Source organism: Nostoc sp. CALU 1950, from assembly GCF_051172895.1.
GTDB classification, from domain to species: domain Bacteria; phylum Cyanobacteriota; class Cyanobacteriia; order Cyanobacteriales; family Nostocaceae; genus Nostoc; species Nostoc edaphicum_A.
The window spans coordinates 1-41396 of the sequence record NZ_JBDNJQ010000066.1 but is presented as its reverse complement, the minus strand read 5'-3'; the positions used below and the strand labels follow the sequence as shown (position 1 = coordinate 41396).

The window sequence follows — 41396 nt, the reverse complement described above, 5'->3', positions numbered from 1 at the left end:
GGCTTATCCCAAGCATTACCTACTCAAGTTTACCTAATTGATGACACGCCCTAGCGATTGTTCCTGCAAGTTTGGTATTGGTATCTAGCCATGCTAAAGCCAGTCAGGTTGCTGGTGAGTGGTTCTTTGGTCTTTGGGATTGTAATATTGACGGTAGATCAGCTCAAATGCAGTGGAAAGTAGTCGATGACCCACAAACTAGTTGTAGTGGTGATGTTTGTTCTACTACTTCTGGTGTCCGTCTCGTCGGGCGGTTTAGTGATAATGGTAGTGCCTGGGTTCCTCTAGGAAAACGTTTTTCCAGCACCCAAAGACAGGATTTAGGTATTCGTTATTTAGGTGCAGAACAAGATAACTGGTATCTCAAATACGATAGTCGTACTAAAATCGCGGATGGCTGGACGACATGGCGGGGTAAGCGCTACCCACTGCAATGTCGTAATCGCAGATAAACATTTGCCAAATTATGAGTACTAAACACGCCAGCACCACATTTTTATTAACTTGATTAGGCTATAGCGTTTCCTAGTCTGCTGAGGTACAAATCTCTGCGTACCTCTGCGCTTTACTTTGCGTCCCTTTGCGTTTAAAAATATTATCTGTACCTCACTTAACTGGTAATCGCTATAGTACTTTAGTTAGCCTTAACTTGCTGCCATAGAGTATCAACAGTTACAAACTCATAACCTTGTTGTAGCAGTTGTGGAATGAGAATTTGAATTGTCGCAGCAACATCTTGTCCACCGCAAGCACCATCATGCAAGACAATCATTGAACCATTTTTCACCTGCTGCATAATTCGCTGTACTACGGTGCTGACACCTGGTCGTACCCAATCTTCTGGTACAACGCTCCACATCACTGAACGGTAATTCCACTCAAAGAATAATTTTAAAGTCGCAGGTGTAAATAAACCATTGGGGGGGCGGACATCCCGCACTTGTTCAGGTTGCAGGTTGCAGGCATTGTAGATGGCAGCTTGGGTTTTTTCTAAACTGTCCTTTAGGTCATTTGGGGAAAGCATGGGAAAAGAGCGATGATCATAGCCATGCAATCCGATCCAGTGTCCGCGATCGCTAACGGCTTTAGCAATACCTGGTGAACAGTTGACGCAAACACCCAACCAAAAAAAACTCGCTGTAATATTGTAACGATCTAACACTGCCAAGACTTCGGGTGTGTATTGCGGATGGGGCCCATCGTCGAACGTGAGTGCGATCGCTTTCGTATGAGGATTTCCACCCCAAAGGCAGTTGGGAAAACTCGGTTGGAGAATGCGGTAAAAAATTGGGAACAGGGGAGCTAGTTGCATTTTGCGTTTATCTATTTTGTAACAAAATCTGTAACAGCAATACTATTTGAGCTATTACTCGTCTAAATTGATGAGAAATCTAAGGGTAATCCCTGAATTAAGGGTTAATGTTGCTAAAAGATATACGAGATTATCAGATTCTATTTCTGGGCTTATTCCTAGTCTTGGGAATCGGTACACGAGATTGGACGCTCCGACCAGAATTCATTGGGGTAGCGATCGCAACTTGTCTTGCAACTCAATGGATATTGTCATTAGTCATTAGTCATTGGTCATTAGCGAAGAACATAGACGCCTCAGCGGCTACTCTTCCAGAACGCCAAGGGCGAACCCGCAGGGTAGGACAAAGCCTAAATATTCGCAGTGCCCTAATTACCTCTTTGGGACTGGGCCTGTTGTTGCGGGCTGATCACTGGACGACAATGGCAATCGCGGCAGCACTTGCGATCGCTAGCAAATTTATCTTCCAAGTCGGCGATAAGCATTTCTTTAATCCCGCCAATTTTGGCATCATATCTGCCTTGATTCTCACCCCTGATGCTTGGGTTTCGCCGGGACAATGGGGTGAAGAGTGGTGGTATGGACTATTATTTGTCGGCACTGGCGGCATGATTTTGCAGCGCGTTGGTCGCTGGGACACCACAGCAGCTTTTTTGGGTTCCTACTCTTTGCTGGAAGCCATTCGCAATCTCTGGCTGGGTTGGACTTGGGATGTTTACTGGCACCGATTGATGAGTGGGTCTTTGCTGCTGTTTGCTCTATTTATGATTACAGATCCGCGATCGATTCCCAATTCCCGAATTGGGCGTGTAGTTTGGGCAATCTGTATCGCCGGCTTAACTTTTATCCTGCGAAATTATTTCTTTATTTCCACAGCAGTTTTCTGGGCGCTGTTTGCCCTTGCACCATTGACCATTCTGCTAGATGTTCTCTGGTTAGCCCCAAGGTTTGCTTGGCAAGAGAAAGATGAGGAAGCAGGGGAAGAACTTCTAACTCAGCACTCCTAACTCTTGTACAGACGCGATTCATCGCGTCTCTAGTCTCTAGCACTAAAAAAGATAGAGGTATAAATGAAAATTTTTCGACTTTTAACACCATTATTGTTGGCAATTGTAGCTGTTTTGTGCTTTGCACCAGCAGCTTGGGCATTTTGTGGATTTTATGTAGCCAAAGCTGATACAAAACTGTATAACAAAGCTTCTCAGGTTGTGATCGCGCGAGATGGCGATCGCACTGTCCTAACAATGGCAAACGACTTTCAAGGCGAAGTCAAAGATTTTGCAATGGTAGTACCAGTACCAACGGTGCTGCAAAAAGAACAAGTTCGCGTCACAGAACCCAAGATTATCGAGCGCCTAGATGCTTTTAGTGCGCCGCGACTGGTTGAATATTTTGACCCAGATCCTTGTGCCCCAGTTTACGAAAGGGAGTTATCAGCAGCGCCAGCGCCAGCAGCAAGCAATCAGTCAGCGCGTAAAAGAAGCAGTGATGATAGTTTAGGTGTGACAGTCGAAGCACGTTTCAACGTCGGCGAATACGACATTGTGATTCTCAGCGCTAAAGAATCTGGCGGACTGGAAACTTGGCTCAAACGCAATGGCTACAAAATTCCCAGAGGTGCGAAACAGTTACTTCAGCCCTACATTCGCTCCTCAATGAAATTCTTTGTTGCCAAAGTCAACTTGGATAAATTCGAGCAATCTGGCTATCAGTTCCTCCGTCCGCTACAAATTTCTTACCAATCGCCTAAATTCATGCTGCCAATTCGTTTGGGCATGATCAATGCTACGACAGAGCAAGATTTAATTGTCTACATCCTCTCGCCCCAAGGACAGGCAGAAATCACCAACTACCGGACAGTAAAAATTCCCTCTGACGCAAACATTCCCATATTTGTCAAAGATGAATTTGGTGAATTTTACAAATCCATGTTTCAAACTATCTACACCAAAGAAGACAGGAAAGTTGGTTTTTTAGAATACGCTTGGGATATGGGTAGTTGCGATCCCTGTTCTGCTGAACCCCTGACCCCAGAAGAACTCAAGCAAGCGGGTGTATTTTGGCTAGATGATAATTCTGCAAGTAATGTGCCAGTATCCCCTAACTTTCGTCGTCCCTTTCCTAGAAGCAACGTCTTCATATCTCGCTTGCATGTCCGCTATACCCGTGACAAATTCCCTGAAGACTTGATATTTCAACAAACTGCCAACAGTGAATCTTTCCAAGGGCGTTATGTTTTGCAACATCCGTTCCAAGGGGAACTTAAATGTCAGGCGGGTAGAGAATATAAGCAGTCTTTACCCAAGCGTTTTGAACAAGAGGCACAAACTCTAGCTAAACTAACCAACTGGAAAATCCAAGATATTCGCAACAAAATGAAGTTGAGTGTAGGTAATCTGAGATATTCTTGGTGGGAAAATTTCTTGTCCTGGCTGGGATTGTATTGAGGGGATTGGGGATTGGGGATTGGGGACTGGGGAGAATGGCACTAAGTTAAGCTGAAAGGTAAGCGGCGTAGGGATTGCAGAGGGGCAGGGGAGCAGGGGGCAGAGGGGAATTTCTAAATATCTGAACGCAATGCCTACAATTTCTTGCCTCAATTCAAGCTACTGGAGGCGGAGCCTAGGCTGTTGACTCTGTACCTTTTAGCCCACAAGACTTCATGCAGAAATTGTGTTTTTTATTTTGGCGTAAAGATGGCTGTTGCGGGCGCTTTCACACAAGCAAAAACCAGCACAAATAATTTTTCGGTAATTCCCCAAAAAATAGCCAAAATCAACAGCCTAGGCGGAGCCTCCCAGAATGGATTCCCAGCCTGGAGGCTGGGAACCAGTCAACCAGTCAGAACAAGGGCTGTATCTTTTCTTAGTGCCATTCGAATTAGAGCCTCAGTCATCCACCTCAGATACTCAAATCTCCCAATGCCCAATGCCCAATGCCCCATGCCCAATCCCCAACATCTTGACGAAAGGTAATTTTTTAGGGCGTTGTTATACGCAATACTAAGATATTCTTGCTTTCTTCGCCAAGATTGTCATGGTTCAATTCGATGAACAGCTCCGCTGCTTAGTTACAGAAGCCTGTGGACACAAACCTGGAAGCCCTCAGCGTCAGAAGCTGCTCACGCAAATTATTCGCTTGACAGCAAATAGACTCTGGAGGGAAAGTACTCCCTACTATCAAGACGCACTACAACAAACTTGGTTGTATTTTTGTCGCAATGTTTGTGAAGGTTTGACAGGTCAGATATATGATCCCACTTATGGTACTGTCATCACCTGGCTGAATGCTTACCTAAAAAGGAGACTACAAGACTTTTACCTGAACCAGAACCGGGAACAAGCCACTACTGTCCCTCTGAGAATTCGTCAGTCTACATCGGGTGGAACAAGTGAAATCATTGACCCTGTAGATAATCTTCCAGCTAACCCCCAAGCACCTCCAATTCTAGAAGACTTGGAGATATGGGCAAAGACGGATTCTGATGGAGAATTGCGTGGTACTTACATTAAAGGGCGTCCAGATGTGAATTGTCAGGTGTTAATTCTCAAACGCTTACCCCCGGAAGTTAGCTGGAGAGAATTATCTGAGGAATTTGGAATGTCAATTCCAACATTAAGCAGTTTTTATCAGCGCCAATGTCTACCGCGTTTGCGTAAATTCGCAGAATTGGAGGGATTATTGTGAAGGAGGCAGGAGGCAGGGGGCAGGGATTCAGACCCCCGCACGCCAGTTCCTTTATGCAGGCGTTCCCGTCCACCGGACTGGCTCCCAATTGTAGGCGCCGTATATACGGCGGGGTTTTAGACCCAAGTTCTGTACGGTCAATTGCTCTCAGCGCTGGAGTCAGTATTCCCTCCTGCCCTCTGCCTCTCCTGATAAATAAGATTGTAGAAGCTCAGAGATAGGTGAGGGATGGGAATGGTAACATTACTCTGGTAGCTCAAGCACCTACAGTTCATACTGTGCCTTCCTGGTTATCACCTACCTCTTGTCATGCTTATGCCTAAAAAAACTAGGATTTTTGGCGCGAATTCTGTAAAAGTTAAAAGGCAAAAGGAGCCAGGGCGTCGCATATTTTCCCTCCGTTACATCTTCGGGGTTTGCCAGTCACTCATTTTAGAAACCAAAAAGACCCTCACAGGTGAGGCTAACTTTTTACGTTTACCTTTGTACTTCCTGATCGCTTTACTATGCATTGTCGGTTCACCTGTGCTGGCAAAAGTTCCTGGTTCAATCAATTCCTCATCCCAACCGCCAATAAACAGTCTGACATCGCTGGCTGTATCCGCTGACCCAGCCTCACTACTACAACAGGGCAAAGTTTTATACAGTGCTGGCAACTTTGCCAAAGCTGTAGAAGTGTTGCAACAGGCTGTCCAGGTATATCAGCAGCGAGGGGAGAACCTCGCACTGGCAGCGACATTGAGTAATCTGTCTCTGGCTTACCAGCAGCTCGGTGCATGGAGTCAAGCGCAGCAGGCAATTACAGAGAGCTTAAATTTGCTCAAAGGACAGGATAAAAACCAAAATCTGCAAATATTTGCCCAATCACTAGATATTCAAGGTCGTTTACAACTGTTAATGGGACAGGCTGAGGCGGCTTTAGCGACTTGGCAGCAGACGGAACAAATTTACAAACAAGCAGATAATAAAAGTGGCGTAGTGCGATCGCAAATCAATCAAGCACAAGCATGGCGCACCCAAGGATTTTACCCACGGGCTGTCAAAACACTCGATCAGGTAAGTAAAACCTTAAAATCTCAACCAGATTCTATAGAAAAGACAGTGGGTTTGCGATCGCTCGGTGATGCCCTTTTGGTATTGGGCGATTTTGAAAAATCACGTCAGACGCTAGAAGAAAGTCTGACAATTGCTCGAAATCTGCAATCGAATGCTGATATTGGGGCAAGTCTATTCAGCTTGGGGAATCATGCCCGTCAACAACAGAAAATTCAACAGGCGATCGCCTATTATGAACAAACAGTTGAAGCATCTCCCTCACCCCTGACAAAAGTCCAAGCGCAACTGAATCACCTGGGACTACTCATTGAAGATCAACAATGGGCAAAAGTTCAAACTCTCCTACCGTCAATTGAGTCCAAACTCGACCAACTCCCCCTCAGCCGCGCTAGTATTTACGCTCAGGTTAATTTTTCACAGAGTCTAGCAAAAGTCAAGAGTGGTGTATTACAAGCATCAAGTCATAGTTATTACTCAGGATTCAGCACAAAAGACTCAGCAGTATTACTCGCCAAAGCCATCCAGCAATCCCACAGTTTAGGAGACAAGCGGGCAGAAGCCTATGCCCTGAAGAGTTTAGGCGGCTTGTATGAAGAAACCAGACAGTGGTCAGAGGCGCAAAAGCTGACCCGGCAAGGATTAGCTTTAGCACAGAGCAGCAATGCACTAGAAATTACCTATAGCTTAGAGTGGCAGTTAGGTAGATTGCTCTGGGCACAAAAAGATATTAATGGTGCGATCGCGGCTTATGATTCTGCTGTGGATACTCTCCAGTCTCTCCGCAGAGATTTAGTAGTGAATAAAGATGTAGTAAACCAGGATGTGCAATTCAACTTCCGGGATAGCGTAGAACCCGTATACCGCCAGTCAGTAGAGTTACTGCTGAAATCTCAAGAAGGTAAATTATCAAATGAAAAAATATTGGAGAAAGCACGCGAGCGGATTGAAGCACTCCAACTAGCAGAATTAGACGACTTTTTCCGGGAAGCTTGTCTACAAGGCCAGAGAATAGCCCTAGATAAAGTGGTAGACCAAGATAATTCCACGGCTGCCATCCTTTATCCGATTATTCTTCCTGACGAACTCCAGGTAATTGTCAAAATTCCCAAACAACGCCTGCAAAGCTACACTACCAAGATTTCCCAAGCAGAAGTAGAAAAACTCTTAGTAGAACTGCGAAAAAATCTTGTCAATCCCACTGCTACCAAGAATGTCCAAAAGCAATCGCAAGAAGTTTACAACTGGCTACTCAAACCCATTGAGTCAGAATTACAAAAAAGTGGCGTCGATACTTTAGTATTCGTTTTGGATGGGCCATTACGCAACTTACCAATGGCAGCTCTCTACGATGGTAAACAATACTTGGTAGAGAAATATGCGATCGCTCTGAGCGTGGGTTTGCAACTCCTCGACCCGAAACCGCTGGTGCAACAGCAGCTCAGAGCGCTAACCGCCGGACTGACTCAGCCACCGCCAGGATTTCCCAAATTTGCACCATTACTTGCGATTAAATCGGAATTTGACGGCATTACCAAAGCTGGAGTTTCGACAACTAGCCTAGTGGATGGGGATTTTAAGAAAAAGAATTTAGAGAACGAAATTGGTGCAGCTTCATTCAACATAGTGCATTTAGCAACCCACGGTCAGTTTAGTTCTCGTCTTGAAGACACTTTTATTTTAGATTTTGATGGTCAGATCAATGTCAAAGATTTTGATACTCTCTTCCGCAGTCAGGGTAAAAGCATCGTAGAACTATTAGTTTTGAGTGCTTGTCAGACAGCATCAGGAGACAGCCGTGCGGCACTCGGTCTAGCAGGAGCAGCTGTACGAGCCGGGGCACGTAGTACCATAGCTTCCCTGTGGCAGATTGATGATGAATCAACAGCAATGTTTGTGAGTGCCTTCTATCGAGAACTCAAGAGTGGCAAAATCACTAAAGCCGAAGCAGTCCACCGTGCCCAGCTACAACTGCTGAAACATCCCAACTACAGAGCGCCAAGCTTTTGGTCTGCCTATGTATTGATTGGCAATTGGTTGTGATTTGAGCATTGGGCACTGGGGATTGGGGATTGGGGACTGGGGACTGGGGACTGGGGACTGGGGACTGGGGACTGGGGACTGGGGACTGGTTCATCTAGTTAAGAACCTCAAATCTCCCAATACCCAATCACCAATCATCTAATCGAGTGCCGTACTCTTCTTTACCTTGTTGCTGGGAACGAATGAAACGACAGTAACCATTAAGACCTTTTTCAATCTGGTCTTTAAGCTGACTAACCCAGTGTAATTGTTCTGTATTGCAGTACCCCAAGCTTTCAGCAATAACGAAGGCGCTTTTAGTCTCAGTTAATGAGCCACGAGCAATGTACATAAAACGCAATCTATCTAAATAATGATAACGTCCGTAGCCCTCAGCTATGTTCAGCAAAACACTACAAGCCGATCTTCGTAATTGATCGCTCAAATTGTAACGCTCAAAATTTGGCAACCTATCCGCTAGTCGATAAGCCGCTTTTAGCAGCTTGAGGCTATCTTGATAGAAGTCTAAAGACTCAAAACCCCTATCTCCCATATCATTTCAATATACAATCCCTCAATTTTATGGGATATTTTTACCTAATACCCAATCCCCAATACCCAATCCCCAATCCCCAATCCCCAATCCCCAATCCCCAATCTCTAATCCCAATTTTCTAATAATCATTCTCTGTTTTATGGCATAAATTTAGTGAATGCGGGTGATATCTACATAGCAGCATTGATCACTAGGGATTGACTTATGAATAACTCCACCTATCAGCTAGACGATTTCGCTTTAACATTACCCATTACCCAAACGGCTCGCATTACTGCCCAGCAATTTGCTAACCAGCAGCCAAATTCTCAAAAAGCAGAGCAAGTCCGGCTGAATACTCTGGCTGTATGGGTGGTGAATGACTACTTGCAGATGATGGATATTCCTACTAATCTTCAAGCTAGTGACAGCTGGAACCCCATCATGCGCCTTTGTGGAAATGTAGCTGATTTAGAGATTCCCTCAATTGGTCGTCTAGAGTGTCGCCCTGTCCATCTGCATCAACGGATATGTTCCATTCCTCCAGAAACTTGGGAAGAACGGGTGGGTTATTTAGTAGTTCAATTTGATGAATCGCTTGAAGAAGCGAAGCTGCTTGGTTTTATCCCTAGTGTGGCAACTGAAACACTGCCTTTAAGTCAACTGCAACCATTGGAAGCGTTTATTGACCACCTATGGCAACTGCGCCAATCCCCACTCACCTCGTTAGTGAATTTGAGTCAGTGGTTTGCTGGGATATTTGATACTGGCTGGCAGACGATTGAATCCCTGTGGAATGTGCCAGAACTCAGACCAAATTATGCCTTTCGCAGTACTGAAACTTTGGAACTAAATGCCCTCAACCGACCAGAATCTATTACTAAACGGGCAAAACTGATTGATTTGGGTATCCAAATTCTCAACCAACCAGTCATGTTGATTGTAGAAATCAGCCCTGAAAAGGATCAACAAACCAGTATTCATCTGCAATTACACGCCACTGGGAATCAAATCTACTTGCCACCTGGAGTTCATCTCACTGTACTAGATAGTTCAGGAGCAGTATTTCTAGATGCTCAATCTAGAAGATCAGACAATTATATTCAGTTACAGTTTCGTGGCGAACCCACAGAGCAATTTAGCGTTAAAGTAGCCTTGGATAATACCAGCATTACCGAACATTTCCGAATTTGAAATATGTAGCTATCTTCCCTCTTTGTCGGTATTTTATTAAGTGGTAATTGGTTAATTAAAAATTAAAGTTTAAAAATTCAAGCTGGCATTTAGGGATTTTAAAAAAGTCTGTAAACGCTTGTGGAGCTTGTTATGAGACATTAGAACAGGGGATGGTTTTGCACAGGGAGATAGTGACGGTCATGGGTAAGTTAGTGGTGATGAAATTCGGAGAGGGTAGTTTTGAGCAGGGGTTTGCTGTCACCCTTCAAATTGGTGAAGAACACGAGCGGGCTGCAACAGAAATCACGGGGAGGCTACCTTCATTCCCGGAAATGCCGCTCTACTATAGTCATTGGCAGTCTAGTTATCGGCAGATAGGCAATCGTTATCGCCTCCATGCTGACCAAATGCAGGTGACGAATGTATCGATGATTCAAGACTGCGAAAACACTTCCCATATTTTACGGGCACGCTTTAATATTTGGCTGCGAGCAGAGGAGTTTCGCCCTTTAAGGGAAAAGTGGTTAGAAAGATTGTCGTCCACGGATGAAGTGCGGGTAATTTTGCAAACAGAAAATAGCCAATTGCAGCTATTACCCTGGCATCTGTGGGACTTGTTAGAACGCTATCCCAAGGCTGAAATTGCCATTTCTTCACCATCCTACGATCGCATTCACAAGCCACGCAATTTAAACCAATTAGTTAACATTTTGGCAATTGTCGGCAATAGTCAGGGGATTGACACCCAAGCCGATCAAGCTTTACTGCAACAGTGTCCTAACGCAGAGGTTACTTTTCTGGTAGAACCACAGCGTAAAGAATTGACTGACCATCTCTGGGGAAAAAACTGGGATATTCTTTTCTTTGCTGGGCACAGTTCTAGTCACAGGAATGGAGAAAGCGGACGAATTTACCTGAATAAAACTGATAGTCTTACCATTGGCGAGTTAAAGTACGCTCTCAAAAAAGCTATTGAAAACGGCTTGCAATTAGCTATATTTAACTCCTGTGATGGATTGGGATTGGCGCGAGAATTGGCTGATTTGCAAATTCCTCAGATAATCGTCATGCGCGAACCCGTCCCAGACCAAGTTGCTAAGGAGTTTTTAAAGTATTTTCTCGAAGGCTTTTCCGGTGGGGAGTCTTTATATCAAGCGGTACGCCAAGCGCGGGAACGTCTGCAAGGACTTGAGGATCGATTTCCCTGTGCAACTTGGCTACCAGTGATTTGCCAAAATCCAGCGCAGATACCACCCACTTGGGATGAATTAAGGTCTACCAAAACTGAAGATATACCAAATTTAGCTTTGTCTACCAGACGCAGATTTCAGACAAGTTTGTTATCTAGCTTGGCGATTACAGCCTTGGTTTGTGGGGTGAGATTGCTGGGATTCCTGGAAAATCCAGAGATTCAAGCCTTTGACCTGATGATGCGATCGCGCCCTGCGGAAGGACTTGATCCGCGACTGCTAATAATCACAATTGACGATGATGATTTGGCGACTCAAAGACAAAATGGCGAGTATTTGATCGGAGCTTCCATTTCCGAAAAATCTCTCAATAAACTCCTAGCAAAACTGAATCAATACCAACCCCGTGCGATCGGCTTGGATATCTACCGTGATTTTCAGGCCAAAGACCCAGATTTAATTACTCGCCTCCAAAAAACTCCGAACTTGGTTGGCGTATGTAAGGGGAGTGATAGCACAGGAAATATTAAAGGTATTAAGCCGCCACCAGAGATCCCTCCAGGAAACTTGGGATTCAGTGACTTTATTCACGATCGCGATGGAGTGATCCGTCGGCATCTTCTGTTCATGAATCAGGAGGCGACATCGTTGTGTTCTGCTCCCTATTCCTTCAGTTTACAACTAGCATCCCTCTATCTGCGCCCTTCCGGTATTCAACCAAAGTTCACCCCTAAAGGGAATTTGCAGTTGGGTAAAACTATTTTTCCGAATCTAAAGTCTCGAACTGGTGGCTATCAAAATATAGATGCTAATGGCGGTCAAATCTTACTTAACTACCGTTCTCCAAAACAGATAGCCCAACACGTGAAGCTAACGCAATTTTTATCTAGTCCGGTTAACCCCAGCGCGATCAAAGACCGGATTGTTCTGATTGGTGTCGTGGCAAAGGGTGATTCTCCAGATACCTGGCCCACACCCTATGGCGCTCCCTTAGATGAGCAAATGCCAGGAGTGTTGGTACAGGCTCACATGATCAGTCAGATTCTCAGTGCAGTCCAGGATGGGCGGCCGTTGGTGCGGGCTTGGTCACTGTGGATTGAGATAGTCTGGATTTTGGGCTGGTCTGTGGTGGGGGGAGTCCTGGCTTGGCACAAGCTTTCGTTACCCTGGTTGGTCTTGGCAGTCAGTGTTACCTCTAGCGTTTTGTATGTAGTTTGCTTTGGTCTGTTAATTTCGGGTGCTTGGGTACCGTTTGTACCGTCGGCTTTATCACTGGTCACGATGGTGGGCTTGATGTCAATTTATCATTCAAAAACAGAAGTGCGGGTGGGGAGTGGGGAATAGGGAATGGGGGAGAATAACTAAATGCCCAATTTAAAATCTAAAATCTAAAATCTAAAATCGTATGAGGTCAGGTTTTTATGAATTCAAATTCACAACCTATAAAACTGTTTTTATTAGTCGCTTTTAGCTGTACAAGCTTACTAGTTAACTTGACTCCAGTACAGGGGAAACCAACCCCTAATCGCTCTGATGCTAAAACGACCATTGCTCAAGCCACAACCTATAACCAACCTCCGATTCCACCTGGCCCCCCTCCTGGAGGTCGCGTTCGTGGTGGAGCGAAGCGCGGGGAAGTGGCTGCATGTCCAGTTACTAAACCTGACCTGACTGCTTTAGTGCCCTTTACCGAGGAAGATAACTCAGTGATCAATGTCTGGGCACAGACAACGGTAGAACGCCCAAGTTGGTTTTTCTATGTGCCATATACCAAAGATTCGCTATATACAGCTGAATTTGTGCTGCAAGATCAGGACTCTAACGAGATTTACCAAAAGGCGATCGCTCTACCGGATAAAGCAGGAGTCATCCGCATTTCTCTACCTACCACTGCTCCTGCTTTAGCAGTAGACAAACAATACCGCTGGTTTTTTACTATTAGCTGTGACAAAGAAAAGAATTCGCCCCCAACTTTTGTTGAAGGGGTAATCCAACGAGTTGAACTGAATCCAGCCATAGTCCAGGAGCTACAAACCACAGAACCTCTAAAGCGCTATGCTGTCTATGCCCAAAAGGGGATATGGTACGAGGCACTGACGACACTAGCTGAACTACGACAAAACAATCCTCAAGATGCAGCACTGCAAGCACAGTGGTGGAATTTGCTAGGCGGCATCCGCTTAGATGATGTTGCAGGAGAAACCATTTTCCCGGAAACACCTTAGACTGAACAAAATAGTAAAAGGGACTGGGGATTAGGGATTGGGGACTGGGTGTAAAATCGAAAAAATATGGTGTTTGCTCATTACTCACCACCAAATTGTCAAAAACAATTCCTGGTACTCAGTACCGGAGCGGCGTTCCTCCCCCACCATACATAAAAGTTGGTGAGGGAGGAACGCGGCGACCAGTTAAAGATTATTTGCAAAAATTTTGTTGTAGAGACATTGCATTGCAACCTCTCTACAGAAGTTTGGTTTAGTTTACAGCAGCACTCACTAAACCATTGTGTTTGAGCAATGCGATCGTACTCGGTTCACGACCCCGGAAAGTTTTAAACACCTCCATTGGATGTTTGCCACCACCGAGTGCCAGCACCGTATCCCGATAACGCCCACCTGTAGCTTTTATCGCTTCTTCATTTTCTAGCCCAGCTTCTTCAAAAGCGGCAAAAGCGTCAGCGCTCAGTACCTCAGCCCACTTGTAACTGTAGTAACCTGCTGCATAGCCACCCTCAAAAATGTGCCCAAAAGCACATAGCATTGAATCTTCTGGAAGTGGTGGTAAAACAGTAGTAGTTTTCGCTATGCGATGACGCACATCTGCTGGAGTTTCATTGCTACCGGAACGATAGCGGTAGTGTAGTTCTAAATCAATACCGCTAAAGTGAATCTGCCGCAACATAGCAGTACCACTCATATAATTACGCGCCGCAAGCAGCTTTTGATAATAATGCTCCGGTAAAGCTTCCCCAGTTTCGTAATGTTTAGCCATACCAAACAAAGTGGGTCGCTCATAGCACCAGTTTTCCATAAACTGACTGGGTAGTTCTACTGCATCCCACTCGACATTATTGATTCCTGCGGCTCCAGCATAGTCAACCTTGGTGAGCATGTGGTGCAATCCATGACCAAACTCGTGGAACAAAGTTTCTACTTCATAGAAAGTCATCAAACTTGGCTTGCCATCTACTGGCGGAGTTTGATTACATATCAAATAAGTCACAGGTAAGCGGATGCCAGTTTCACCATTCTCAGTGATTTTGGCCCGATTGATGCACACATCCATCCAAGCACCACCGCGTTTTTCTGCTGGACGGCTATAGGGGTCTAAATAAAAGTAGGCTATGGGAGAACCAGTTTCATCAGCAATTTGGAAATAACGAACATCTTCATGCCACACTGGGGCTTTGCCATCCGCAGGGGTGACAGTGACGCCAAACAGCCGCTTCACAAGTCCAAACAAGCCATCTAACACTTGGGGAAGGGGAAAGTAGGGACGTAATTCTTCAGCGGTAAAGACAAATTTTGCTTCTCGTTGGCGTTCTGCCCAAAAGCTGATATCCCAATGTTTTAAATCCTGATATTCTGCTCCATAAGATGCGGCGAAAGCCTGGAGTTCTTTTAAGTCTTTGACAGCAGCATCATAACTCGCCTGACGTAGTTCTTCTAATAGTGCTTCTACTGCCTCAACATTAGGAGCCATTTTACTTGCAAGACTCAACTCGGCATAACTCTTAAAGCCCAGTAAATCTGCGAGTTCTTGCCGTAACTCCAAAATACGCACAATTAACGGGTTGTTATCTAAATCGCCACTAGAAGCGCGAGTGATATGAGCTTTGTAAAGCTTTTCACGCAAATCTCCACGGGTGCTGTGCTGCATGAAAGGGCCGTAGCTGGGGTAGTCTAAAGTAATCCGCCAGGGGCCATTTTCTGGTGTGGCCTTTTCTTCTCCAGCCGCACGAGCCGCTTGGGCAGCTAAACTCACCAAACTTGGTGGTAAACCGTCAATTTCCGCTTTTGTTGTCAGGGTTAAGCTAAAGGCTTTAGTGGCATCAAGTACATGGTTAGAGAATTTGGTCGAAAGTTCTGCCAACTCCATCTGGATGGCGTTAAAACGCTCTCTTGCTTCTCCTTTTAAGCCAACACCAGAAAGTTCTGCATCTCGAATGGCGGCTTCTACAATGCGCTGTTGCGCTAATTCTAAAGTTACCCAACTATCACTGCTACGGAGTGCCTTAAAAGCATTATAGATAGGTTGGCTTTGACCGAGCTTGTTGATAAATTGTACTACTAGTGGCTGTACGATTTCATGAGCTTCGCGCAGTTCCGGGCTATTTTTAACACCCATTAAATGATTTACCGCCCCCCAACTCCAGGTAAGCCGTTCTGTCAGCTTTTCTAAGGGTTCTACTAAACCACTCCAAGTAGGCTGTATATTAGTCTCTAAGGTGGCAAGTTGCTGGTCAAGTTCTGCTAGCAACTGATTGAAGGCTGGTACTACTCGTTCTGGTTTAATATCTGCAAAGGGAGGTAAACCAGTGCCTTGGAGTAAGGGATTTTCGGAAATAATGGTACTTGCACTCATGATTTTGTGTGAACTGCGAACGAATAAAAATCAACAATGATTTTTATTTATATATCTTCTAATGTAGCGATCGCAGTGCTATTTAGTATTGCCATTCTGACAAAAATGTAAAAAAAGCGAGAATTCCTCACAAAAGTATCCCGATACAGCTGTTTTGTTTAGTATCTGAACAATAAATTGGGGACTGGGGATTGGGGACTGGGGACACGGAAAGAGTTTTCTTCTCGTGCGAGCGCTCTTGCAACAAAACTTGGGTAGTGGTCTGAATCCCGAATCCCCGAACAATTGTCCCAGTCCCTAGTCCCTAATCCCCAATACCTTTTTCAACCTGACTAAAGGCGATGCCTATGGCGGGGTACGCCTACGCAAAAAAACATCATAATGTACTATGTCAAATAAGTAACCCATCTGCCAACATTGGCGTTACCCTGAAAACATAGTTTCAGCCCAAAAATTCCACGCTTTCAAGGCGTGAGATTGTCCAATTAACTGAGCGCGATCGAGCTTATTTGCCGAATCAAGAAGTAAAGCTCTATATTGCTCTATATTTATGATATTATTTGGCAACTCATCTTTTTACTCGTAAAATCGAAGACAAGATCAAGGTCAGTAAAAAAGAGTCCCTAAATTAATGAGTACGTTAATCAGTCAGGGTGGAAGAACTATCACGAAATTTCAGGTGGTAGACCGGATAAACGATATCGCTTGGCAAGCCCACCAAGGGAGCGTTGCGGCGATTATTCAGCTATTAAACGAAAAGCTAGCCAAGTCTGGTGTCAGAACTAGAGCCATGTTTTCTGATGGTGTCTTACAACTTCTGTGCGAGGCCGCTAGGGTAGAGCAACTTGAGCAATCTCCCCTCGTAGAACAAATCCAGCAAATTCTTGAGTCCATCGCCCCGCGTCACATTCGCCGAGTCAATATCAACAGCCGAATTGTTCGGGAACAACAATTACTGTGGTTAAAGGAAATAGATAGCGATCGCGAAAACCAATTGCTTTGGTCGCAGGAAATTACATTAATTCAGCCCAATATTGTAAAACAACTAATTAAAGATTTCACAGAAGCTCAAGCTGAACTAGGAAAACCAAATTTTCCAAAAACTCCAATCTCTCGTCCTTTAGTACTCATTAACAAAGAAAAATACAAAAATAAACCTCAAACAAAGCTATTAGTAGCAGCTGGTTTATGCTCACTGTTGTTGCTTAGTTGGATTGTTTATGCTCAGTTAGGTGATAAGCTGAAAAACTTAATCCAACTAGAAACTTCCAAATCTTTAACAACAGAAGATACTAACGAGAACAAAGCCCAAACACTATCTCCTGCTCCTAACAATAGCCTTTCTGAGCAATCTGACGATCCATTTCCAATATCTGTGCGAATTGCCAACCAAGCTTCTGCATCTGGTAAAACAGCCACAACCTCAACTCAGTGGTTAGAGATAGCTGCTAAGTGGCAACGAGCTTCAGATTTAATGGGCACTGTACCACAAAACCACAGCCGTTATCAGGAAGCCAAGATTCGTACTCAACTATATAAGAAATATAGTGAGGCGGCGCAGAAAGAAGCCGATAAGAGTAAATCTTAGTAGAGCATTTCGTTAATTCGTAGCAAATTCTCTTTGGAAAAGCTCTGCCTCCCTCTGCGTTTAAAAACCCTACGATTTACCTTGTTCCCAGTTACCTCCTTTACATAGTTTTCACCTGAAGTTGACAGCAATGAATATTGTTGTGCTCCCTACCCCTGTACCTGATTAAAATAAGAATCGCTGTTACCTAATTCAGGAGTTCTCCTGTTTCTTGCAGGGAGTGCAAGCGGCGATAAATGCCTTCTTGACTTAAGAGTTCATCGTGGCTACCTACTTCTACAATCTTTCCTTGCTCCAGAACTACAATTTTATCGGCTTCCCGCACTGTGCTTAAACGGTGGGCAATAACAATAGTGGTGCAAGTACCCTGAATCGATCGCATCGCTAGCTGAATTGAACGCTCAGATTCATAATCTAAACTAGAGGTGGCTTCGTCAAAAATCAGCACGTCTGGTTCCACTAACAACGCCCTCGCAATTCCCAAACGCTGTCTTTGTCCTCCAGATAACCTGACACCTCGTTCCCCCACAACGGTGTAATAACCTTGGGGTAAGTGCTGCACTACTTCATCAACTCTGGCAATCCTACAGGCTTCCTGAACCTGCTCCAAAGTGGCATTCGTTCTACCATAAGTCAGGTTATCCAATATAGTACCGTTGAAAATGTCTACTTCTTGGTGAACGATCGCTAATCTCCGTCTATACTTACCTACATTCAAAGTGCGAATATCTTGACCATCAATCAGAATTTGACCTTCTTTCGGTTCAAAATATCGCAACAGCAATTTCACCAAAGTAGATTTACCAGAACCGGAACGCCCCACTAATGCCACTGTTTGGTATGGCTCAATCAATAAGTTGATATCTTGCAAAACTGTACGGTTGGCATCATATCCAAAACTGACGTGCGATAACTCAACTTTTCCTGTAAATTTATAAGGTGATTCTGTTTGGTTGCTCTCTTCTAAAAGACTAGCTGAATCAGATGCAGTTGGTTCTTGGAGAAATTCGTGAAACCGCAGCATAGAAGAATAACGACGGGCAAAAACTTCTCCCAAAGTGCTAATAGGTTCTAATTCGGAATATGCCATGCTAGAAAGAGTTAAGGTCATGACAAAGTGACCGAGAGAAATTCTACCGTCTGCTGTTGCTGCTAGAGTCAAACCCAAGATAGTAAATACGCAGAACTGAATTACAGTCCTTTGCCAAGTAGCCAGTTTCGTATAACCTTTGTGGACACGATACTCAACCACCATTAGTTCACGATCCAAACGTTGCTTTTGCCGCTTCAATTCCTTAGCTTCTGTAGCAAATGCTTTCACCGTTTTGATGTTGGTAATCAGTTCCGAATTGCGACTTTCCGTATCTTCTGCATATTTATCCAGAATAGTTTCGTGCCAAATCAGCTGCTTTAAATCCTTTAAGCTAAAGCTAAGAATGACTATAAAGGAAATCAGATACAAAATTGCAATTCGCCACTCAATCACCAAGATAAAAACAAAAATTCCCAGCAAACGAACTAGTTTAGGAATCAATTGCCCGGCAACTTCGGGGTAAGTAAAAGTGTGGTTAGAAATACCTCTAGCTATTCTTCCAGCAATGCGTCCAGGATTATTTTCATCATAAAATTCCAGTGGGAGAGTCAGAATTTTTTCTATGGCTGTTTGAGCTTTTTGCCGACGCAACCTTAAGGCGATATCCCAATGAAACCAATGGGTTAACCAAGGTTGTGTTGGCGCTCTCACTACGGTGACAACGAAAACTAAACCCAGTAATAAACTCAAAGATAGAGTTTTAGTAACTGGATAATTGGTAATTTCCGAAAAAGTTGCGATCGCACTTTGAAGTGGTTTATCCAAAGGCTGATCAGACAAAACGTTTAAAATCTGCCCGATCGCATAAGGAACAACCAAATCAATAATTTCGTAAACGCTGGATGCCGCGATACTAAAGAGACTCAGCTTCCAATCAGAGCGAAAATAATTGACAATATCTTGAAATTTGGCCATGATGCACACCGTCCAAGAGCGCGATCGTAAACTTGGAATTTATATACTACAAATGTATTACAAAGTAGTCAAGAGCTAGATGACAAATCACTCTTTGGGAGTAGTCGTTAGTTCTTGAGGGGAAAATTCGAGGCGATAGCGATAGAGAGCAACTGGTCGAGAACCAGCTTTAAAGTAATCTGGATCTTGGGGTGAAAGATAGACAGCAGTAACTTGATCTGCTTCAATCGCCGGATTAAATGTTGAAAGTTTGTGATAAGCCGTAGTAGATTCTACAGAGTTTAAATAGGGACGTGAGCCGCCTTTAAATAGTTGTTGAAATACTTCTGTGGTGATGAACTTGCCATCAAGGGTAATTTCTGTGCCCCGTGCAGTCACAATAGAAACTAGTTGGCGACTGCTACGCAAGAACGTAATCTGCCGATTAGGTGAATCTGGATCTACTTTGACTAATAACACTGCTTCATCCCCTAAATAAGCCCTTGCCAAATTCAAGCTATTAAATGCTCTATCTGCTACTACAACGGGGGATTTGTAATCTATCTGAGGTAATATTTTTAACCCAGAAAGATGTGGTTGCTCCTTCACAAATCTTACTACAAAACTCACAGGCTGATTTAATTGTTGGCGATTACCTTCAAATCCTGGTGTTAAAATCTCTGGTGCTAAAGGCGCAGCTAAATCTACTAAGGTACTTGTAACTTTCCAAGTTCCAGCCATCCATTCAGGGTAAACTAAATCTCCCGAAGCGGGTTGCACTGAAGTTAGTTTTTCCCATTGGGGAAAATTTGCTAACCGTTCAGCCAACTCTCCTGCAAAAGCTTCACCACCCCACAAAAGGAATAAAAGCAACAAGCAAAAACTCCAAATTACCTTCATTACAAGCATTAGCAGTTTTGTATTTAATGGTTATTGTTTATCGATTAAAAATTAAGTAATTTTCTGTAATAAATTAAAACTTTGTAGTGAGATAATTAGCCCTATCCCGAATTTATAGTAATAGCATGACATTGGCATTAGGCATGATTGAAGTTTATGGCGTTCCCACAGCAGTGGAAGTGGGAGATGCCATGTGTAAAGCTGCCCGTATAACCCTTGTTGGTTATGAAAACACTGATTTGGGACGAATTACTGTCTTAATTCGAGGAGCTATAGGCGAGGTGAATGTAGCAGTGACAGCAGGATTAAAGGCGGTGCTGCGAGTTGACGGTGGCGAGGTACTTTCTAATCACATTATTCCCCGTCCCCACGAAAATTTAGAATATATTTTACCGATTCATCGCAGCATTAATATCGAGCAGTTTAGTGCAGATATCCGATTTCCTCCACCTTTATCAGTTTAGCTGTATTAAATTTCTGCTGGTAAAGGTTGCCAAACTTCCCCATACTTCTCTTTTAAAGTTTGCCAAGCTTCCACTTGTCCTAGTTCATATTCTCCTGGTTTACCCCATTGTAAAAATAGGCTTAAAGCAGACTCCTGTTTATCATCTAAAAACCGAATAGCATAGGTTGTAAAGTTACCCCTTTTCGCTTCACCAGTTTCAAATTTCACCTGAGTAATTTTGTCCATATTCAAGTGAAACTCAAAGCCTTCTGTATGCATATTTGCATACTTACCTTTGGGCAATTCTGCATAAAATAACTTTTCTATTTTGCCTCGTGCTTCTAATACAGCAGCGCTGCTAGTAACAATTAAACGCAAAGTTCCAAGAGTCTCGCAAGCTTCTAAAAATTCTTTTAATGTTGTGGTCATTTGTCATTTGTCCTTTGTCATTTGTCATTTATCGTTGGTTAAACGATGATTCCTAACTAATACCCAATGCCCAATGCCCCATGCCCCATGCCCCATTCCCAATCCCTATTTTTCGTATTGTTCATAAGCAGCGACAATGCGCTGAACTAGAGGATGGCGCACGACATCTTTTTGAGTAAATTCGCAAAAGGCAATCCCTTCAACGTGTTTTAAAATTTGTAAAGCCACTCCTAAACCCGATTGTTGGTGAAGTGGTAAATCAGTTTGTGTCATGTCGCCTGTAATCACCATCCGCGAACGGAAACCCAGACGAGTTAAAACCATTTTCATCTGAGCGGGTGTAGTATTTTGAGCTTCATCGACAATTATAAAAGCGTTATTGAGGGTACGTCCCCGCATATAGGCGAGTGGTGCGACTTCAATCACACCGCGTTCCATTAAACTGGGTACTTTTTCTGGGTCGATAAATTCATAAATAGCATCGTAAAGTGGGCGAAGATAGGGATTAACTTTTTGCTGTAAGTCTCCCGGCAAAAAGCCGAGTTTTTCACCGGCTTCGACGGCAGGGCGAGTTAAAATTAGCTTTTCAACTTGGTTAGCAAGGAGTGCTTGGACGGCGACAACAACAGCGAGATAAGTCTTGCCGGTACCAGCAGGGCCAATCCCAAAGGTAAGATCACGTCTACGGAGTGCGTCGATATATTGACGCTGGCGGAAGGTTTTGGCACGGACTTCTTCACCCCGACGACTTTTGGCGAGGACATCTCGCTGTAAGTCTTGCAGTTCCCCTTGCCGATCGCTATCTATGGCTTGACTGGCTGTTAAAATATCGGCACTGGTGATGGTATTGCCTTTAATCCAGAGGCCTTCCAGCGATCGCACTAATCGAGAAGCCAGATCAATTTGCCCTTCGGTACCAGAAATCACTAATTCCTGTCCGCGTAGCACTAAAGTGGCTCCTGTTTGCCGAGATAAGATTTTGAGATTTTCTTCTCCATCTCCTGCAAGAGCGATCGCACTGGGAACATTTGGCAGCTGAATTGTTAAAGCACCTGCCATAGTATTTCTTAATTGGTGAGGATCTATGTTTGACAAAGGTTAATGTTTTCTCGCTAACGGCGAAATTATGCTTTTATTACTTACATCTTGGAAAAATATTTGTGAAATTGGCGGTTAGAAACCGCTTCTACACAAGCAAAACCCACGGAGGTGGGTTTCAAAATTTCAATTTTTCCTTAGTCCTTGGAAACGGACTTTGCCTGTGTAGCAGTGAATGACCTTCGCTTTCCATCTTTACAAAAATTCTGAGCGGAAGTGACTACAACCGCTCAGATTTTATCTCTAGTTTTAACCTAGCGGAGGCGTGGTTTAACAATGGGTTTAGGCCCATCATTTGCACGCGGTTCTCTCTTAGTCGGCGGTGGCGATCGCTCTTCTGTCTCTTCATCAAAAGACATACCCTCGCGGCCCGGCGTGGTGCTGCCGTAGATATCCAGGTATGTTGATTGCCCAGCTGCGGCTGCGGCTGCGGCAATTACTGTACGAATCGCCTGAATATTGCGTCCCCCTCGACCAAACACTTTCCCTTTATCTGTGCTTTCAAAGGCGATGCGAACCCAAACCCGGTTGAGGGCCTGAGAAATTTCACAATCGACACTTAATGTCTCCGGAGATTCCAAAAACGGCTGCACCAAAAACCGAACCAAATCAACATAGTTGGGACTAGCTGTTGGTAATTTTGTTCCGAAATTATGATGCGGCTGTTGTGGCACTGACCTGTTCAAAAACATTAGCTTTTACTAGAATGCGACGGACGGTGTCAGTGGGTTGAGCGCCTTGTTGTAGTCGCTTGACGATACCGGGAACGTCTAGTCGCACTTCATCAGTTCTGGGGTTGTAGAATCCCAACTCTTCTAGGGGACGGCCATCGCGGCGAGCAAGGTTGTTAATGGCGACAATGCGGTAACTTGCTTCCCGCTTTTTACCGAATCGCTTCAAGCGCAGTTTGATCATGGTTGAAGAATCATTCTCCCGTTGGTTGTTAGATATTAGTTAGTAACTAATTGCTGAGGAAGTAACCTAAATCTGGCTGCTGCCAAGAAATTGAGGGTTAGTTTCCTCTGCTGATAAATTCTGAGGTCGAAATGCTAATTTTAGCACTGCCTAGCATTTGCTGCTATTAGTCATTGGTCATTGGTCATTTGTCATTTGTCATTAGTTAATGACTAAAGATTGCCAAAGCCTTTTTTCTTTTTATCTTTGGGTTTTTTCTTTTTCGTGGCTGAGGCACCATCATAACCTCGCCATCCGGGGGCTGGGGGACGATTACCAGCACCAGCGAAGGCGTTGCCCATACCGCCGCCGCCAAACATTCCCGGCATTCCAGGGAAGCCACCTTGACCCATTTGCTGCATGAGCGATCGCATTTTTTGGAAATCGCCCACCAGTTTTGTCACATCTGACTCTCTATAGCCGGAGCCAGAAGCAATCCGCCGCCGCCGACTGGGAGAACTGGCTAATAAATCGGGGTCGTGGCGTTCTTGGCGAGTCATGGAATTAATCATCGCCTCACAGCGTTTTAGCTGGGTTTCTCCTTGCTTGAGCTGATCGTCTGAGAGCTTGTTCATCCCTGGAATCATCTTGATGAAGCCTCCCAGAGATCCCATGTTCTTCAGCATCCGCAGCTGCTTGAGAAAGTCAGTAAAGTCAAACTTCGCTGACAGGATTTTCTCCTGCATTTTCTCAGCATCGGCTAAATCAAACTCTTCTTGGGCTTTTTCTACCAGGGTTAGCACATCGCCCATTCCCAAAATCCGCGATGCCATGCGATCGGGATAAAACGGTTGCAGTGCCTCGACTTTCTCGCCCACACCCACAAATTTAATCGGCGCTCCCGAAATCTTTCGCACTGAAAGCGCTGCACCACCACGGCTATCACCATCCATCTTGGTGAGAATCGCCCCAGTAATTCCGATCTGCTCATGGAAGGTGCGGGTAAGATTTGCAGCCTCTTGACCAGTCATCGCGTCCACCACCAACAGAGTTTCATGGGGTTGGATAGTTGCTTTGATGCGGGCTAATTCCGCCATCATATCTTCGTCAATTTGCAGACGCCCAGCAGTATCAATAATTACTGTGTTTACACCTTCTGCCCTGGCGCGTTCTACACCTTGTCGGGCGATTTCTACGGGATCGGCGTCGCTTCCTAGTTCAAATACTGGTACGTCAATTTGCTTACCCAACGTTAGCAATTGGTCGATTGCGGCTGGACGATATACGTCTGTCGCCACCAACAAACAGCTACGCTCTAATTTTCTCAGATGTAAGGCTAACTTAGCGGTAGCTGTGGTTTTACCAGTACCTTGCAACCCAGCCATCAGAATAATAGTAGGCTGTTCCTGGGCTTCTGCAATGGGAACATTTTCTTCTCCCATCACCTGCACCAGTTCATCATGAACAATTTTGATGAACTGTTGGTCAGGTCGCACGCCGGTAATCACCTCGGCTCCCTGTGCTTTGGCTTCGACTTCGCTAATAAAATCTTTGACTACCTGGAGATTGACATCTGCTTCCAACAGGGCGCGGCGCACCTCGCGCAATGCATCTTGAATGTTGGATTGAGAAATTTTGTCCTGTCCCCGCAGTTTTTTCCAGGCGGATTCTAAACGGTCAGATAATGCATCAAACATAATGTAATTACAGGTAGTTCGCCAATGGGGAATTCTAAACCGCCGATGAATGCGATCGCGAATTTCCGCTAAAGTTTTAACGTGCTATCTACCAGCTTAGTATTTTTCACCGCGACTGTAGCAACCAGATACCTACCTTTATTGAAGTAGTAAACCGTCTTTTGGGTGTAAATTTTGATTTTTCAAAGGGAAAAATGCCAGCACTACAGATAAATTAAGGATTTTAGGGTGAATAGTTGGAAACCGCAGGAGAGCAACAATATATGAAAGAATATAGAGCATATATGTGCGACTTTGGTCATCAGTGGTCTATTTTTAAGGATAAACAAGACCCTGAAGATGAAGGAGACTGTATATGCCCAGAAGGTCATCCCGCAGTAATGCTCAAAAAGGAACCAGCAGTTGATGATGTTCAAATGACTTTTAGACCAGCAGGTAGAGTAGTAGATACACTAAAGCAGCAGGTTCATGCAAGAGGCAAATACTACATAATAATCTCCAACTTAGCAGGTACACAGGAGAGAATTTCAAAAAAAGTATATTCTTGGGAAGAGGTATATCAAATTGGTAAAAGGTTTGATAAGCGTTCATTTGAATGGACATTAAACTACTGGGAAAGTCTTTCTCTTTAACTCGATTCTGGGTAGAACATACAAGCTTCAGCAAAAATAAATTCAAAAATTATTTATGAGTTAGGTAACTACTTTTAGCCAAGATGTCGCAGCGAATCAAAGTATACTCGTACTCGATTACCATTCGTCAAATTCATATATTGGTATTACTCTTGCTGAAAAAGCATTGCAGGGTTTACCTGTTGATATTGAACGACGACCAATCTACATACCGAAGGAGCGAGGTATAAAGGTAGTTGACCTGCAAGGACGAACTGAAACCGCCCTTTTATCGTCATATCACAAAGAAGATTGTCTGCGGTGGGCAAAAAAGTACGGCATTGAAATTCGGCTCAAGGAGTTTGAAGAATTTGGTAGGTGGGTCAAGCGATGGGAGAAAATGAAATTTGGTCGCGAAGAACTTCCCGCGAGAGCCTATTACGCTGCTTGTGGAACTGGGAAGGAGCATCTGCTTGATGCTGCTTTTTTTCGAGCGACGTACATTGACCAACTTGATGTCAACGATGAGTCTGTGATTAAGAAAGTTGCAAATGATGTTGGGTTGAATGGCGATCGCATTCTTGAGTTAATCTACGGAGAAGCAGCAAAACTTGCAGCAGTGGCAGCTTTGGCAGAATACGAGCAATTTGGCTGTCCTGGAGTCCCAACTTGGGTAGTGGAAGGCGAGAGATTTTGGGGAAAGGATCGTGTTGATTGGCTAACAGAAAAGGTAAAACAATTATGTAATACTGCTGTTACGAAAACAGTAGTGAGTGCTGAGTAAAAAGTGATAATTTTTCAAATTAACGGGTAAAAGTTATCACTTTGCCTCTTTGCTTATACCTCAATAAGTTAAGGTTTATGGGTGTAGATAATTGGTCTTTCAAGACGCGATTTATCGCGTCTCTACATCAGGGTTTTTGGCTTATTGGTCTAACACCTGGACTTTAGCTACTGATTTTCTAGCTGCGACCTGACGAATCGGCAACTCAACCACAAACTCTGTACCTTTGCCAAGTTCAGATTCGCAGTATATCTTGCCGTTGTGTTTTTCTGTGACTATCTGATAGCTGATAGACAATCCCAGTCCTGTACCTTTACCGACAACCTTAGTAGTAAAAAATGGATCAAACAGTCGAGAAAGGACTTTTTCATCTATGCCGAGTCCGTTGTCGGTGATGCGAATGACAATCCAATCTTTATTGAGCAGGGAGGTAGAAATTTTAATTTTGCTGGGGTTTTTTGCAAGTGCTTCAGAAGATTCCTGCGTGGTTCGTTCTTCTAGAGCATCAATGGCATTGGACAGCAAATTCATAAATACCTGATTCAACTGACCGGGATAGCATTCTATTAGAGGTAAAGTGCCATAATCTTTGCTCACATGAATGGTGAAGCTATCGGCTGAGGGCTTCAAACGGTTTTGCAAAATCATTAATGTACTGTCGATACCTTCGTGAATATTTGCTGGCTTGAAGTCAGCTTCATCTAGGCGTGAGAAGTTCCGCAAAGAGGTGACAATTTCCCGAATGCGTTCAGTGCCTACTTGCATGGATTGGAACAATTGAGGTAAATCCTCGACCAAATACTCTATTTCGGCTTTTTTGACGAACTCTTGAATTTCTGGTGCGGCATCAGGATAATGATGCCAATAAAGCTGCACATAGCGAAGCAATTCTTGCGTGTATTGATGAGCGTGTTCCAAGTTGCCGTGGATAAAATTAATCGGGTTATTAATTTCATGGGCAACTCCCGCCACCAGTTGCCCCAAACTGGCCATTTTTTCAGCGTGGATAATTTGCATTTGGGCAGTACGCAATTCGTTGAGTGCTTGAGCGAGTTGATTCGCTTCTTCACGAGTTTGACCCAGCAAACTGGATTGTTGAAACAAGTTGGCTTGACGCAGTGCTACGCTGAGTTGAGCCGCCACTTGGGTGACAAATTCCAATTCAGCCTCTTCCCAATGACGTGTATGGGTGCATTGGTGAATGCACAACAACCCCCACAGTTCATCCCCTTCCATCAACGGCACAATAATCTGTGCTTTGACTTGGAATCGCTCAATCACATCCAGATGAGGTACTTTGGAGCCAACGCTGTTGACATCAGATATTACTTGCACTTCCCCCTGGCGATATTGGGGTGCGTATTGATCGCCGAAGCAATAGTCTTGCACCTTCACGGCGAGGGCAGAATCGAACTTAGGTAAGACATCTTCAGCAATAAATTCACCGCTGCAAAAACCGACATTCGGATCGAAGCGGAAGATGCCGACTCGATCTGTATTTAGCGATCGCCGCACTTCCTGTACTGTAGTCTTAAGGATCGTCTCTAAATCCAAAGATTCCCGAATTTTGACGACCAAATCAAATAAAATCCGGCGCTGTTCAGCTGATTGTTGCAGTTCATCAGCGCGAGTTTGAATTTGAGTCACCATTTGAGAACTTTGCAGTGCTACTCCCAGTTGGCTAGCAACCTGTACCAAAAATTCCACTTCCACACTATCCCACTGGCGCGGTGCAGAATGTTGATAAGCAGCCAATAATCCCCAGAGATTCCGTCCCACAAAAATTGGGATTAGCGCGTATGCGCGAATCTTGAACTGCTCCAAAATATCGAGGTGACAGCGCGAGTGTCCAGCTTTATAAATATCCTCTACAGCAAAATTTTCGTTGTTGCGATAGCGTCCGCCTTTGGTTTCTTGGAGATGGGTATCTTCCCAAACGAGATTTTTGCCAAAGGGATTAATACTGTCCCACTGTGCCTCAACCATGCCGAAATTACTGACGAATTCGCCACTCCAGTCTTCATTGAAGCGATAAACGCCAACCCGCTCAACTCGCAGCAGTTTACATACTTCTTGGCAAGTAGTTTTTAGAATTAAATCAATATTTAAAGAGGAGCGAATTTTCCCAACTACTTCAGTTAATGCTCGTTGCCGAGCGATCGCATCTTGTAGGGCAGAAGCCTGTTGTTTTGACTGAGCCAAATTCTCGGCTTGCTGAATCGCCACTCCTAATTGTGCGCCTACCTGTCCCAGAAACTCCACTTCGTAATTTGCCCATTGGCGCGGCCCGGAGTGTTGATAGGCTGCTATCAGTCCCCACAGTTTTGGGCCGATGAAGATGGGCGCTAAGGTATATGCCCGAATCTTAAATTGCTCCAGAATATCGATATGACAACGCGAGTGTCCAGCTTGGTAGATGTCGTTGACAACAAAACTTTCGTTATGGCGGTAGCGTCCACCTTTCGTCTCTTGGAGGTGGGTATCTTGCCAAACGAGATTTTTGCCAAAGGGATGAATTCTATCCCACTGCGCCTCTACCATGCCGAATTGGCTGACAAATTCGCCGCTCCAGTCTTCATTAAAGCGGTAAATTGCTGCCCGCTCTAGCTTCAGGAGTTTGCAAAGTTCTTGACAGGCAGTGTCTAGAATAATTTCGGGATTCACAGACGAGCGAATATTTCCTACCACTTCCGTCAAGGCACGTTGCCGCGCGATCGCATCTTGCAGTTCTGCTGTGCGTTGTTTAGTCTGTTCTAAATTTTCTGCTTGCTGCATTGCTACACCAAGATGGCTGGCAGCTTGGGCAAAGAATTCGACTTCGTGAGGATACCATTGCCGAGGAGCAGAGTGTTGATAGGCTGCCAGCATTCCCCACAGTTTTGGCCCGATGAAGATGGGTGCGATCGCATACGCCCGAATCTGAAACTGTTCTAATACTTCAATATGACAACGAGCGTGCCCTGCATCGTAAATGTCAGCTACAGCAAACGGCTCATTTTTGCGATATCGTCCTCCTTGGGTTTCTTGCAAATGCGAATCTTCCCAAACCAAATCCTGTCCAAAGGCAGTCAATGCATCCCAAGGATGTTCTGCAAAGCCAAAACGATTGAGAAAACTACCGCTCCAGTCAGTGTTAAAGCGATAGATTGCAACTCGCTCAATCTTCAATTGCCGACAAATATCTTGACAAGAAGTCGAACAGAGGGATTCGATGTTTACAGATGCGCGAATCTTAGCCAGAATCCTCGCCAATATTTTTTGATATTGAACCGTTAGCTGTAACTGTTTGTGACACTCTTGCAGGTCTAAGTGGTTCGACGCTTCATAACTATTCGTTGTCATAAAGTATAAAGAAAATAGACTACCTGCTTTCAGTATTCCCTTGTTTATAATGACTAATGACTACTTAATTAAAGCTGATTTCTATATTTCTCTCTTCCTAGCAACACTATTCAAAACATAGAAAGCCTGTTACTCAATATGTAATAAGCATTAGGGGCACACAGCTAGCTGTGCGCCCCTAAAAATCACCTATATTCCAACCTACGAAAGTTTCGTTATGAAATCCACATTACTTAGTAATGATTTAGGTTAATGCCAGCTTCTTTTGCCATTGCTTCTAACCCATTAATTTGTAGGGTTTTAATTGCTTTGGTAGACAACTTTAATCTCACCCAGCGATTTCCGGCTTCCCACCAAACACGCTTGTTTTGCAGATTAGCGTGCTGAAGGCGTTTAGTGCGGCGGTGGGAGTGGGAAACAGCAAAAGCGTTATTTGCTTTCTTACCAGTTAGTTCACAGCGACGGGACATAGCTACTATCTCCAGATTGTTATTTTAATACAGCCTTTCCATTTTAGGTCTTAGGCAACAGAAGTGGGGAGATGAGGGAGCAGGGGAGCAGAGGAGCAGGGGAGCAGGGGAGCAGGGGAGCAGAGGAGCAGGGGAGAAATAACTCCTAACTCCTAACTTCCCACTCAGCACTCAGCACTCAGCACTCAGCACTACTTACTCGCTTGTTCCGTCAGCTTGGTGAGTACGTCATTCGATCGCTCGACGAAGGATTTCATTCCCTCAGCGTCAAATCCTTTTTGAGACATCAGCGCTAAATCGTAGACGTGTTGGCAAATCAAGTTGACTAACTGATTTGTAGGCGATTCACCGTCACCTTGAATAATACTACCTTGGTTCAGATTAGCCAGATTTTGAATTAGCGGGTGAGCAGTATTCACCAGCAAAACGTGATCTTCGGGAAACTCTGCTGACTGCTGCTGCATCATCATGGCGTTCATTTCCCTCATGCGGCGAAGAATCTCTGGTAAAAGAACGATCGCAGGTGGTGTACCTTGAGGATCGTCTGATTTCAAAGCTTCGGTACGGATGTTGAGTTTGGGTTTGTTGAGGGATTTCTCAAATAACTCTTTGATCGTCTCACTCCGAGTTTTGTTCGTCTTGGGATCGACAATTTCCTTATCTTTATCTTGTTCCAGCAGAGTATTATCTAAATCTGAGTCTACCCGCGTAAACTTGACATCCTGATATTCGCGCTCTAGGAAGTTAATAAAGTGGGTGTCGATGAAGGAGTCCATAAATAGGACTTCCAAGCCTTGATTTTTGTGCAGTTCTATGTATGTAGATTGGGTTGCTTCATCGGTGCTGTAGAAAACCCGGTTTTCGTTGCGTTCTTTGTTGCGTTCTAGATACTCTTTCAGCGTAGTATAGGGAGCGCTAGGTACTGAGTCAGAACTAGGTGAAGGAGTGACATCTTGCCAAGCATCCCCGTCTGAAGACTGTACTTCAACCACTGGCGTTTCAGCAGCAACTTTTTCTGTCAATTTGGCGGTGGTGCGGAAGACGATGATATCTTCGATTTGTTTTTTAAATTTCTCGTCGTTGAGAACGCCGAATTTGACAAAAGTGCCGAGGTCTTTCCAAGCGCTGATGTACTGTTCACGATTATCGCGGAAAAGTTCTTTGAGGCGATCGCCTACTTTTTTGGCAATGTAATCACCAATTCGCTTCACGGTGCGATCGCCTTGCAAAGCACTCCGCGATACGTTCAGGGGAATATCGGTACTATCAATCACACCCCGCATCGGCATCAGAAATTGCGGGATAATTTCTTCGCAGTTGTCGCTGACAAAAACTTGATTGCAGAATAGCTTGATCTGTCCTTTCGTAACATCTACATCCGGTCGCATTTTCGGGAAATACAGAATCCCGTTAATGATAAAGGGATAGTCTGTATTTAGATGTACCCATAACAATGGTTCTTCCTGAAAAGGATACAGGTAGCGGTAAAACTCTAAATAATCTTCTTGAGTAAGATTACTCGGAGACTCTCGCCACGGTGCTTTTTGCTTATTTATTACTTCGCCATCAAGTTTAATTGGGACTGGCAAAAAGTCGCAGTATGTCTTGACAAGATTCTTAATTCGTGCTGATTCGAGAAATTCCTCTTCTTCCCCTTGCAGGCTGAGAATAATAGTTGTGCCGCGAGTTGTCCGAGAAGATTCTTCGAGAGTGAAAGCTGGGGAACCATCGCAAGACCAGTGAACTGCCTGCGCTCCTTCTTGGTAGGATAAAGTATCAATTTCTACCTTTTGCGCCACCATGAAAGAAGAGTAGAAACCAAGACCAAAGTGACCGATTATCGGTTGATCTGATTTGCCTTCATACTTATGAATAAATTCTTCAGCGCTAGAGAAGGCAACCTGATTGATATATTTCTTAACTTCATCTGCGGTCATCCCGATACCGTTATCGGAGATGGATAGAGTTTTCTTATCTTTGTCAATGGCAATTTCAATTTCTGGTTCGCCGATGTCTCCAGCATAATCGCCGGCGCGGGATACCATTTTCAGCTTTTGGATGGCGTCTACAGCGTTGGATACCAGTTCCCGCAAGAAGATTTGATGATCTGAGTAAAGCGACTTCTTGATGATCGGGAAAATATTCTCAGTATGAATACTGATAGTGCCTTGTTCTAGCATAATTGGTAGTTTTCGATGTTAGTATCTGAAATGATGATAGTAGGTAATACAACCTAGCCATCTGTTTTCCAGGATAAACCCGGAGAACACAGAAGGGCATGATACCAATTAGGATTTTAAAAGCATAGCTTAGGCGATCGCTCGTTTTGTGAGCATTGTTTGCCGCCATTTTATGATTCGGATTCCCCTACTCCCAAGTCCCCACTCCCCACAGATTGCTGTTTAAGTATTGCTAGAATTCTTTTCCAACACCAAAAAATAATGGTATGGATAAGTAGGATCGATAAATTCTTGCTTAACAGTTAACCCAGCTTTGGCAACAGAATTTAAAATCCGCGTTTTCGGATAACCTTTCAAACCCATTTCCCAGCAGTGTTCGTCGCAGACTGGCGTTGTACTCCAGAATTTGGGGACATTGAATAATAAATGCCTTGGTCTGCCTGAGAAAGAGGTTTTCACCTGAAACGAGAGGTATTGGGTGCAATAGGGAATCGAAATCACCAAAAATTTCTTAGTTGCAATAGCGAGTTTTCTCAATGCTTCTTCTGACTGTTCGTAGGGGAAGTGTTCCAGCACTTGAAACAGGACAATCGCATCAAATTTATCCTTTGGTAAGGAAAAATCTGTAGTCAAATCCAAAATTATTTCTGGCTTGAGGCTGGGGTCAACATCAGCAGTGGAGACGTTGTATCCATTATTTTTCAGAATGTCTGTTAACAGAGAATTAAAAATCCCAATTTCCAGAACGTTTTTTACCTGATTACCCAGCGAAAAAATTAGACGCAACTGGTGATGGTAACTGATGAGGCGATTTTTAGATAAATATTCTGAATTTCTAATATCTAACGAGGTGATGAGTTGCATAAATAAGCCTACCTAAGCTGATGGATTGATAAATGTGGTGGGTATACAACTACAGGATTCCCAAAACAATCGTGAAAGTAACAGCACCTAACTAATGAAGAATGATTATTTGTTATGCCCATGAAAAGTCCTAATCCCTTGTCCCTAATGAATCTTATATTTTCGCGATTGGAATACCAAGCATCTGTAGTCACAGTCTTCGGCTGTAATCCCCAAGCCAAAACTTCAGCAATCATTTCTCTTAAATAATCATTTTTTGTTTTCCCTTCTTGTTTGTTATATATTCAATAATTTATGGGCACAGATTTACCTAACAGGTCGGTGTAATACAAAGTAATTAATTGAATTCCTTTAACTATACGATGATGCTTTACCGACCAAAAATAACCAATCAACTCTGTTAAATGCGGGTCACTATAAGGCTTGTCAATAACTGTATCGTCTCCACTGAAAGTACCGCCTGTTAAATTGATGTACGGCTTTACTTCATTAAATAAATCCTTGGGTTCATACCTTTCCCTTAAAAGGAAACGATTGACACTATCATGAGATAAATATTCCAAAATTTCCGCCAAACGTTTACAACCTGGAGATGTCTATTCTGCCAGTAAAAACAGCGATGGTGGGAGGAAAAGCAACCTCTTTGCAGATACTACCCCGCCGTTTGTTGCAGCGCTTTGTTAGGCTCAGTGGCCGGACAATGGAGGTGGACAGATTTCCATAGTTTGAATCAAGCCATGCTCAATGGTATAACGATGACCAACGTGCTGATCGGAAAGAACTGTTCCAGCTAAGTCGCGCACGACCTGATGCACATCAACTAAAATTCGCCCGGAATCCTCCCGGTGAAAGGAAATCGGCTCAACGTGCGGATTGATGCCGAACCATTGCCTCGTCCAGTAAGCGCGAACTGCTTGATGTCCATGAACATAACCGCCTTCAAACGCTTTCGGCCAAGCCACATCAGGAGTCGTTGTGGCGAGGGCGGCGTCAATATCTCGCGCGTTGAAGGCAGCGTAAGCCGCGCGTATCAGTTCAATTTCTGGTGCAGATTTATCTGGCATAAGAGGTGTGGTGAAGGACATGCAGCTGGGCTTAACAATTCTTATTCAGAACGCTTCTGCATAAGATCCCGCAGCGGGTGGATAGGTTTAATGATTCTGTATAACAACATAACACCTTGAGTTAATAGTCAAGAGTCATAAGTCAATTTTGAGAATAATCACTAACGACTACTAACCAAGTGTAATGCATAATTAACATTTATTAATTATGCCAAACATTCATTAAGTTGTGAGTAAATTTCGCTAATATCCAACTTTCTACCAATAAAAACAGCTTGATTTTTAGGTGGAGTCTGCCATTCATCAGCATGTAAGCTATAGCGAGGGCCACTCAGTTGAAAAATATGGCGCAAGTCACTATCACTAAACCACAAAATGCCCTTAGCTCGAAATACATTCTGTGGCATCTTTTCGGTGAGGAAGTTCTCAAACTTATGGACATCAAATGGTCTATCAGTTTGGAAAGAAATCGAAATAAATCCATCATTTTCTAAATGATGCGAGTGATGTCCATGATGATGATGTTCATGATGATGGTGTTCATGCTCATGAGTATCTTGGTAATCATTGGCAGTATACTCATTTATTGGAGTTAAACCTACATCTAAAATTAATGGTAACGCTACCTCCCCATGTTTGGTGTGCAGGATTTTTGCACCATTTTTCATATCATGGATAAAATTTTCTACGTCTTGTATTTTTTCTGGAGTCACAAGGTCTGTTTTATTCAAAAGAATAATATCTCCATAGGTAATCTGTTTTAAAGCAGCTTCACTATGGAAATGTTCTTGATTAAACGCCTCAGCATCTACCACAGTGAGAATAGAGTCAAGGTTTGTTAAATCCCTTAATTCTGTACCTAAAAAAGTTAAGATAATTGGTAGTGGGTCAGCGACACCAGTTGTTTCAATAACTAAATAATCAATCCGGTCTTCTCGTTCTAAAACTCGATAAACTGCATCAACTAAATTATCATTGATAGTACAACAAATACAGCCATTAGTTAGTTCGACCATATCTTGGTCAACAGAAATTAGCAATTGGCTGTCTATGTTAATATCACCAAACTCATTCACGAGTACGGCAACTTTTAAATCTTGTTTATTCTTGAGAATTTGATTTAGCAGTGTAGTTTTACCACTACCTAAAAATCCGGTGATAATAGTAACAGGCATTCCTTTTTTAGGAATCTCAAGAATTGGGTTTGAAGTTGGTACTGTTAGTTGAGTCATAATCAATTCAAACTTCCGTAAATTTCCATTTTTTAGGATTCGTATCAGGTTCGGTTAAACACTTATAAAATCTGTAGGTTGGATTGATGCAAAAACCGACATTTTATCCTTACTCATGTTGGTTTGAACGGCAGTAAAACCCAACTTACTTTGATAGATTTTATTATAAGTAATCAACCGAATTTGATATCATTAGTAATTGCTACTAATAAATTTTTGCTTTTGTCTCTCTGGGATCATTTGTTATTCTCCTTTGCTTCTCATTCCCTTATCTAGAGCAACATCAAAGCTACTTCTTTGGCAAAGTAAGTCAAGATTAAATCAGCACCAGCCCGTTTCATGCTGGTTAAAGATTCCAAAATTACTTGTTTTTCATCAATCCAACCCATCTGGGCTGCGGCTTTAATCATGGCGTACTCGCCACTGACGTTGTAGGCTGCAACTGGTAAATTTGTAGCTTCTTTTACCTGACAGATGATGTCTAAATAAGCTAGGGCAGGCTTTACCATGATGATATCTGCACCTTCGGCAATATCCAATTCCACTTCTTTTAAAGCTTCTTTGGCATTAGCTGCGTCCATTTGATAAGTCTTTTTGTCGCCAAATTTGGGGGCAGAATCCAACGCATCACGAAAGGGGCCATAATAGGCGGAGGCGTATTTTGCAGAGTACGCTAGAATCCCGACGTTAATATAACCTTCTGAATCTAAAGCTTTGCGAATTGCCCCGACTCTTCCATCCATCATGTCGGAAGGTGCAACAAAATCTGCGCCAGATGCGGCTTGAGACAGTGCCATTTTTACTAAGACTTCTACAGTGGGGTCATTTAAGATAGTACCGTTTTCATCGACTAAACCATCATGACCATGTGTGGTGAAGGGGTCAAGGGCAACATCGGTAATGACTACAATTTCTGGGATTGCTTGTTTAATGGCTTTGACGGTTTGCTGTACTAACCCGTCTGGGTTGTAACTTTGAGTGGCTGTGTCGTCTTTTTTATTTTCGGGGATAACGGGGAAAAGTGCGATCGCATTAATTCCTAACTCAGACACTTCTGCTATTTCTTTGAGCAACAAATCTAGAGAATATCGATAACACCCTGGCATGGAGGTGATTTCTACTTTCTGTGCTTTACCTTCGGTGACAAACATGGGATAGATGAGGTCATCCACAGTCAGAGTATTTTCCCGCACCATCCGCCGCAGGGTTGCAGTCCGACGTAAACGACGAGGACGTTGAAACGGTTTCAACGGCTTGTCGGTAGTTGAAGAAGCAGGCAACATAGAAGCATATAGAAATGATAATCATTATTGTAAAGCTTTTCTGGGAAGTTGCGATCGCATTGAGCCGATAATATGTGGTGTGATTTCTTCTGGTAATACTTTCACCAAAAAAGAGGTAGCCTAGCTTTTGCCGAAATAGCCCAACACAAGAGCGGGAAAGCTTTTTAGGCAACTTTATTGGCTCAGTTTTTTTACCATCCGCCAAAAATCTAGATTTGCTTTATGCCAATACTCGTAAATTGGTGAAGATCCCCCCAACCCCTTTTTAATGGGGGTTGGGGGGATCTTTAAGGGCAAAATATCACTAGCCCCAAGTTTATTGGATTAATGGGTAGGATTCTACGCGCTAAAGTATTTTGCTACTGGGTGATAGGTAATAATCGCAGTGGTAGACTGTTCTGGATAAAGTTGTTCACTTTCATCCATATACAAGTTAATCCTGTCAGTCTGCAATAACTCCAGTTGCTTGTACTGGTCTTGGATATTTGGACAAGCTGGATAACCAAAACTATACCGCGAGCCACGATAGCGTTGTGCTAACATATCCCGAATGTTGTCGGGTTCTTCAGCAGTAAAGCCTAACTCACGGCGAATTCTGGCGTGTGTCCACTCCGCCACAGCCTCCGCCACCTGCACCGCCATACCGTGGAAATACAGATAATCGGTGTATTGATTGGCGGCAAACAGCTTTTGGGCGAACTCTGTGGCAATCTCCCCTACAGTCACCGCCTGCATTGGGAAGACATCAATAATTCCCGATTCCTTGGGTGCAAAGAAATCTGCTATGCACAGCCGTCTTAAAGACTTCTGTCTAGGAAACTCGAAAGTTGCAACCTGTTGTGATTGACTTTCTGAATCATATATATGTAGAGAATTCCCCTCAGATTGACAAGGGAAATACCCATAAATCACCTGGGGATGCAACAGATTCTCTTCAATAATCCGCTGTTTCCAAGTTTCTAACACTGGGTAGACTTTCTCAGCTAAGAAAGCCTGATATTCTTCCTTAGATTGTTCCTTTGGTTTGCGGAATTGCCATTGTCCAGCAACCAAAGCTTGTAAATCTAAATGCCAGAATATTTCCTCAATGGGAATATCACTAGGTTGCAATAACTGTGTTCCCCAAAAAGGCGGTGTTGGACGTTCAATATCTATTGCTACAGCATCAGAACGTCTTGTATCTACTACTTTTGGTTCAGCAGATGTTTCTTCAGAAGTGGTAGCTTTTGGTTCTTTGTGGCCATTTGTCGAAACTTCAGCAGTTTCCACTTCATTCAAAAATCCTTGCAAATCTTCCCAGTTATTGGTTGCCTTTGCTGGCATTAATTTATCCATGAAGTGCAAGTCAGAAAAGGCATCTTTGCCATAAACGACTTTACCTTTATAGGTATTTTGGCAATCTTCATACACAAATTTGGGAGTCAGCGCCGCACCACCTAAAATTACAGGGACACTAATTCCCTTTTCGTTAAATACTTCCAAGTTCTCTTTCATGAAGGCGGTAGATTTCACCAGCAAACCACTCATGGCAATACAATCAGGTTTGTACTGTTCGTAAGCGTTGATGATGTTTTCTACTGGCTGTTTAATTCCCAGGTTAATCACCTTGTAGCCGTTGTTGGACAAGATGATATCCACCAAGTTTTTACCAATGTCGTGGACATCGCCTTTCACTGTGGCAATGATAAAGGTTCCCTTGGCATTGTTGCCTGACTCTGATTTTTCCATGAACGGTTCTAGAAATGCCACCGCCGCTTTCATGGTTTCCGCAGATTGCAGAACGAAAGGTAACTGCATTTGTCCCGAACCGAATAATTCCCCGACAACTTTCATGCCATCTAGCAGGAAGGTGTTGATAATCTCTAAGGGGGGATGTTCTTCTAAGGCTTTTTTCAGATGTTCTTCTAAGCCAATGCGTTCGCCGTCGATGATGTGGCGTGTGAGGCGTTCGGGGATGGGGAGACTTTCATCTAAAGAGCGATCGCGCTTAGTTGTCACCCCAGCAAAGGCTGTGGTAAGCTCTCCCAAGGGATCGTAAACGCAAACATTACCCTCAAACTTCCGCTCATCATAAATCAACTGCCGACAAATTTCTTGATGGCGTGCATCAATCTTCGAGAGTGGTAAAATCTTGTTAGCGCTGACAATGGCTGCATCCATTCCCGCCGTTGTCGCCTCGTGCAAAAACACTGAGTTCAACACCATCCGCGAGGCTGGATTCAAACCAAAGGAAATATTGGAAACACCCAAAATTACATGACATCCAGGCAATCCTTCACGAATGCGCCGGATAGATTCAATTGTGGCTTTACCATTTTCTCGGTCTTCTTCAATCCCGGTGGAAATTGGTAATGCTAGGGTATCAAAGAATATTTCTGTGGGTGGTATGCCATATTCTACAGCTTGGCGGTATGCGCGTTGTGCGATCGCAAACTTTTTGTCTGCTGTCCGCGCCATCCCATCTTCATCGATAGTACCAATGATGACACCAGCGCCGTATTTTTTCGCTAACTCCAGCACCTTTAAAAAGCGCGGTTCTCCATCTTCGTAGTTGGTGGAATTCAGCAAACACTTACCACCGGCAACCTTTAAACCTGCCTCCATCTTTTCCCATTCGGTGGAGTCAAGCATTAAAGGCAGTGTGACATTATTAACAATGCGCGAAACTAATTCGTGCATATCCCGTACACCGTCACGTCCGACATAATCGACGTTGACATCGAGGATATGTGCGCCTTCTTTGACTTGCGCCCTCGCCATTGAAACGAGTCCGTCCCAATCTTCCGCATTTAGCAAATCGCGGCACTTCTTGGAACCACTGGCGTTAAGACGTTCGCCAACAATCAAGAAGGAATTATCTTGGTCGTAAGGCTGAGTGGTGTAAATTGATGCTGCTGCTGGTTCTAAGCTAGGTTGTCTAACTTTTGGCTTCAGGTCTTTAGCAAGTTCTGCCAATTGTTGAATGTGTTCTGGACGCGTCCCACAGCAACCCCCGATCACTTGGACACCCAAATCTTCAACAAAATGCATCAATGACATCCGTAATTCCAACGGTGTCAGGCGGTAGTGTGCTTGACCGCCGACGTTCTCAGGTAAACCCGCGTTGGGTATACAGGAAACGATGAAAGGTGAATGTTCTGCCAAATACTTGATATGTGGTTTCATCAAGTCTGGGCCAGTGGCGCAGTTTAGACCGAGAATGTCAATTGGATAAGGTGCCAAAATTGTCAGCACAGCACTGATTTCGGAACCAACCAACATTGTGCCCATGCTTTCCATTGTCACAGAAACCATCAACGGTCTGCGATCGCCTTTCTTAGCAAACACTTCTTCAATGGCATTCAGCGCCGCCTTAATTTGCAGCACATCTTGGCAAGTTTCCACCAGAAATAAATCGACACCACCATCCCACAACGCCTCTGCTTGTTCAGCAAAAGTAGCTTTCATGGTGTCAAAGTCAATATGTCCCAAGGTAGGAAGTTTAGTTGTGGGGCCGATGGAACCTGCCACAAACCGAGGTTTTTCTGGCGTGGAAAATTCCGCAGCGACACGCTTGGCCAATTCTGCGGCTGTCTTGCTGAGGTAATAGGCTTGGTCTGCCAAGTCATATTCTGCCAGCACCAGGGATGTACTGCCAAAGGTATCGGTTTCTATGACATCTGCACCAGCAGCGAGAAAGTCGCGGTGAACCTTAGCGACAGCTTCGGGTTTAGTGTGGACTAAGTATTCGTTACAACCTTCATACTGTGGGCCGCCGAAGTCTTCAGCAGTCAGGTTTTGGGTTTGTAAATTGGTTCCCATTGCCCCGTCGAATACGAGAACTGGGCTATCTGGACTACGCAGGCGTTCAAGGAAAGGATGAGTCATATTTTCCTAGAAGAAATGAGGAAATCAAGTGAGTCTTGTGATACTCGACTTACTTTATTATTTTCCAAGATTGTGATATTTTCGGCATCTTTTCATAAAGTCTGTTTTGCTGAAACTCACCATTGGCTCATTTTGACGTGATTTCTCAAGGTTGGCGATAACAGAATTATGCAAAAGCGCCCTTGTATCATGTCGCTTGATTGCTTATTAAACTCGAAGAACCCCACCCGCTGACCGTTTGCGGCTACGGTGTACACACAAATCTTGCCGCACCCATATCTTTATTAATAAATCTCAATTAATGAATCTCGCACTGCGTTTCTATCCCGCCTCGGAATGAATTCCGAGTCTCATAGCTAAAGTCCACTCAAGTGGACTAAATTGATCATTTAGTCCAATACGCTTGGGTTAAGGGCTAATTGTACAAAATTGTGGGTTTTGGAGACGCGATAAATCGCCGTCTCTACAAGTGTTTTGGTCTTATCTGAACTGTATTATCATTTAGTCCACTTGAGTGGACTTCAGCTATCAGCCCTGAACTTCAGTTCTGGGCGGGATATCGGTGAGTGTGACAGTTTAGCTCTGACAAAAATGTGTGTAGAGAATTTTTCGACTTATGCGTACACCATAGCCCCCTTGCGGGCAGGGGTTGAAGGCATGGGGACTCGACACAACACAACATCACCGCGCTGTAAGTTCATCAGCAAATACTTCGTCGTAAATATCATTTTCAGGGCTTACCCAATCCTGGTAAGCCTGAGATTCAACAGCAGGATTAACAGATTTTTCGCCATTCTTGAAAGAAACAGCTAAATCTAGCAGTGCTGTAGTGCCTAGGCGTAACATTGCAATTATAGAGCGATCATAATCGTAGGGTGGCGCGAAAGCGTAACGCACCTTTGATACTCGTGAATGAGTCTTTTAGCTCCATTAATGAGTCTTTTAACTCCATTAATGAGTCTTTGAACTCCGTTAATGAGCCTTTGAACTCCGTTAATGAGTCTTTGAACTCCATTAATGAGTCTTTTAGCTCCGTTAATGAGGCTTTGAACTCCATTAATGAGTCTTTTAGCTCCGTTAATGAGGCTTTGAACTCCAT

The 41396-nt window shown here is 43.9% G+C and carries 32 protein-coding genes and 1 pseudogene; 12 read left to right on the top strand and 21 right to left on the bottom strand.

Annotated elements, in window-relative coordinates:
- Positions 1-56 precede the first annotated feature (56 nt).
- Positions 57-452: a DUF6006 family protein gene (locus ABF638_RS18945; RefSeq protein WP_435024559.1), complete on the top strand. Its 396-nt coding sequence runs from the start codon at positions 57-59 to the stop codon at positions 450-452.
- A 182-nt stretch (positions 453-634) separates the two neighbouring features.
- Here ABF638_RS18945 and ABF638_RS18940 read toward each other — a convergent pair whose 3' ends face one another.
- A complete protein-coding gene (locus ABF638_RS18940) occupies positions 635-1312 on the bottom strand; it encodes a polysaccharide deacetylase family protein (RefSeq protein WP_435024558.1) in 678 nt (225 codons plus the stop codon).
- A gap of 107 nt (positions 1313-1419) precedes the next feature.
- Here ABF638_RS18940 and ABF638_RS18935 point away from each other — a divergent pair, with 107 nt between their 5' ends.
- The 4 genes from ABF638_RS18935 (at position 1420) to ABF638_RS18920 (ending at position 8095) form a co-directional block, all read left to right on the top strand.
- Positions 1420-2319, top strand: coding sequence for an RnfABCDGE type electron transport complex subunit D (locus tag ABF638_RS18935; protein WP_435024557.1), 900 nt, complete (start codon positions 1420-1422; stop codon positions 2317-2319).
- A gap of 63 nt (positions 2320-2382) precedes the next feature.
- On the top strand, positions 2383-3759 hold the full coding sequence (locus ABF638_RS18930) for a DUF2330 domain-containing protein (protein ID WP_435024556.1): 1377 nt from the start codon (positions 2383-2385) through the stop codon (positions 3757-3759).
- 589 nt (positions 3760-4348) lie between these two features.
- Positions 4349-4999 carry a sigma-70 family RNA polymerase sigma factor gene (locus ABF638_RS18925; RefSeq protein WP_435024555.1) on the top strand — a complete coding sequence of 217 codons (651 nt, stop codon included), beginning with the start codon at positions 4349-4351 and terminating at the stop codon, positions 4997-4999.
- Between the two features lie 309 nt (positions 5000-5308).
- A complete protein-coding gene (locus ABF638_RS18920; RefSeq protein WP_435024554.1) occupies positions 5309-8095 on the top strand; it encodes a CHAT domain-containing protein in 2787 nt (928 codons plus the stop codon).
- 127 nt (positions 8096-8222) lie between these two features.
- Here ABF638_RS18920 and ABF638_RS18915 read toward each other — a convergent pair whose 3' ends face one another.
- Positions 8223-8627, bottom strand: a complete 405-nt coding sequence (locus ABF638_RS18915; protein ID WP_435024553.1) for a four helix bundle protein — start codon at positions 8625-8627, stop codon at positions 8223-8225.
- Positions 8628-8834: 207 nt separating this feature from the next.
- Between ABF638_RS18915 and ABF638_RS18910 the strand changes: the two genes are divergently transcribed.
- From ABF638_RS18910 to ABF638_RS18900, 3 genes are all read left to right on the top strand, one after another.
- Complete coding sequence (locus ABF638_RS18910; protein WP_435024552.1) at positions 8835-9803, top strand: DUF1822 family protein; 969 nt, start codon at positions 8835-8837, stop codon at positions 9801-9803.
- A 182-nt stretch (positions 9804-9985) separates the two neighbouring features.
- Positions 9986-12319: a CHASE2 domain-containing protein gene (locus ABF638_RS18905; RefSeq protein ID WP_435024551.1), complete on the top strand. Its 2334-nt coding sequence runs from the start codon at positions 9986-9988 to the stop codon at positions 12317-12319.
- 77 nt (positions 12320-12396) lie between these two features.
- Complete coding sequence (locus tag ABF638_RS18900) at positions 12397-13200, top strand: DUF928 domain-containing protein (protein ID WP_435024550.1); 804 nt, start codon at positions 12397-12399, stop codon at positions 13198-13200.
- A gap of 253 nt (positions 13201-13453) precedes the next feature.
- On the opposite strand, the gene ABF638_RS18895 is transcribed toward ABF638_RS18900, so the two are convergent.
- Positions 13454-15562, bottom strand: coding sequence for a M3 family metallopeptidase (locus ABF638_RS18895; protein ID WP_435024549.1), 2109 nt, complete (start codon positions 15560-15562; stop codon positions 13454-13456).
- A 631-nt stretch (positions 15563-16193) separates the two neighbouring features.
- Between ABF638_RS18895 and ABF638_RS18890 the strand changes: the two genes are divergently transcribed.
- Complete coding sequence (locus ABF638_RS18890; protein WP_435024548.1) at positions 16194-17150, top strand: hypothetical protein; 957 nt, start codon at positions 16194-16196, stop codon at positions 17148-17150.
- A 187-nt stretch (positions 17151-17337) separates the two neighbouring features.
- Here ABF638_RS18890 and ABF638_RS18885 read toward each other — a convergent pair whose 3' ends face one another.
- The gene (locus tag ABF638_RS18885; RefSeq protein ID WP_435024547.1) at positions 17338-19158 is read right to left on the bottom strand and encodes an ABC transporter ATP-binding protein; all 1821 of its coding nucleotides are present in this window, start codon (positions 19156-19158) and stop codon (positions 17338-17340) included.
- Positions 19159-19245: 87 nt separating this feature from the next.
- On the bottom strand, positions 19246-20046 hold the full coding sequence (locus ABF638_RS18880; protein WP_435024546.1) for a DUF6816 family protein: 801 nt from the start codon (positions 20044-20046) through the stop codon (positions 19246-19248).
- Between the two features lie 116 nt (positions 20047-20162).
- On the opposite strand from ABF638_RS18880, the gene ABF638_RS18875 reads away from it, so the two are divergent.
- A complete protein-coding gene (locus tag ABF638_RS18875; RefSeq protein ID WP_435024545.1) occupies positions 20163-20501 on the top strand; it encodes a carbon dioxide-concentrating mechanism protein CcmK in 339 nt (112 codons plus the stop codon).
- A 5-nt stretch (positions 20502-20506) separates the two neighbouring features.
- Here ABF638_RS18875 and ABF638_RS18870 read toward each other — a convergent pair whose 3' ends face one another.
- The 5 genes from ABF638_RS18870 to ffh form a co-directional block, all read right to left on the bottom strand.
- Positions 20507-20911, bottom strand: coding sequence for a ChuX/HutX family heme-like substrate-binding protein (locus ABF638_RS18870; protein WP_069068474.1), 405 nt, complete (start codon positions 20909-20911; stop codon positions 20507-20509).
- A 105-nt stretch (positions 20912-21016) separates the two neighbouring features.
- Positions 21017-21970 carry a PhoH family protein gene (locus tag ABF638_RS18865; RefSeq protein ID WP_435024544.1) on the bottom strand — a complete coding sequence of 318 codons (954 nt, stop codon included), beginning with the start codon at positions 21968-21970 and terminating at the stop codon, positions 21017-21019.
- 293 nt (positions 21971-22263) lie between these two features.
- Positions 22264-22701, bottom strand: a complete 438-nt coding sequence (locus ABF638_RS18860) for a KH domain-containing protein (protein ID WP_181930373.1) — start codon at positions 22699-22701, stop codon at positions 22264-22266.
- The gene (rpsP, locus tag ABF638_RS18855; RefSeq protein ID WP_094328165.1) at positions 22661-22924 is read right to left on the bottom strand and encodes a 30S ribosomal protein S16; all 264 of its coding nucleotides are present in this window, start codon (positions 22922-22924) and stop codon (positions 22661-22663) included. Before rpsP ends, ABF638_RS18860 begins: the two co-directional genes overlap by 41 nt.
- Before the next feature lie 212 nt (positions 22925-23136).
- Entirely contained in the window at positions 23137-24600 is a 1464-nt protein-coding gene (ffh, locus tag ABF638_RS18850; protein ID WP_435024543.1) for a signal recognition particle protein, read from the bottom strand.
- A gap of 263 nt (positions 24601-24863) precedes the next feature.
- On the opposite strand from ffh, the gene ABF638_RS18845 reads away from it, so the two are divergent.
- Both ABF638_RS18845 and ABF638_RS18840 read left to right on the top strand, forming a co-directional pair.
- On the top strand, positions 24864-25232 hold the full coding sequence (locus ABF638_RS18845; protein WP_435024542.1) for a hypothetical protein: 369 nt from the start codon (positions 24864-24866) through the stop codon (positions 25230-25232).
- 166 nt (positions 25233-25398) lie between these two features.
- A complete protein-coding gene (locus tag ABF638_RS18840; protein ID WP_435024541.1) occupies positions 25399-25995 on the top strand; it encodes a DsbA family protein in 597 nt (198 codons plus the stop codon).
- Positions 25996-26136: 141 nt separating this feature from the next.
- On the opposite strand, the gene ABF638_RS18835 is transcribed toward ABF638_RS18840, so the two are convergent.
- The 11 genes and pseudogenes from ABF638_RS18835 to ABF638_RS18785 form a co-directional block, all read right to left on the bottom strand.
- The gene (locus tag ABF638_RS18835) at positions 26137-29337 is read right to left on the bottom strand and encodes a GAF domain-containing sensor histidine kinase (protein WP_435024540.1); all 3201 of its coding nucleotides are present in this window, start codon (positions 29335-29337) and stop codon (positions 26137-26139) included.
- A 233-nt stretch (positions 29338-29570) separates the two neighbouring features.
- A complete protein-coding gene (gene rpmB, locus ABF638_RS18830) occupies positions 29571-29807 on the bottom strand; it encodes a 50S ribosomal protein L28 (RefSeq protein WP_094350731.1) in 237 nt (78 codons plus the stop codon).
- Between the two features lie 191 nt (positions 29808-29998).
- Complete coding sequence (gene htpG, locus ABF638_RS18825) at positions 29999-31987, bottom strand: molecular chaperone HtpG (RefSeq protein ID WP_435024539.1); 1989 nt, start codon at positions 31985-31987, stop codon at positions 29999-30001.
- Positions 31988-32209: 222 nt separating this feature from the next.
- Positions 32210-32851 carry a class I SAM-dependent methyltransferase gene (locus tag ABF638_RS18820; RefSeq protein ID WP_420758441.1) on the bottom strand — a complete coding sequence of 214 codons (642 nt, stop codon included), beginning with the start codon at positions 32849-32851 and terminating at the stop codon, positions 32210-32212.
- Positions 32852-32955: 104 nt separating this feature from the next.
- Positions 32956-33489 (bottom strand): annotated as a pseudogene (locus ABF638_RS18815) (IS701 family transposase); the annotation flags it as partial.
- A gap of 48 nt (positions 33490-33537) precedes the next feature.
- On the bottom strand, positions 33538-33915 hold the full coding sequence (locus ABF638_RS18810) for a nuclear transport factor 2 family protein (RefSeq protein ID WP_069068489.1): 378 nt from the start codon (positions 33913-33915) through the stop codon (positions 33538-33540).
- Positions 33916-34121: 206 nt separating this feature from the next.
- Entirely contained in the window at positions 34122-35147 is a 1026-nt protein-coding gene (locus tag ABF638_RS18805) for a CobW family GTP-binding protein (RefSeq protein WP_435024537.1), read from the bottom strand.
- A gap of 272 nt (positions 35148-35419) precedes the next feature.
- The gene (gene hemB, locus ABF638_RS18800; protein ID WP_435024535.1) at positions 35420-36430 is read right to left on the bottom strand and encodes a porphobilinogen synthase; all 1011 of its coding nucleotides are present in this window, start codon (positions 36428-36430) and stop codon (positions 35420-35422) included.
- A 339-nt stretch (positions 36431-36769) separates the two neighbouring features.
- Positions 36770-40297 (bottom strand): methionine synthase, encoded by a 3528-nt coding sequence (metH, locus tag ABF638_RS18795; RefSeq protein WP_435024533.1) that lies wholly within the window; start codon positions 40295-40297, stop codon positions 36770-36772.
- 681 nt (positions 40298-40978) lie between these two features.
- Positions 40979-41143 carry a hypothetical protein gene (locus ABF638_RS18790; protein ID WP_435024531.1) on the bottom strand — a complete coding sequence of 55 codons (165 nt, stop codon included), beginning with the start codon at positions 41141-41143 and terminating at the stop codon, positions 40979-40981.
- Positions 41144-41159: 16 nt separating this feature from the next.
- Positions 41160-41396, bottom strand: a 237-nt coding sequence (locus ABF638_RS18785) for a hypothetical protein (protein ID WP_435024529.1), incomplete at its 5' end; no start/stop codon positions are given.

Coding starts and splice junctions, on each gene's coding strand:
- ABF638_RS18940 (WP_435024558.1), bottom strand. CDS start 1,312: ATGCAACTAGCTCCCCTGTTCCCAATTTTTTACCGCATTCTCCAACCG.
- ABF638_RS18935 (WP_435024557.1), top strand. CDS start 1,420: ATGTTGCTAAAAGATATACGAGATTATCAGATTCTATTTCTGGGCTTA.
- ABF638_RS18930 (WP_435024556.1), top strand. CDS start 2,383: ATGAAAATTTTTCGACTTTTAACACCATTATTGTTGGCAATTGTAGCT.
- ABF638_RS18925 (WP_435024555.1), top strand. CDS start 4,349: ATGGTTCAATTCGATGAACAGCTCCGCTGCTTAGTTACAGAAGCCTGT.
- ABF638_RS18920 (WP_435024554.1), top strand. CDS start 5,309: ATGCTTATGCCTAAAAAAACTAGGATTTTTGGCGCGAATTCTGTAAAA.
- ABF638_RS18915 (WP_435024553.1), bottom strand. CDS start 8,627: ATGGGAGATAGGGGTTTTGAGTCTTTAGACTTCTATCAAGATAGCCTC.
- ABF638_RS18910 (WP_435024552.1), top strand. CDS start 8,835: ATGAATAACTCCACCTATCAGCTAGACGATTTCGCTTTAACATTACCC.
- ABF638_RS18905 (WP_435024551.1), top strand. CDS start 9,986: ATGGGTAAGTTAGTGGTGATGAAATTCGGAGAGGGTAGTTTTGAGCAG.
- ABF638_RS18900 (WP_435024550.1), top strand. CDS start 12,397: ATGAATTCAAATTCACAACCTATAAAACTGTTTTTATTAGTCGCTTTT.
- ABF638_RS18895 (WP_435024549.1), bottom strand. CDS start 15,562: ATGAGTGCAAGTACCATTATTTCCGAAAATCCCTTACTCCAAGGCACT.
- ABF638_RS18890 (WP_435024548.1), top strand. CDS start 16,194: ATGAGTACGTTAATCAGTCAGGGTGGAAGAACTATCACGAAATTTCAG.
- ABF638_RS18885 (WP_435024547.1), bottom strand. CDS start 19,158: ATGGCCAAATTTCAAGATATTGTCAATTATTTTCGCTCTGATTGGAAG.
- ABF638_RS18880 (WP_435024546.1), bottom strand. CDS start 20,046: ATGCTTGTAATGAAGGTAATTTGGAGTTTTTGCTTGTTGCTTTTATTC.
- ABF638_RS18875 (WP_435024545.1), top strand. CDS start 20,163: ATGACATTGGCATTAGGCATGATTGAAGTTTATGGCGTTCCCACAGCA.
- ABF638_RS18870 (WP_069068474.1), bottom strand. CDS start 20,911: ATGACCACAACATTAAAAGAATTTTTAGAAGCTTGCGAGACTCTTGGA.
- ABF638_RS18865 (WP_435024544.1), bottom strand. CDS start 21,970: ATGGCAGGTGCTTTAACAATTCAGCTGCCAAATGTTCCCAGTGCGATC.
- ABF638_RS18860 (WP_181930373.1), bottom strand. CDS start 22,701: ATGTTTTTGAACAGGTCAGTGCCACAACAGCCGCATCATAATTTCGGA.
- rpsP (WP_094328165.1), bottom strand. CDS start 22,924: ATGATCAAACTGCGCTTGAAGCGATTCGGTAAAAAGCGGGAAGCAAGT.
- ffh (WP_435024543.1), bottom strand. CDS start 24,600: ATGTTTGATGCATTATCTGACCGTTTAGAATCCGCCTGGAAAAAACTG.
- ABF638_RS18845 (WP_435024542.1), top strand. CDS start 24,864: ATGAAAGAATATAGAGCATATATGTGCGACTTTGGTCATCAGTGGTCT.
- ABF638_RS18835 (WP_435024540.1), bottom strand. CDS start 29,337: ATGACAACGAATAGTTATGAAGCGTCGAACCACTTAGACCTGCAAGAG.
- rpmB (WP_094350731.1), bottom strand. CDS start 29,807: ATGTCCCGTCGCTGTGAACTAACTGGTAAGAAAGCAAATAACGCTTTT.
- htpG (WP_435024539.1), bottom strand. CDS start 31,987: ATGCTAGAACAAGGCACTATCAGTATTCATACTGAGAATATTTTCCCG.
- ABF638_RS18820 (WP_420758441.1), bottom strand. CDS start 32,851: ATGCAACTCATCACCTCGTTAGATATTAGAAATTCAGAATATTTATCT.
- ABF638_RS18810 (WP_069068489.1), bottom strand. CDS start 33,915: ATGCCAGATAAATCTGCACCAGAAATTGAACTGATACGCGCGGCTTAC.
- ABF638_RS18805 (WP_435024537.1), bottom strand. CDS start 35,147: ATGACTCAACTAACAGTACCAACTTCAAACCCAATTCTTGAGATTCCT.
- hemB (WP_435024535.1), bottom strand. CDS start 36,430: ATGTTGCCTGCTTCTTCAACTACCGACAAGCCGTTGAAACCGTTTCAA.
- metH (WP_435024533.1), bottom strand. CDS start 40,297: ATGACTCATCCTTTCCTTGAACGCCTGCGTAGTCCAGATAGCCCAGTT.
- ABF638_RS18790 (WP_435024531.1), bottom strand. CDS start 41,143: ATGTTACGCCTAGGCACTACAGCACTGCTAGATTTAGCTGTTTCTTTC.